54 protein-coding genes and 1 other RNA gene (1 of these 55 cut by a window edge) are annotated in these 55,959 nt (G+C 59.7%); 32 read left to right on the top strand and 23 right to left on the bottom strand.

The features are described 5' to 3' along the window. Positions 1–205: 205 nt before the first annotated feature. From DFR38_RS09435 to DFR38_RS09405, 7 genes are all read left to right on the top strand, one after another. Entirely contained in the window at positions 206–1,585 is a 1,380-nt protein-coding gene (locus DFR38_RS09435) for an aspartate aminotransferase family protein (protein WP_059287319.1), read from the top strand. 358 nt (positions 1,586–1,943) lie between these two features. Beyond that, the gene (gene motA / locus DFR38_RS09430) at positions 1,944–2,801 is read left to right on the top strand and encodes a flagellar motor stator protein MotA (protein ID WP_059287320.1); all 858 of its coding nucleotides are present in this window, start codon (positions 1,944–1,946) and stop codon (positions 2,799–2,801) included. An 18-nt stretch (positions 2,802–2,819) separates the two neighbouring features. Then, positions 2,820–3,722 (top strand): flagellar motor protein MotB, encoded by a 903-nt coding sequence (gene motB / locus DFR38_RS09425; protein WP_059287321.1) that lies wholly within the window; start codon positions 2,820–2,822, stop codon positions 3,720–3,722. An 18-nt stretch (positions 3,723–3,740) separates the two neighbouring features. Next, the gene (locus tag DFR38_RS09420) at positions 3,741–4,475 is read left to right on the top strand and encodes a class I SAM-dependent methyltransferase (RefSeq protein ID WP_239688816.1); all 735 of its coding nucleotides are present in this window, start codon (positions 3,741–3,743) and stop codon (positions 4,473–4,475) included. Next, on the top strand, positions 4,462–5,784 hold the full coding sequence (locus DFR38_RS09415) for an HDOD domain-containing protein (RefSeq protein ID WP_059287323.1): 1,323 nt from the start codon (positions 4,462–4,464) through the stop codon (positions 5,782–5,784). The genes DFR38_RS09420 and DFR38_RS09415 overlap by 14 nt, the downstream gene beginning before the upstream one ends. A 3-nt stretch (positions 5,785–5,787) precedes the next feature. Further along, a complete protein-coding gene (locus tag DFR38_RS09410) occupies positions 5,788–6,591 on the top strand; it encodes a TrmH family RNA methyltransferase (RefSeq protein WP_110313319.1) in 804 nt (267 codons plus the stop codon). An 86-nt stretch (positions 6,592–6,677) separates the two neighbouring features. Further along, positions 6,678–7,373: an N-acetylmuramoyl-L-alanine amidase family protein gene (locus DFR38_RS09405; protein ID WP_110313318.1), complete on the top strand. Its 696-nt coding sequence runs from the start codon at positions 6,678–6,680 to the stop codon at positions 7,371–7,373. 144 nt (positions 7,374–7,517) lie between these two features. Here DFR38_RS09405 and DFR38_RS09400 read toward each other — a convergent pair whose 3' ends face one another. From DFR38_RS09400 to DFR38_RS09385, 4 genes are read right to left on the bottom strand one after another with little or no spacing between them, the layout of a single operon-like run. Next, positions 7,518–7,892, bottom strand: a complete 375-nt coding sequence (locus tag DFR38_RS09400) for a lysozyme inhibitor LprI family protein (RefSeq protein ID WP_110313317.1) — start codon at positions 7,890–7,892, stop codon at positions 7,518–7,520. A gap of 42 nt (positions 7,893–7,934) precedes the next feature. Then, positions 7,935–9,167 (bottom strand): multifunctional CCA addition/repair protein, encoded by a 1,233-nt coding sequence (locus tag DFR38_RS09395; RefSeq protein WP_110313316.1) that lies wholly within the window; start codon positions 9,165–9,167, stop codon positions 7,935–7,937. Next, positions 9,167–10,114: a complex I NDUFA9 subunit family protein gene (locus tag DFR38_RS09390; protein ID WP_110313315.1), complete on the bottom strand. Its 948-nt coding sequence runs from the start codon at positions 10,112–10,114 to the stop codon at positions 9,167–9,169. The genes DFR38_RS09395 and DFR38_RS09390 overlap by 1 nt, the downstream gene beginning before the upstream one ends. 25 nt (positions 10,115–10,139) lie before the next feature. Continuing rightward, positions 10,140–12,029, bottom strand: a complete 1,890-nt coding sequence (locus DFR38_RS09385; protein ID WP_059284988.1) for a lytic transglycosylase domain-containing protein — start codon at positions 12,027–12,029, stop codon at positions 10,140–10,142. Between the two features lie 370 nt (positions 12,030–12,399). Here DFR38_RS09385 and DFR38_RS09380 point away from each other — a divergent pair, with 370 nt between their 5' ends. Further along, positions 12,400–13,104, top strand: coding sequence for a hypothetical protein (locus DFR38_RS09380; protein WP_059284989.1), 705 nt, complete (start codon positions 12,400–12,402; stop codon positions 13,102–13,104). A gap of 54 nt (positions 13,105–13,158) precedes the next feature. On the opposite strand, the gene trpE is transcribed toward DFR38_RS09380, so the two are convergent. From trpE to rpe, 4 genes are all read right to left on the bottom strand, one after another. Beyond that, positions 13,159–14,622, bottom strand: coding sequence for an anthranilate synthase component I (gene trpE / locus DFR38_RS09375; protein WP_059284990.1), 1,464 nt, complete (start codon positions 14,620–14,622; stop codon positions 13,159–13,161). Between the two features lie 134 nt (positions 14,623–14,756). Further along, a complete protein-coding gene (locus DFR38_RS09370; RefSeq protein WP_059284991.1) occupies positions 14,757–15,425 on the bottom strand; it encodes a phosphoglycolate phosphatase in 669 nt (222 codons plus the stop codon). 20 nt (positions 15,426–15,445) lie between these two features. Then, on the bottom strand, positions 15,446–16,216 hold the full coding sequence (locus DFR38_RS09365; RefSeq protein ID WP_059284992.1) for an SDR family NAD(P)-dependent oxidoreductase: 771 nt from the start codon (positions 16,214–16,216) through the stop codon (positions 15,446–15,448). Continuing rightward, complete coding sequence (rpe, locus tag DFR38_RS09360) at positions 16,216–16,896, bottom strand: ribulose-phosphate 3-epimerase (RefSeq protein ID WP_059284993.1); 681 nt, start codon at positions 16,894–16,896, stop codon at positions 16,216–16,218. Before rpe ends, DFR38_RS09365 begins: the two co-directional genes overlap by 1 nt. Positions 16,897–17,001: 105 nt before the next feature. Here rpe and apaG point away from each other — a divergent pair, with 105 nt between their 5' ends. The 5 genes from apaG to DFR38_RS09335 all read left to right on the top strand — a co-directional run bounded on the left by apaG (position 17,002) and on the right by DFR38_RS09335 (position 24,816). Further along, complete coding sequence (gene apaG / locus DFR38_RS09355) at positions 17,002–17,382, top strand: Co2+/Mg2+ efflux protein ApaG (RefSeq protein ID WP_059284994.1); 381 nt, start codon at positions 17,002–17,004, stop codon at positions 17,380–17,382. Positions 17,383–17,485: 103 nt separating this feature from the next. Beyond that, complete coding sequence (locus DFR38_RS09350; protein WP_059284995.1) at positions 17,486–19,279, top strand: ABCB family ABC transporter ATP-binding protein/permease; 1,794 nt, start codon at positions 17,486–17,488, stop codon at positions 19,277–19,279. 527 nt (positions 19,280–19,806) lie between these two features. Beyond that, positions 19,807–22,245 carry an EAL domain-containing protein gene (locus DFR38_RS09345; RefSeq protein ID WP_158527719.1) on the top strand — a complete coding sequence of 813 codons (2,439 nt, stop codon included), beginning with the start codon at positions 19,807–19,809 and terminating at the stop codon, positions 22,243–22,245. A gap of 31 nt (positions 22,246–22,276) precedes the next feature. After that, positions 22,277–23,062 (top strand): iron-containing redox enzyme family protein, encoded by a 786-nt coding sequence (locus DFR38_RS09340; RefSeq protein ID WP_059284997.1) that lies wholly within the window; start codon positions 22,277–22,279, stop codon positions 23,060–23,062. Between the two features lie 296 nt (positions 23,063–23,358). Then, a complete protein-coding gene (locus DFR38_RS09335) occupies positions 23,359–24,816 on the top strand; it encodes an aminoacyl-histidine dipeptidase (protein ID WP_059284998.1) in 1,458 nt (485 codons plus the stop codon). A gap of 68 nt (positions 24,817–24,884) precedes the next feature. Here the strand turns inward: DFR38_RS09335 and xerC are convergent, their stop codons facing one another. From xerC to DFR38_RS09315, 4 genes are all read right to left on the bottom strand, one after another. Beyond that, the gene (gene xerC, locus DFR38_RS09330; protein ID WP_420865210.1) at positions 24,885–25,769 is read right to left on the bottom strand and encodes a tyrosine recombinase XerC; all 885 of its coding nucleotides are present in this window, start codon (positions 25,767–25,769) and stop codon (positions 24,885–24,887) included. Further along, positions 25,762–26,613: an AAA family ATPase gene (locus DFR38_RS09325; protein WP_110313313.1), complete on the bottom strand. Its 852-nt coding sequence runs from the start codon at positions 26,611–26,613 to the stop codon at positions 25,762–25,764. Before DFR38_RS09325 ends, xerC begins: the two co-directional genes overlap by 8 nt. A 130-nt stretch (positions 26,614–26,743) precedes the next feature. Next, positions 26,744–27,157, bottom strand: a complete 414-nt coding sequence (locus tag DFR38_RS09320) for a TerB family tellurite resistance protein (protein WP_059284999.1) — start codon at positions 27,155–27,157, stop codon at positions 26,744–26,746. A 17-nt stretch (positions 27,158–27,174) separates the two neighbouring features. Next, the gene (locus tag DFR38_RS09315; protein WP_059285012.1) at positions 27,175–27,603 is read right to left on the bottom strand and encodes a thioesterase family protein; all 429 of its coding nucleotides are present in this window, start codon (positions 27,601–27,603) and stop codon (positions 27,175–27,177) included. A 118-nt stretch (positions 27,604–27,721) separates the two neighbouring features. On the opposite strand from DFR38_RS09315, the gene DFR38_RS09310 reads away from it, so the two are divergent. Continuing rightward, on the top strand, positions 27,722–28,171 hold the full coding sequence (locus DFR38_RS09310) for a universal stress protein (RefSeq protein WP_059285000.1): 450 nt from the start codon (positions 27,722–27,724) through the stop codon (positions 28,169–28,171). Between the two features lie 105 nt (positions 28,172–28,276). On the opposite strand, the gene DFR38_RS09305 is transcribed toward DFR38_RS09310, so the two are convergent. Together DFR38_RS09305 and ffs are read right to left on the bottom strand one after the other, a co-directional pair. After that, positions 28,277–28,600, bottom strand: coding sequence for a helix-turn-helix domain-containing protein (locus tag DFR38_RS09305; RefSeq protein WP_059285001.1), 324 nt, complete (start codon positions 28,598–28,600; stop codon positions 28,277–28,279). A gap of 260 nt (positions 28,601–28,860) precedes the next feature. Then, an RNA gene (ffs, locus tag DFR38_RS09300) (signal recognition particle sRNA small type) lies at positions 28,861–28,959 on the bottom strand. A 180-nt stretch (positions 28,960–29,139) separates the two neighbouring features. Here ffs and argE point away from each other — a divergent pair. The 3 genes from argE to DFR38_RS09285 all read left to right on the top strand — a co-directional run bounded on the left by argE (position 29,140) and on the right by DFR38_RS09285 (position 32,285). Beyond that, positions 29,140–30,321, top strand: a complete 1,182-nt coding sequence (argE, locus tag DFR38_RS09295; RefSeq protein ID WP_059285002.1) for an acetylornithine deacetylase — start codon at positions 29,140–29,142, stop codon at positions 30,319–30,321. 123 nt (positions 30,322–30,444) lie between these two features. Beyond that, positions 30,445–31,833 carry a sodium-dependent transporter gene (locus DFR38_RS09290; RefSeq protein ID WP_059285003.1) on the top strand — a complete coding sequence of 463 codons (1,389 nt, stop codon included), beginning with the start codon at positions 30,445–30,447 and terminating at the stop codon, positions 31,831–31,833. Between the two features lie 194 nt (positions 31,834–32,027). Then, positions 32,028–32,285, top strand: coding sequence for a hypothetical protein (locus DFR38_RS09285; RefSeq protein ID WP_059285004.1), 258 nt, complete (start codon positions 32,028–32,030; stop codon positions 32,283–32,285). A gap of 5 nt (positions 32,286–32,290) precedes the next feature. Here the strand turns inward: DFR38_RS09285 and DFR38_RS09280 are convergent, their stop codons facing one another. Together DFR38_RS09280 and fliW are read right to left on the bottom strand one after the other, a co-directional pair. After that, complete coding sequence (locus tag DFR38_RS09280; protein ID WP_110313312.1) at positions 32,291–32,869, bottom strand: DNA-3-methyladenine glycosylase I; 579 nt, start codon at positions 32,867–32,869, stop codon at positions 32,291–32,293. A gap of 47 nt (positions 32,870–32,916) precedes the next feature. Further along, entirely contained in the window at positions 32,917–33,360 is a 444-nt protein-coding gene (gene fliW, locus DFR38_RS09275; protein ID WP_059285013.1) for a flagellar assembly protein FliW, read from the bottom strand. 179 nt (positions 33,361–33,539) lie between these two features. Between fliW and DFR38_RS09270 the strand changes: the two genes are divergently transcribed. The 10 genes from DFR38_RS09270 to argS all read left to right on the top strand — a co-directional run bounded on the left by DFR38_RS09270 (position 33,540) and on the right by argS (position 45,283). Then, positions 33,540–34,346, top strand: a complete 807-nt coding sequence (locus tag DFR38_RS09270; RefSeq protein WP_110313311.1) for a ferritin-like domain-containing protein — start codon at positions 33,540–33,542, stop codon at positions 34,344–34,346. 37 nt (positions 34,347–34,383) lie between these two features. Beyond that, the gene (locus DFR38_RS09265; RefSeq protein ID WP_146215955.1) at positions 34,384–34,599 is read left to right on the top strand and encodes a hypothetical protein; all 216 of its coding nucleotides are present in this window, start codon (positions 34,384–34,386) and stop codon (positions 34,597–34,599) included. A 163-nt stretch (positions 34,600–34,762) separates the two neighbouring features. Next, positions 34,763–35,182, top strand: a complete 420-nt coding sequence (locus DFR38_RS09260; RefSeq protein WP_059285007.1) for a hypothetical protein — start codon at positions 34,763–34,765, stop codon at positions 35,180–35,182. A gap of 18 nt (positions 35,183–35,200) precedes the next feature. Further along, the gene (trhP, locus tag DFR38_RS09255; protein ID WP_059285015.1) at positions 35,201–36,544 is read left to right on the top strand and encodes a prephenate-dependent tRNA uridine(34) hydroxylase TrhP; all 1,344 of its coding nucleotides are present in this window, start codon (positions 35,201–35,203) and stop codon (positions 36,542–36,544) included. A 914-nt stretch (positions 36,545–37,458) separates the two neighbouring features. Further along, positions 37,459–38,559 (top strand): polyamine ABC transporter substrate-binding protein, encoded by a 1,101-nt coding sequence (locus DFR38_RS09250; protein ID WP_082693300.1) that lies wholly within the window; start codon positions 37,459–37,461, stop codon positions 38,557–38,559. Between the two features lie 292 nt (positions 38,560–38,851). Continuing rightward, a complete protein-coding gene (locus DFR38_RS09245; RefSeq protein WP_059285009.1) occupies positions 38,852–39,760 on the top strand; it encodes an ABC transporter permease subunit in 909 nt (302 codons plus the stop codon). A gap of 5 nt (positions 39,761–39,765) precedes the next feature. Next, positions 39,766–40,602, top strand: a complete 837-nt coding sequence (locus DFR38_RS09240; RefSeq protein WP_059285016.1) for an ABC transporter permease subunit — start codon at positions 39,766–39,768, stop codon at positions 40,600–40,602. 130 nt (positions 40,603–40,732) lie between these two features. After that, positions 40,733–42,220 (top strand): DUF3138 family protein, encoded by a 1,488-nt coding sequence (locus DFR38_RS09235; RefSeq protein ID WP_059285010.1) that lies wholly within the window; start codon positions 40,733–40,735, stop codon positions 42,218–42,220. 132 nt (positions 42,221–42,352) lie between these two features. After that, on the top strand, positions 42,353–43,387 hold the full coding sequence (locus DFR38_RS09230; RefSeq protein WP_158527718.1) for an MBL fold metallo-hydrolase: 1,035 nt from the start codon (positions 42,353–42,355) through the stop codon (positions 43,385–43,387). A 177-nt stretch (positions 43,388–43,564) separates the two neighbouring features. Beyond that, complete coding sequence (gene argS, locus DFR38_RS09225; protein WP_110313309.1) at positions 43,565–45,283, top strand: arginine--tRNA ligase; 1,719 nt, start codon at positions 43,565–43,567, stop codon at positions 45,281–45,283. A gap of 72 nt (positions 45,284–45,355) precedes the next feature. Here argS and DFR38_RS09220 read toward each other — a convergent pair whose 3' ends face one another. From DFR38_RS09220 to tyrS, 5 genes are all read right to left on the bottom strand, one after another. Further along, complete coding sequence (locus DFR38_RS09220; protein WP_059284972.1) at positions 45,356–47,152, bottom strand: aminopeptidase P family protein; 1,797 nt, start codon at positions 47,150–47,152, stop codon at positions 45,356–45,358. A gap of 158 nt (positions 47,153–47,310) precedes the next feature. Further along, on the bottom strand, positions 47,311–48,657 hold the full coding sequence (locus tag DFR38_RS09215; protein WP_059284971.1) for a DEAD/DEAH box helicase: 1,347 nt from the start codon (positions 48,655–48,657) through the stop codon (positions 47,311–47,313). A gap of 362 nt (positions 48,658–49,019) precedes the next feature. Next, on the bottom strand, positions 49,020–49,808 hold the full coding sequence (locus DFR38_RS09210; protein ID WP_211310750.1) for a hydroxypyruvate isomerase family protein: 789 nt from the start codon (positions 49,806–49,808) through the stop codon (positions 49,020–49,022). Then, positions 49,802–50,677 (bottom strand): NAD(P)-dependent oxidoreductase, encoded by an 876-nt coding sequence (locus tag DFR38_RS09205; RefSeq protein WP_110313308.1) that lies wholly within the window; start codon positions 50,675–50,677, stop codon positions 49,802–49,804. Before DFR38_RS09205 ends, DFR38_RS09210 begins: the two co-directional genes overlap by 7 nt. Positions 50,678–50,833: 156 nt before the next feature. Next, on the bottom strand, positions 50,834–52,111 hold the full coding sequence (gene tyrS, locus DFR38_RS09200; RefSeq protein WP_059284970.1) for a tyrosine--tRNA ligase: 1,278 nt from the start codon (positions 52,109–52,111) through the stop codon (positions 50,834–50,836). A 287-nt stretch (positions 52,112–52,398) separates the two neighbouring features. Between tyrS and DFR38_RS09195 the strand changes: the two genes are divergently transcribed. Further along, complete coding sequence (locus DFR38_RS09195) at positions 52,399–53,043, top strand: cytochrome b/b6 domain-containing protein (RefSeq protein WP_239688537.1); 645 nt, start codon at positions 52,399–52,401, stop codon at positions 53,041–53,043. 63 nt (positions 53,044–53,106) lie between these two features. Here the strand turns inward: DFR38_RS09195 and DFR38_RS09190 are convergent, their stop codons facing one another. Further along, positions 53,107–53,544, bottom strand: a complete 438-nt coding sequence (locus tag DFR38_RS09190; protein ID WP_059284974.1) for a c-type cytochrome — start codon at positions 53,542–53,544, stop codon at positions 53,107–53,109. A 96-nt stretch (positions 53,545–53,640) separates the two neighbouring features. Further along, positions 53,641–54,081, bottom strand: coding sequence for a c-type cytochrome (locus tag DFR38_RS09185; RefSeq protein ID WP_059284968.1), 441 nt, complete (start codon positions 54,079–54,081; stop codon positions 53,641–53,643). A gap of 144 nt (positions 54,082–54,225) precedes the next feature. On the opposite strand from DFR38_RS09185, the gene DFR38_RS09180 reads away from it, so the two are divergent. The 4 genes in view from DFR38_RS09180 to DFR38_RS09165 are tightly spaced (at most 8 nt apart) and all read left to right on the top strand, a layout consistent with a single transcriptional unit that may run on beyond the window. Next, complete coding sequence (locus tag DFR38_RS09180; RefSeq protein WP_059284967.1) at positions 54,226–54,660, top strand: Fur family transcriptional regulator; 435 nt, start codon at positions 54,226–54,228, stop codon at positions 54,658–54,660. Then, entirely contained in the window at positions 54,648–55,574 is a 927-nt protein-coding gene (locus DFR38_RS09175) for a CobW family GTP-binding protein (RefSeq protein ID WP_059284966.1), read from the top strand. Before DFR38_RS09180 ends, DFR38_RS09175 begins: the two co-directional genes overlap by 13 nt. A gap of 8 nt (positions 55,575–55,582) precedes the next feature. Further along, the gene (locus DFR38_RS09170) at positions 55,583–55,783 is read left to right on the top strand and encodes a hypothetical protein (protein WP_059284965.1); all 201 of its coding nucleotides are present in this window, start codon (positions 55,583–55,585) and stop codon (positions 55,781–55,783) included. Continuing rightward, on the top strand, positions 55,780–55,959 hold the 5' portion of the coding sequence (locus tag DFR38_RS09165) for a metal ABC transporter ATP-binding protein (protein ID WP_059284964.1). The gene runs 564 nt beyond the window's last position; the window shows 180 of its 744 coding nt (coding positions 1–180); the start codon lies at positions 55,780–55,782; its stop codon lies off the right edge, out of view. The genes DFR38_RS09170 and DFR38_RS09165 overlap by 4 nt, the downstream gene beginning before the upstream one ends.

Below are 55,959 nucleotides of genomic sequence, written 5' to 3'. Positions count from 1 at the left end.
GAGTGCTGCCGGTCCGCAGGGGTCGGCAGCGGACGCCCGGCATGCCGGGCGTCCGGATAGTGGCAGTCGCAGCAGGCATCTTGATCGCAAGGCCCGGGCGGACCTTGTCTTGAAACATCAATGTTGCAGCCTGAGGCTGGCCGATTCCGGCCAGCCCAACAATAAGCCCCGCAGGGGCTGGAGAGATAGTAGAGAGGAAGCTTTTATGCAGAACCAACGTACTACGACCGAATGGCGCGAACTGGATGCAGCACACCATCTGCACCCGTTTACCGATACCAACTCGCTGAACGAGCAGGGTGCGCGCGTCATCACCAAGGCCGATGGCATTTATCTGTACGACTCCGAAGGGAACAAGATTCTCGACGGAATGGCCGGCCTGTGGTGTGTGAATATCGGTTATGGCCGCAAGGATCTGCCGGAAGTGGCAAAGCGCCAGATGGAACAGCTGGCCTACTACAATACCTTCTTCAAGACCACGCATCCGGCCGTGGTGGAATTGTCCCACCTGCTGGCCGAAGTGGCACCGCAAGGCTTCAAACACGTTTTCTACACCAACTCCGGCTCCGAATCCGTTGACACCATGATCCGCATGGTGCGCCGCTATTGGGATGTAAAAGGCAAGAAGGACAAGAAAACCCTGATCGGCCGCTGGAATGGCTATCACGGTTCCACCATCGGCGGTGCCAGCCTGGGTGGCATGACTTATATGCACGAACAGGGCGATCTGCCGATTCCGGGCATCGTGCATGTTGAACAGCCGTGGTGGTACAAGCACGGCAAGGACATGACGCCGGAAGAGTTTGGCCTGGCTGCCGCCAAGTGGGTGGAAGACAAGATTCTGGAAGTGGGTGCCGACAAGGTGGCTGCCTTCGTGGGCGAGCCGATCCAGGGTGCCGGTGGCGTGATCGTGCCGCCGTCCACCTACTGGCCGGAAATCCAGCGCATCTGCCAGAAATACGACATCCTGCTGGTGGCGGATGAAGTGATCTGCGGCTTTGGTCGTACCGGCGAATGGTTTGGTCAGCAGGTATTCGGCTTTACCCCGGACATCTTCACCACCGCCAAGGGTCTGTCCTCCGGTTATCAGCCGATTGGCGCGGTATTCCTCAACGACAAGGTGGCCACTACCCTGGCCGAGGGCGGTGATTTCAACCACGGCTTCACCTACTCCGGTCACCCGGTGGCGGCTGCCGTGGCCCACGCCAATGTCAAGGCACTGCGTGACGAAGGCATTGTTGATCGCGTCAAGAACGACACCGGCCCCTATATGCAAAAACGCTGGCGTGAAGTATTTGGCCAGTTCGAGCATGTGGACGATGTGCGCGGCGTGGGCCTGATTCAGGCTTTCACCCTGGTGAAGAACAAGGCCACGCGCGAACTGTTCCCCAACTTTGGTGAAATCGGCACCCTGTGTCGCGATATCTTCTTCAAGAACAACCTGATCATGCGTGCCTGCGGCGATCACATCGTCTCCGCACCGCCGCTGGTGATCAGCAAGGAAGAAATCGACCAGATGCTGGAAACGGCTGCCAAGTGCATGGTGGAGTTCGAGAAACAGCTGAAAGAGCGCGGTCTGGTCTGATCCGGCCTTGCCGCATGCCGTGTAAAAACGGGTCGCCCCCTGGGCGGCCCGTTTTTTGCGTCAGTTCCGGCCATCATCGCCTTGGCAGAGGGCGCGGCACACGGCTACAAAAGAAGAGTGCGCCAGACTGCAAGCCCGACATGCCATGCTATTATTCGGGCTGCCGTGGCGATGTCGGGGGTCTGTGCCGCTGCGCGCAGACAAGCCGTATGGCACAGTGATGCAGTACTCCTGCTTTTCAGATGGGCAGGTGGCGTTTATCCTTGCGCATTGGGGCACTGCCAGCTTTTGACAGTGTATGCTTGCAGGCGGGGACGCAGGCTGCCGTCGCGATAATCACAATTACAGGATCAAGCTAATGTTTGTCGGAATCGGCTATCTCATCATTCTCGGCTCCGTGCTGGGCGGTTTCGTGGCGGCGGGCGGGCATGTCGAAGCCCTGATGCAGCCGCTGGAAGTGGTCATGATTGCCGGTGCGGCCATCGGCGCTTTCGTGGTGGCCAATGGTGGCGCTCCGCTCAAGGCTACGGTCAAGGCCATGCCTACCGTGTTCAAGGGCACACCGTATAACAAGGCTTTCTACATGGAGCTGTTCACCTTGCTGTTTGAAATCCTGTCCAAGGTGCGCAAGGAAGGTCTGATGTCGGTGGAAGCTGATGTGGAAAACCCGGAGTCCAGCCCGGTATTCTCCAAATATCCGGCGGTATTGCACGATCACCATGTAGTGGAATTCATCTGTGACTATCTGCGGCTGATGGTAGGGGGCAATCTGAATGCCTTCGAAATCGAAAACCTGATGGATGTGGAAATCGAAACCCATCATCACGAAGGCGAAGTGCCGGTCAGTGCCGTGAAGGGCTTGGCCGATGGCTTGCCGGCTTTTGGTATCGTGGCCGCCGTGATGGGGGTGGTGCACACCATGGAATCGGTAGGGGCGCCGCCTTCCGAACTGGGCATGCTGATTGCCCATGCCCTGGTGGGGACCTTTCTCGGTATTTTGCTGGCGTATGGCTTTGTCGGTCCGCTGGCCAGCATTCTCGAATTCAAGCTGGGTGACGGAACCCGCGTGTTCCAGACCATCAAGGTGACCCTGCTGGCCAGCCTGAATGGCTATGCGCCGCAGGTGGCCGTAGAGTTTGGCCGCAAGGTGCTGACCTCGACGGATCGTCCTTCCTTCAAGGAACTGGAAGATCACGTCAAGCAAGCCAAGAAATAAGGCGCACAGGGTTAGATCATGGCAGACGAATCGCAACGCCCCATTATTGTCAAACGCATCAAGAAAGGCGGGCACGGCCACCATGGTGGTGCCTGGAAGATTGCCTATGCCGACTTCGTGACGGCAATGATGGCCTTCTTTCTGCTGATGTGGCTGCTGGGTTCGGCCTCGCAGGGCACGCTCAACGGCATTGCCGAATACTTCAAGACCCCGCTCAAGGTGGCCATGTCCGGTGGCGATGGTGCCGGTGATGCCACCTCGCTGGTGAAGGGCGGTGGTAACGACCTGACCAAGAAGGCTGGCCAGGTCAACAAGAGCACCAAGGAGCAAGAGCGCAAGGTGATGGAAAAGCAGGCACTGGACAAGCTGCAGCAGAAGATCCAGTCGAGTGTGGAGCAAAGTCAGGTTCTGAAGGATTACAAGAACCAGATGAAGCTGGAAATGACGCCCGAAGGTCTGAAAATCCAGATTGTTGACGAACAGAACCGTCCGATGTTTGATTCCGGCAGCTCGCGCATGCTGCCGCATACCCGTGAATTATTGCAGCAGCTGGCACAGCAACTGAACCAGCTGCCCAATCGCATCAGCATCTCCGGGCATACCGATGCCACCCCATTTGGCAATGGCCAGGCGGGTTACAGCAACTGGGAGCTGTCGGCTGACCGGGCCAATACCGCACGGCGCGAGCTGATTGCCGGTGGCTTGCAGGAAGACAAGGTGATGCGCGTGGTGGGGGTGGCCGCCGCCAACCCGCTGATCAAGAGCAATGTATTCAGCCCGGAAAACCGGCGTATCACCATTGTGGTACTCAACAAGGATGCCGAACAGGCCATCCAGAACGACGGGGTCAAGCCAGCGCTGAATCAGGAGCCCATCGGCCCGATCGGCCCGGCGGAAGCCGCCCCGGCCAAGGCTGAATAAGTCCGGATGCGCCTGCGCTTGTTGCGTCCTGTTCTGCTGCAGTTGCTGGCGGCGCTGCTGGCATGGTTTTTTATTGCGCCGGCAGTACAGCCGCAAGCATGGGCCATCTTGCAGGCATTGTTTGCCGTAGCGCTCAGTTATGCCTGGCGTTTGCCGGGCTGGCAGAAATTTGCCCACGGCCTGTTTGTGCCTGCGGTCGTTTTGCTACAGCAGCAGGCTTTGCCGGCCTGGGTTTACCTGTCTGGCCTGCTGCTGACTTTTGCCGTGGGACGCAATGCCCTGACCGAACGTGTGCCCCTGTACCGCTCCGCGCATGAAGTGGCCGAAAAACTGGCCGCTTGTTTGCCACCGCAGGCCCGGGTGCTGGAGGCGGGCTGCGGTGATGGTCGCCTGGCCATGCAGCTGGCGGCCTTGCGGCCCGACCTGCACATCCTGGCGCTGGAAAACGCCTGGGGCAGCTGCTTGCTGGCACGGCTGCGCTGGTGGCGTGCCGGTCGTCCGGCCGGGCTGGTCTTTGCCTGCCATAGCTTCTGGAAAGAACACTGGGGGGACTATGACGCGGTATATGCCTTCTTGTCGCCGGCACCCATGCCCCGGGTCTGGCGCAAGTTCCTGGCGGAAGGCCGGCCAGCCAGCGTGCTGGTGAGCAATACCTTCATGGTTCCCGATGTCCAACCTGATAGCCGGATTCCGCTTGGCGGACCGCTGCAGAAAGAATTGCTGATCTGGTGCCACCCCCATGGATCTCGCTAACTGGTTTCAGTCCATCGCCGAACGGCGCTGGCCGATTCTTCCCTCCACCTTGCTCGAGGTCAGGGATGCCTGCTCGCGCCACAATGATCTGATCAGCTTTACCGAGCTGGCCAATCTCTGCCTGTCCGATCCGCTGCTGCTGTTCGATCTGCTGCGGGTGGTGGGCAGTTCGCGTGCCCTGCAGCGCAATGAGTCGATTCCCTCGGTCGAGCAGACGCTGATGCTGATGGGGCTGGAGGCTGTGGTGCATCGCTTCGGCAAGCTCAATGCCATGCAGCCGGTGGCGGACAAGCTGGATGCCGAGGTGGTGGATGCGGTGGAGGACTGGCTGGGGCGCAGCCGCGTGGCGGCACTCATCATCAAGGAGTGGCTGTCGATTTCCGGCGAGCACAAGGTGGAAGACTGCTTTGTCGCTGCGCTGGTCTACAATCTGCCGGCCTGCCTGTACCTGATCTATCGCAACCAGCTGCCGGACAAGCCGCTGCTGCAGGAAGTGGCTGACCATTTCGGCAGCGACTATTCCAAGGTGCTGGAGCAGTTTGTCCTGGCCATGCCGCTGCCTGCGGGGCTGCTGAATCTGCTGGGGAGCGGTGCACCGTCAAAACGCAAACAGCTGCTGAAGCTGGCCATGGCCACCGCCAACTCGCTGGAGCAGGGCTGGTGGCGCTCATCATGGAATGTGGGGCTGGACCTGGTTGCCAAGCTGATCGGGGCCACGCCGCAGCAGGTCTATCTGGGCGTGGTGCAGGCCTGTCTGTCGGTGGCACGGCAGCCGCGTGCCGCGGCCTATACCTACCCGGCACGTTCCATTCTGCTGATCGAGGGCGAATACAAGCGGCCTGAGCTGAAAAAAGCGGCCGTGCTGACCAGTCCCGACCAGCTGGAACAGGGCATACGCGAGTCCATCCGTCACCTGTCCAATGACCTGAAATTCGAGCGGGTACTGTTTTACCGCTACGACCACGACAGCCACAGCTTGCGTCTGAAATACCAGGTGGGGCTGGCCGAGGGCCACGCCCTGCGCAAGCTGCCGCTGGAGCTGGAACCCGGCAGCTTTCTTGCCCTGCTCAGCAGCAAGGCGCAAAGCTTCCATGCGCCGGAGAGTGTGCGCAACCAGCTGGTGCGCAAGTACGAGGATGATTTTTTCGAACATATCGGAGATAGCGAATTCGCCATCATGAGCCTGTATCTGGGCCATCGGCTGGCCGGGGTGTTCTATGTCGACAATGGCCGCAGCGGCCGCAACATCGACGACACCAGCTATCACCGCTTCAAGGAACTGGTGGCCAGGCTGACGCCGCACCATTGATGCATGCAGTACACCGGTAAAACCATAAGTTCTCCCCATAACGACGAAGTCAAACAGCTGGCGCGGCTGGTGCAAAACAGCCGCGAGCGGCGCAAGCAGGGCCTGATGGTGCTGGAAGGCATTCATCTTATCCAGTCCTGTCTTGAGGCCGGCCTGCTGCCGCAGCGTGTCTATGTCAATGCCCAGGCGCTGGCCCATGCCGAGGTGGCAGCCCTGCTGGCGAGCTTGCCGGCCAGCTGTGCGCTGGCCATCCTGCCGGAGCCCGTCATGGCCAAGGCCAGTGCCCTGGCCACCCCGCCCGAGCTGCTGGCCCTGTGTGCCCGGCCACAACCGGCGGCCCCGGCTGCCGCGGCGGCGCGGGTGCTGCTGGAAGATATTCAGGACCCTGGCAATCTGGGCACCATCCTGCGCTGTGCTGCCGCCTCCGGCGTGCGCGAGGTGCTGCTGTCCAAAGGCTGTGTCGATGTCTATTCGCCCAAGGTGCTGCGTGCCGGCATGGGGGCGCACTTTGTGCTCAGCATTCATGAACAGGTCGAATTGGCGCAGGCCATGCGTGGCTTTGCCGGGCGCAAGCTGGTGACCTATCTGGAGGGCAGCAGCTCGCTGTACAGCCAGGACCTGACCGGTGCCGTGGCGCTGGTGTTCGGCAATGAAGGTGCCGGCGTGTCACCGGCGCTGCTGGCACTGGCCGATGCCCGCATCCGCATTCCCATGCCGGGGCATGCCGAGTCGCTGAATGTGGCCATGGCGGCTACCGTCTGCCTGTTTGAACGGGTGCGCCAGCTGGAACTGGCCGCCGCGGGCTGAGCCGCTTGCGCCGCTGGGTGCCTGCCTGGGCGGCTCACCGCAGCAGGATCTGCTGGCGGCTATCATTTTCACAAGGTGGATAGGCGATGAAACTGTGCTGGAGCCTCACCCTGCTGCTTGGCCTGGCCCTGCCGGCGCTGGCGCAGAGCGTGCAAAGCGTGGCGGTGGATGTGGGCCATTCGCTGGCTGCGCCCGGTGCGCGCAGTGCCAGCGGCCAGACCGAGTTCAGCTTCAACCGGCGCATGGCCTTGCTGCTGGCCGAGCAGTTGCGTCAGCGTGGAGTCGAGGTGCAACTGATTGGTGCGGCAGGCGATATCCGGCAATTGAGCGAACGCACCCTGCAGGCGCAGGGGCGGCAATTGCTGCTGTCGGTGCATCATGATTCGGTACAGCCACAATACCTGTCTGAGGCCGGACGGTTTCAGGGTTACTCGCTGTTTGTTTCGCGCAAGAACCCCTTTGCCGAGCTGAGCCTGGCCTGCGCCCGGCAGATTGCACTGTCGCTGCAGGAGGCAGGTGAGCGACCAACCCTGCATCACGCCGAAGCCATTGCCGGTGAAAACCGGCCGCTGGCAGACGCGGCACTGGGGATTTACTGGTTTGATGATCTGGTGGTGCTGAAAACGGCGACCCAGCCGGCGGTGCTGGTCGAGCATGGGGTGATCGTCAATCCGGCTGAAGAAGCGCGGCTGGCGCAGCCGGCGGTGACGCTCAAGCTGGCGCGGGCCGTGGCTGCGGGTGCTGCGCGCTGCCAGGCGGTGCCGGCCGCCGGCAGGCCATGAACCAACCCTGCCGCCGGGAGGCGGGCAGGGGATTGGTGCTCGCTGACCACCCCGCTGCCGCTTTGCCCCTGCATGCGCTACCCCTGGTACTGTCGGCGTCGGTGGGCCTTGGTCCGTGGGGGGGGTGAGGCTTTGCCAGCGCGCTTATTGCAGCTTGCTGTTCATGCAGCCGGCACTCTTGCACTCGCGCTTGCGGTCATTGATGAATTGCAGGCGGTCGATGGTGGTGCGGGTAGCGCAATCCAGGTTGACAAAAAAGCCGCGCTGATCGCTGTAGCTGCAATCGGCGTTGCGCTGGCGAATCCAGCTCAACTGGCTGTTTTTCAATTGTTTTCTGCCTTCGGCATCCAGCATCTTGGCCAGTTCGCCATAGCTTTCGTTAAGGTCTTTGTCGGCCTGGCTATACACCTTGTTCAGGCAGTACAGACCGTCAAAATCATTCCTGGGTTTGTCGCAGGCGGAATTGGCCAGGGCGCTGGCGCTCAAGGCCAGCAAGATCAGGCTCAGACAGGTTTTCATCGCATTCTCCGTGGGGTGTGCGGCTGGTTCAGCATGACTGCATTAGGTTTTGTCGGGCAGGCCAAGCGCTAGGCGCGCCCTGGCGATGGCCTGGCTGCGGGCATGGTCGACGGCGGCGGCGATCTGCCGCGGCTCGCTGCAGCTGCGGGCAATGGCACCGGCATCTACCTCCAGTGCCGCTTGCAGCATGCCTTCCATCCAGTCCACTTGCGGGTAGGCACAGTCTTCAAAATGCAAACGGCCACGGGCATCGGCCAGTACGGCACACAGCATCTGGCGGAAACGTTCCGGTCGGCGCAGGGCATCACAATCCTTGAACAGGCGCAGAATGGTGGCCGGTTTCATGTCGCCGGTGCAATGAATCTTGGTGTGATTGAGCACCGTGATGCGCGCCAGGTCACGGCATTCCGCCGGAACCCGCAGCCGTTCACATAATGCCAGCAAGGGTTTTTCACCGCGGGCCTCGTGTCCGATATGTCGCGGCAGGATGTCGACCGGGGTCAGTGCCTTGCCCAGGTCATGGGTCAGGGCGGCAAAGCGTACCGCCAGTGGCTGCTGCATGCTGGCGGCGGTGTCGATCACCCGCATCACATGGTCGCCGGTGTCGATTTCCGGGTGATAGTCGGCCCGTTGCGGCACGCCGAACAAGGCGTCGACTTCCGGCAGAATGCGTTGCAGCGCGCCACATTCGCGCAAGATCAGGAAAAATCGTGACGGTTTGTCTTCCAGCAGCGCCTTGGCCATTTCCTGCCACACCCGCTCGGCCACCAGCGCGTCCACCTCGCCGGCGGCCACCATGCCCTGCATCAGCTGCATGGTTTCCGGAGCAACGCTAAAACCGAAACGGGCGGCGAAGCGCGCCAAGCGCAGAATGCGGACCGGATCTTCGGCAAAGGCCGGGCTGACATGGCGCAGTATCCCGTCGCGCAGGTCCTGCTGGCCGTGGTAGGGGTCGATCAGCTGGCCATGCTGGTCCTGGGCCATGGCATTGATGGTGAGGTCGCGCCGCGCCAGGTCCTGCTCCAGGGTGACGCTTTCATCGGCGTGAAAGGCAAAGCCATGGTAGCCCTTGCCGGTTTTGCGCTCGGTGCGTGCCAGTGCGTATTCTTCATGGCTGTGCGGGTGCAGGAATACCGGGAAATCCTTGCCCACCGGCTTGTAGCCCTGTTGCAGCATGCTTTCGACACTGGCACCCACCACCACCCAGTCCCGGTCCTTGACCGGCAGGCCAAGCAGGCGGTCGCGCACGGCGCCGCCGACAATATAGACCTGCATCAGCGAGCGGCTTCCCTGCGGTAATCAGACAGGATGAGATTGAATTCATCCTGGCCCAGGTAATGGGGGGCCACCACTTCCAGCGCGGTGGGGGCAAAGCCGAGCAGGGCGCTGGGGAAGGGCTGCGGGCTGACATTGTCCACGGCCAGCGAGCGCACATTGTCGCGGCTCATCAGGGTGGGGCCGGGCAGCAGCTCCATCAGTCCGGCCTGCAGCATGGCCAGGCCTTGCGGCAGGCCGATGACCGGGCGCGGCGTGCCGCGCAGCCGGCCCACATAGTGCACCAGTTCAGCCAGGGTATAGCTGCGCGGGCCGGTCAGGTCCAGGCTCTGACCCACACTGTGCGGGTTTTGCAGGCAGGCGACCACGGCGCGCGCCAGGTCATCGGCCCATACCGGGGCAAAGCGGGTGTTGGCACCGGCCAGTGGCAGCACGGGTAGTTTGTCCAGCAGCCCGGCAAACAGGGTGAGAAAGCTGTCGCCCCGCCCGAACACCACCGACGGCCGCAGAATGGTCCAGTCCAGTCCGCTTTCCCGCAGTCGTTGCTCGGCGATGCCCTTGGTTTGCTGGTAGTCGCTGGGTGCGTTGACATCGGCACCCAGTGCGCTGATATGCAGCAGACGGCGTATCCCCTGCTTGTGGCAACTGGCGATGATCTTGTCCAGCAGCTCGACATGGGCATGTTCAAAGGCCTTGCGCGTGCCGTGCAGGATGCCCACCATGCTGATCACCGTGTCGTGGCCGGCCAGCAGCTGTTGCAAGGCCAGCGGGTGATGCACATTGGTGGAAACCACTTCGGTCTTGGGCAGGACGATGAGCGCGGCCTTGTTGCGGTCGCGATTGCGGGTGGCGATGGTCAGCGCGGCTTCCTGCTCGGCCAGCCGTTCTGCAATATAGCTGCCGATGAAGCCACTGCCGCCGATCAGGCAGATACGTCGATCATGCATTGCTTTCTCCTTGTGCTGCGGTGTTTCAGCGTGCCGGAATCGTGCCCATGCGGGTCTTCAGTGAAATATTGGCATGGCCGAAGGTGCTGGCATAGTAAGCGGCATTGGCCATGACCTTTTGCACATAGTCGCGCGTTTCGCCGAAGGGAATGGTTTCCGCATAGATGGTCCCGTCCAGCGGGCGGCCATCCTGCCAGGCGCGGGCGCGTCCCGGCCCTGCATTATAGGCAGCGGTGGCCATGACTTCGTTGCCGGACAGGCTGTCGCGGACATAGCGCAGATACCAGGTGCCCAGTTGCACATTGGTGTCGATATCGGTGACCGAATAGCTGGTCAGCCCCATCTTCTTGGCCACCCATTTGGCGGTGGCCGGCATCAGCTGCATCAGGCCGGAAGCCCCCACGCCGGAGCGGGCGGCGATGATGAAGCGGCTTTCCTGGCGGATCAGGCCATAGACCCAGGCATCGTCCACATCCAGCTGGCGGGCATAACGCTGGGTGATGTCGCGATAGGGTGTGAGGTAGCGCAGCGAATAATCGTGTTCTTCCTTGGTGCGCTCGGCACTGTAGATGGCCATGTCGTAAAACGCTTCGCGGCGGCCGATTTCTGCTGCGGCCAGCAGCTCCATGTCATTGCGGCCGCGCATGGCCCAGCGCCATTCGCGTTGGGCATCGCTGCGCAACTCCGGCTTGCCCGCGCTATTGCTGATGTCCAGCAAGGCCAGTGCGCGCTGGATGGCCGGATTGGCGCGCATGGCGCTGATGTCGGCAGCACTGGGGCCGGTTTTGCTGGCCGGGGTGGACAACGCATTGCCCAGTTCTTCCAGCGACAGCAAGGCGTAGTAATGATGGCCGATACTGGCCTTGGCAAACAGTGCGGGTGCTTCACTGCCGCGGCCCAGCTGTTTCAGGCTGCGCGCGCGCCAGTATTGCCATGCTGGCTTGCTGGCCACGGCTGCGGGCATGGCGCGGGTGATCTGTTCCAGCTGCGCCCACTGTTCGCCACGCAAGGCCGCACGCGCCCACCATTCCCATTGTTCGGTGGTCAATTGCTGCGGGTCGGCCTTGGCATACCATTGCAGCGCCTGCGCCATCAGTTGCTTGCGCGCCGACAGCAGGGCCAGCTGTCCCCAGGCAAAGCCGCTGCGGTCCTTGCTCAGCGCGCCTTCCACGCTGAGCAGGCGGCTGACTGCTGCATTGCTGTCACTGCGTGCCTTGCTGACGATGCCATAGAGAATGGCTTCCTGGCCGCCGGCCGTAGCCGGACTGGCGGCAGCCGGATTGCTCAGTGCCGCATTGTCCAGCGGCAAATTGGTGGCATCAGCCAGCTGGCGTGCCTGGCTGAGGTAATTGCCGGCCAGCAGCAGGCGCACCCGCCGCCACAGCCAGTCCTGGCTGAGCATGCCTTGGGCCGCGGCGGCCGTCAGCAACTGGTTGCAGCCATCGGGAGCGGGGCGCATCTCGAGAAAGCGGTTGAGATCATCCGGCTTCCTGCCCTGGCGCAGGTCTTGCAATTGCCCGTAGCAGGTGGATTCTTCATCCCTTGCCTCTTCCGGCAGCTTTTTCCACTCCGCGGAGAAGCTGCCCCAGTCTTCGCGCTTGCCCAGTTTTTTCAGCCACTCATTGCGGATTTTTTCCGGCATCCAGCCTTCGCGCACGGTATTGAGGAAGCCCACTACCTGGCCATCGTTATCACGGTCCAGTGCTTTGAGGGTGAGCCAGTAGGACGGGTAGTCGTGCAGTGCGTAGCTGGCCGGCATGGCTGCCGCGATGCTGGCCAGCTTGCCAAGGTCGTTGCTGCGATAGGCTTCGCGTGCGGCAAGCAGGTCTTCGTTATTGCCTGCCTGGGCCGGCAGGGCGGCGGCAAGCGTCAGGGCAAGGCTGAGGGTGCGGAATATGCTGAACGAACGGGTCATGTAAACGGGTCTTCTCTTTGATGGTCGGTCAGTCTCAGTCTCGCTGTGTCGGATAAGGAATGGCATATGGCGGCGTACGAGCTTGACTGAAAGATTATACCCGCTTCTGCCTTCCTGCCGCTGCTGAATGTGCTACTGCCTTGCCGGTCAGCGTTGCTTGACAATGACTCATTCCAAGAACTTTCTGATTTATTGCCATCCTGACAGAGGATAGATTTGCAATTTTATCAATCAATGCGATCACGCCGATAATGGCAAGCATCCTGTTTGGCGTAGTTTCTAAAAAATTTTCTTACGGTGAGGGATTGACTGTTTGATGATTTGCAATGCCAGGCACAACTGGATATTGCTGCCACATTGGAGTGATGATATGTACCAATTGAGTGATTTGTTTATGTTGTTCCAGTATCACTTTAACTATATTGTTCAATCTTATCCTTATGTAATATTGCAATTCTTGTTGATGTGTGTTTTGTTTGTAATGTCAAGGAGTGGCATTTTGGAGGCATTTGTTTCATTCGTTGCTCCTGGATTTTTTCGGCGAGATTATGCATTGCTGATGTTTATTTTGATGATGCTTGTCAGCGTCACTTTGGCTGTATGTTGTTTTGTTTTTAATAATGTTGTATTTAATATGAGTAGTGAATTTGTCTATTTGGCAGGTGTTGTCTTGGGTTTTCGTAAAGGCATGGTCATTTTGCTGATTGGGTGCTGCTGCAAGGTTTTGCTACTGTATCTGGAATCGGAGAGTGTTGCATGGATGTTGTATATGTTTTTGGATTCGATATTTTATTTTTTGGCGGGTCTGTTTTTTTCAATGATGTTATATGTTGGATTGGAAAGCATTTCTGCAAGCGAAATTCTGTTTATTTGTCTGAATAAGATTACGGTATCCATGGTATCAGCCACTTTATGGTTTTCCATAATGGGAGATGCATGGTTTCCCGGATTCGATATCTTGCTGTTTCGCTTGGTGGCGTGGCCGATGATAACTATCCCGATGATGACCGTGTTTCTGTTTCTGTTGCGCACAGGGGTGCGTCAGTCCTTGCAGCAAACACTGCATACAACATGACAAACCCCGCCGTGGCGGGGTTTGCATTGTTTGCTGCAAGGTATGATTGCTGGTTCAGGCATCCAGTCCTGCTTGTGCCAGCTCGGCAGCGCGAATCACCGCGCGGGCCTTGTTCTGGGTTTCCTGCCATTCCGATTCGGGGACCGAGTCGGCCACGATGCCGGCCCCGGATTGCACGTACAGCATCTTGTTCTTGACCACGGCAGTGCGGATGGCGATGGCCAGATCCATGTCGCCATTGAAACCCAGGTAACCCACGGCACCGCCATACACGCCGCGCTTGGTGGGTTCGAACTCGTCGATGATTTCCATGGCCCGCACTTTCGGCGCTCCGGACAGGGTGCCGGCCGGGAAGGTGGCCTTGAGGATGTCGATATTGGACACTTCCGGCTTGACGCTGCCTTCCACGCTGGAAACGATGTGCATTACGTGGGAATAACGTTCGATCACCATATTGTCGGTGATGTTGACGCTGCCGGTGTTGGCGACGCGGCCGATATCATTGCGGCCCAGGTCCATCAGCATCACGTGCTCGGCAATTTCCTTGGGGTCGGCCAGCAGTTCTTCGGCCAGGGCCTCATCTTCCTCGCGGTTCTTGCCGCGCACACGGGTGCCGGCAATCGGGCGTACGGTGACGGTTTCCTGCTCGCGCCGTACCAGGATTTCCGGCGAGGAGCCGACAACATGGAAGTCGTCGAAATGGTAGAAGAACATATAAGGCGAGGGGTTCAGGCTGCGCAGGGCACGATACAGCGACAGTGGCGAGTCGCTGTAGGGCATCTGCATGCGCTGCGACAGCACCACCTGCATGATGTCGCCATCGACGATGTACTGCTTGCATTGCGCGACAGCCTGCTTGAACTCTTCCTGACCATATTCGGACACCGCCTTGCTGGGCTGGGAGGGCAGTGACAGAGGAATATCCATTGGTTCGCGCAGGCGGGCGCGCAGCTGGCCGAGCCGGCTTTCCGCCTTGGCCAGCGCATTGGGTACGGCTGGGTCGGCGTAGACAATCAGATAGAGCTTGCCCGACAGATTGTCCACCACCGCCAGTTCTTCTGACACCATCAGCAGGATATCCGGCGTGCCAATGGCATCTGGCTTGCGGGTGGCCGCCAGGCGTTTTTCCACATAGCGGATGGTGTCGTAGCCGAAATAGCCGACCAGGCCACCGGTAAAGCGTGGCAGGCCGGCGACCGGCGGTGCGCTAAAGCGCTGCTGGAAGGCTTCGATAAAGGCCAGCGGGTCGCCTTCGAACTGCTCGATCACCTTGTCACCGTATTCTACCTGTACCTTGTTGGCATTGACGCGCAGGCGCGTGGTGGCAGGCAGGCCGATAAAGGAGTAGCGGCCAAAACGCTCGCCACCCACTACCGATTCCAGCAGGTAGGAGTAAGGCTGATTGGCCAGTTTGAGATAGACCGACAGCGGGGTGTCCAGGTCGGCGAACAGTTCCAGCGTTACCGGAATACGGTTGTAACCAGCTGCGGCCAGCTGGTCGAATGTGTCATGCGTCATGAGTGAGCTACCTTGAAACCGGATGGAAAGCGAAAGAAGTAAACAGGGTGTGGCTTAGCGTTGCCATCGCCAACTGGCCGGTGCGGGCAGGATAGTCATGATGCAGATGCAATCCGTATTGAATGTTGTAGTGGTCAGTTATTTTTCATCAAATCGTACAGTTCGGCAAGATTGCCGATGACCAGATCGGCCTGCAGCGTGCTGGCATCAGCATAGCCATAGCTGACGGCGAGGGCCGCAGCACCGGCCGCGCGGGCGGACAGGATGTCGTTTTCGGAGTCGCCCACCATGGCCAGTTCGCTGCTGTTGATGCCCAGCACCTCGCAGACATGCTGCAGTGGCAGGGCCGAGGGTTTTTTCTCGGCCAGGGTATCGCCGCCGATCACCAGGCTGAAGGCATCGCGCAGCTCCAGTTGCTGCAGCAGCGGCACGGCCAGGTATTCCGATTTGTTGGTGACCACCACCAGCGGCAGTTGCAGGGCGCGCAGCAAGGCCAGGCCATCGCGCACACCGGGATAGACGCGGGTGTTGTCGCTCAGGTGATCGTGATAATAGCGCACGAAAAAGCTGAAACCCTGCTCCCACAGAGCGGCAGCCGCCTCGCCGTGGCGTTCATCGGTAATGGCACGGTGTACCAGGCTGGCAATGCCGTCACCGACATGCTCCTGTATGCGCATCTCGGCCAGGGCCGGCAGGCCCAGATGCTGGCGCATGGCATTGGCCGCAGCGGCCAGGTCGGGAATGGAGTCAACCAGGGTGCCGTCCAGATCGAAGGCGACGGCTTTGATGTGTTTCAGATTCATACGATGTCAGGTCTGGAATATCAGTTCTGGGCTGGGTCCGGCAAATGGCGGATGTCGAGTACGGGGTCGCGGCCGAAGTCTGCGCTGAGCAGATGGTCGGCCAACTGGCGGGCGGCCTGTTGTGGCGTGCTCAGGCTGCCTGTGCGCTTAAGCTCATCGAACCGTTCCTTGTTGGGGAACTGCGCCGGGTCGCTGTCGCGGATATGTGCCTGCATGTCGGTATCCACCACGCCGGGATACACGGCGGCAATCAGTGCCGGGTTGGCGCAGGCTTGCTGCTCTTCCGCCACATGGCGGCAGAAGTGGTCAAGCCCGGCCTTGCTGCTGCCGTAGACGCCCCAGCCGGGATAGGCTTTGACCGCCGCTCCCGATGAGATGCACAGAATGCGCAGCTGGCAGTCCAGCTCGTCGCTCAGCCGCAGCAGGGCATCGGTCAGCAGCATGGGAGCCGTCAGGTTGATGGCAATGGCCTGCGTCAACTCGGCTGTCGGGTAGAAGCCAGCGCTGGCGATGGGCATGACTACGCCGGCATTGTTGATCAGCAGTAATTGCCGGACAGCCTGCATGGGCAGCAGTTGCAAGGCTTCGGCCAGCAGGCCGTGCAGGGCAGGGCTGTCGGCCATGTCGGCGCGCAGGTAATGCAGCTGTTGCGGATATTGCTGTGCCAACTGGCGAAACTGCTCGCTATGCTGTCTGGCCAGCCCCACCACCACAAAGCCGCGCTGCAGTAACTCGGCACACAGGGCCAGCCCCAGTCCACGCGAGGCGCCGGTGACGATGGCCGCTTGCATCAGGCTACCTTGGCCAGTTCGGCACGCATGGCGGCAATCACCGCCTGATAGTCCGGCTGGCCGTAAATGGCCGAGCCGGCAACAAAGGTGTCAGCGCCGGCGGCAGCGACGGCAGCGATATTGTCGACCTTGATGCCGCCGTCTACTTCCAGCCAGATCTCGCCGCCATGCTTGGCGGTATACTCGTCGATGCGCTGGCGTGCCGCGCGCACTTTTTCCAGCGCATGCGGAATGAAAGACTGGCCGCCAAAGCCCGGATTCACCGACATGATCAGCACCATGTCTATCTTGTCCATGACATGGTCAAGGTAGGACAGCGAGGTGGCCGGGTTGAAGACCAGGCCAGCCTTGCAGCCGGATTCCTTGATCAGGCCCAGGGTGCGGTCGATGTGTTCGGATGCTTCCGGGTGGAAGGTGATGATGTCGGCGCCGGCCTTGGCAAACATCGGCGCCAGGCTGTCCACCGGCTTCACCATCAGGTGCACGTCGATGGGGGCTTGTGTATGCGGGCGGATGGCTTCACATACCAGGGGGCCGACTGTCAGGTTCGGCACATAGTGATTGTCCATGACATCGAAGTGGATGATGTCGGCTCCGGCGGCGATGACATCGCGTACCTCCTGGCCCAGACAGGCGAAATCGGCGGAAAGGAGGCTGGGGGCAATACGGAAGTTGCGCATGGTCTACCTTGCAAACACGGATGGGGTCATGAAATGGCGTTTATTCTACCGCGCCCAAGGCCAAAGGCGGGATAAAATGCAGTACAACAGCACAAGGAAAACAGCATGCCAGACAAAACCTACCAGATAGAGGTGGAGGCCGAGCCGCATTACATCGCCGAGCAATCGAACGTGGCGACCGATGTTTATGTGTTCGCTTATCGCATCCGCCTGACCAATACCGGCAGCGAGCCCGCCCAACTGGTCAGCCGCCACTGGATTATTGTCGATGCCAATAATCAGGAACAGGAAGTGCGCGGCATGGGCGTGGTGGGCGAGCAGCCACGGCTGGAGCCGGGCCAGTCCTTTGAATACAGCAGTGCCACGCATCTGAAAACCCCTTATGGCTCCATGCGCGGCAGCTACCAGATGCTGGCCGACGACGGCAAGCGTTTCGATGTCAGCATTCCCGAAATGACGCTGGTGGCACCGCGCGTGCTGCATTGATGCCGCCGGGACCTGCTGCCGTATCTTGCCAGAGCCGCCAGCTGGCGGCTTTGCTCATCCATTTTCGCGCCGGCGCTGGCCGGCATACCGACAGGTAGTTTCCATGCGCTTCACCCATAGCGGTCCGGCTCCTGCCAATCGCAACGACTGGCAAACCCTCAAGACGCTGCTGCCTTATCTGTGGGCTTTCAAGGGCCGGGTAATATTGGCGCTGGCCTGCATGATTCTGGCCAAGGTGGCGGCGGTCACGGTGCCGCTCTATCTGAAGGACATCGTCGATCAACTCTCCGTACCGGCCACCCTGCTGGCGGTGCCGGTGATGGCGCTGGTCGGCTATGGCCTGGCCAGGCTCACTTCCAGTGTACTGGGCGAGCTGCGCGATGCAGTGTTTGCCCGGGTCATCCAGGGAGCGGTGCGCAGCGTGGCGCGCAGTGTGTTCCAGCACCTGTTCCGCCTGTCGCTGCGTTTTCATCTGGAGCGCCAGACGGGCGGCATGAGCCGCGACATCGAACGCGGAACCAAGGGCATTGGCTTCCTGCTTAATTTCACCGTGTTCAACATCCTGCCCACCCTGCTGGAAATCGGCATGGTGGCGGCCATTCTGTTCCGCCGCTATGCCTGGGAATTCGCCGTGGTCACGCTGGCCACCATTGCCATCTACATCGTGTTCACCCTGCTGGTGACCGAATGGCGCACGGTGTTCCGCCGCAGCATGAATGATCTGGATTCCAAGGCCAATGCCAAGGCCATCGATGCGCTGATCAATTACGAAACCGTCAAGTACTTCAATAACGAAGCCTACGAAGAGGCGCGCTATGACCGCAATCTGGCGGCCTGGGAAGCCTCTGCCATCAAGAACCAGGTTTCGCTGTCCATGCTCAATGCCGGGCAGGGCATCATCATTGCCAGTGGTGTCACCCTGATCATGGTGCTGGCCGCGCGTGGTGTGGTGAATCACAGCATGACGGTTGGCGATGTGGTGCTGGTGGCCACCTTCATCACCCAGTTGTATGCACCGCTGAACTTCCTGGGCTTTGTCTATCGCGAGATCAAGCATTCGCTGGCGGATATCGAACGCATGTTCGGCCTGCTGTCCACCAATCAGGAAGTGGATGACGCACCTGCTGCGCAGCAGCTGGACACGCGCCAGGCCAGCATCCGTTTTGCTGGCGTGGAGTTTGGCTACGACAGCAAGCGCACCATTTTGCATGGCCTGAATTTCGAGATTCCGGCGGGCAGCTCGCTGGCCGTGGTGGGCGCCAGTGGTGCTGGCAAATCCACATTGTCGCGCCTGTTATTCCGTTTTTATGATGTGGGCCGCGGCAGCATCAGTATCAACGGCACCGATATCCGTCAGTTGCGACAGGATAGCCTGCGCAGCCATATCGGCATCGTGCCCCAGGATACCGTGCTGTTTAACGACAGCATCTATTACAACATTGCCTATGGCCGGCCGGATGCCAGCCGTGACGAGGTGATGGAAGCAGCGCGTTCGGCGCATATTCACGACTTTGTGATGAGTCTGCCCGATGGTTACGACACCCAGGTGGGCGAGCGCGGGCTGAAACTGTCCGGTGGTGAAAAGCAGCGGGTGGCCATTGCCCGCACCATCCTGAAAAACCCGCCCATCCTGATCTTTGACGAGGCCACCAGCGCGCTGGATTCGCGTACCGAGAAAGCCATCCAGCAAGAGCTGGCTGCCATCTCGGCCAATCGTACCACCCTGATCATCGCCCACCGCCTGTCCACCATTGTCGATGCCGACCAGATCATCGTGATGGAAGATGGCCGGGTGCTGGAGCGGGGTAGCCACCGTGAGCTGATCGAGCATGGCGGGCGTTATGCGGAAATGTGGCATCTACAACAGGAACAGCAGGCGGGTGAGCTGACAGCTTAGAGCGGCTAACAAAACCTCGTAGAGAACCCGGGCCAAGGCGCGCCGACGCAGACAGTACAAAAAGTACGGCAAGGAGGCGCAACGCAGGAGCGGGGGTTTTGTTAGCGGGTCTTAAGGCGGGTGTTGCTCTGGTATGGCATGGCAAGCTGCTTCGGCAGCTTTTTTCATTGTGCATGGGAAAAATGCAGCTGTTACAAATACTTGTGCCAAAGCGGGCTATACCTATTAGATGACTATGCCAGATGCAAGCCGCCCTGCGTTGACAGTATGTTTAATTGACATTTAAATATTAGTAATAAATATCGCGGACAATCGATAAGTGCCGCTGTCTGTGGCTGGCGGTCGGCAGACATGGCAACGCTGGCGTCTGCTGGCTGGTCATGGCCGCCGCGGCAGATGGCGTGGCGATGGCGGACTGCAGCTAGCCGCGACGGCATGCCCCAGCATGCTATCTGTGGTAAAAATGATCGGGTGTGGATGATAATTCCATAAATGAGCAATGCAGTAAGCGGGGGGCAATGTCTGCAATGAGTGCGTACGGCAGCCGCAGGCTGATACGGGTAGTCTGGCCCTTTGTCGCCATTGTGGGCGCCTTGTTGCTGATCAGTGCCTTCAGCTTCAATGCCTTGTCCACCATCCGTGCCTATGTGGGCGGGGAAGGTCTGTGGTCGAAGGCGCAAAAAGATGCCATCTACTATCTGACGCGCTATGCCGGCAGCCGTTCGGAGCAGGATTTCCAGGCGTACAAGGCGGCCATCGCCATCCAGTTGGGCGACCGGCAGGCGCGACTGGCGCTGGATCGACCGCAGCCCGATCTGCAACAGGCCCGCGCCGGGCTGATGCAGGGTGGCAACCATCCCGACGATATCGCCAACGTCATCAATGCTTTCCTGTGGTTTCGCCATGTCAGCTATCTGAGCCAGGCCATCCATTACTGGGAAATCGGTGACAGCTATATCGTCGAGATCTCCAGCATCGCCGACCGGCTGCATGATGGATTTACCCGCAGCTATATCGGCGATGACGAGCTGATGGTGCTCAGCCGGCGTATTTCCGATATCAACGAAGAGCTGAAAGCGCCCGCGCGTTCCTTCTCGGAAGTGCTGGGCGAGGGCTCCCGCTTTGCCACGAGCATGCTGTGGTGGATCAACCTGATGACCGGGGGAATCTTGTTGCTGCTGACCGTGCGCCAGGTACAGGTTTTGCTGCGGCAGTCCGCCCGCTTTGAGGCGGAGTTGCATGCTGAAAAGGAAAGGGCGGAAACCACGCTCAATTCGATTGGCGATGCCGTGGTCACCATCGATCTGTCCGGCAAGCTGCGCTATCTCAATGCCGTGGCGCTGCATCTGGTCGGAGGTGCAGGCAAAGGTGCCATCGGTCGTTATTTCGAAGACGTGTTCTCGATGATCGACCTTTCCGGCAGCAGTATGGACCTGATCACCACCAGCCAGCTGCGGGCAAAGTGTGAAAGCAAGCAGACCTATCCCAGCCTGCGCCTGCAAGGACTGGACGGTAGCAGTCACATGATTTCGCTGGTGGCCGCACCCATTCACAACTCGCTTGGTCAGGTGGACGGCCTGGTGCTGGCCTTGCACGACAAGTCGATCGAGCAGCAATACATCAATCATTTGTCCTGGCAGGCGGCGCATGATGCGCTCACCGGCCTGTATAACCGGCGCGAATTCGAACAACGTGTCACGCGCGCACTCAGCCGGCTGATGGTGACGGAAACTTCGCATGCCCTGCTGTTTGTCGACCTCGACCAGTTCAAGCTGGTCAACGATACCAACGGCCATGCAGCGGGCGACGAGTTGTTGCGCCAGGTATGCCGGGTGTTGCAGGAACAGCTGGGTCTGTCCGATGTACTGGCCCGCCTGGGAGGCGACGAGTTCGGTGTCTTGCTGGAAGATTGCCGGGTGGACGAGGCGCTGGACAAGGCCGACCGTTTGCGGCGTGCAGTGCAGCAGTCCAGCTTCCAGTGGGAAGGCATTCCCTTCTCCATCAGTGCCAGCATCGGCATGGTATTCCTGGGCGAGGCCGGTGCCACGCTGGCCGAGGCGCTGCAGGCGGCAGACATCGCTTGTTACATGGCCAAGGAAAAGGGCCGCAATCGCATCCAGCTTTATAGTTCGAAAGACACCGAGCTGGCGGTGCGTTCGGTGGAGATGGCCTGGGTGCAGCGTCTGCGCACCGCCATGGAGCAAGAACGCTTCTGTCTGTACAGCCAGGAAATCGTGCCATTGCGGCCGGTGGCCAAGGGGGCAGGGCGGCATGTCGAAGTGCTGCTGCGGCTGCGTGACGAAAACGGCAACATCATCTTGCCAGGGTCCTTCATCCCGGCGGCCGAGCGCTTCGGCCTGATGCCGGATATCGACCGCATCGTGGTGCGCCAGACCTTCGAAACCTTGTGGAACATGCGTTCGCTGGGAGACCGGTCGATTGATGTCTGCGCCGTGAATCTGTCCGGTGCCACGCTGTGTGATGACAATTTCCTTGATTTCATCCGCCGGCAGTTTGTCAGCTATGACATTCCGGCCGGCATGATCTGCTTTGAGATCACCGAAACCAGCGCCATTTCCAATCTGCAGCAGGCCACCCGCTTTATCAGCGAGCTGAAGGGCCTGGGTTGCCACTTCTCATTGGATGATTTTGGTGCGGGCATGTCCTCATTTGCCTATCTCAAGCATTTGCAGGTCGACTACCTCAAGATCGACGGCAGCTTTGTCAAGGACATGGTGGACGACTCGGTGGACAGGGCCATGGTGGAAATGATCAACCATATCGGCCATGTCACCGGCAAGAAAACCATCGCCGAATTCGTCAGTGCGCCAGAAATCCTGGCGGAGCTGCAAAGAATTGGAGTGGATTTCGCCCAGGGGTATTACATTGGCGAGCCCGCTCCTTTCATCCCTCCCTTGCACGGCAGGCCGCAGTCGCTTTTGTATCGTCTGCCCGATGGGGAGTGACACAGGCCCACAATTGAGAAAGAGGTCCAGAATGAAAGACCAGCATCAATTTGTCAGAACCGGTCCCTTGATGGAAGTGTCCAGCTACCCGGAGTGGACGCAGGAAATGGTGCATTACTGCGATCGCTTCAAAAGCGAGGTGGTCGAGCACGATTTGTTCACCCAGATGAAGGAAGCGCGGCTGGAGCATTCCATACACAAGGCTTTCCTGTCCGGCGGCTGGCCGGTCATCGACCAGTTTCCCCAGTACATGGCGATGAATTTGCTGAAAATCCGCTATGGACAAGGCGAAGGGCATGACATGGCGCGGCGCTACCTGATCCGCAATATTCGTGTGGAGCAGAATCATGCCGATCACTGGGTCAACTGGGCGAGCGAATCCGGCGTGGATATCCAGGCCATGCTGCACAACCAGCATGCGCTGGAGACGCTGTCGCTGAGCCAATGGTGCTGGCAGGTGTGTGATCGTGAATCACTGGCCGTGGCCATGGCCGCCACCAATTACGCCATCGAAGGCGCGACGGGCGAGTGGTCGGCCCGGGTCTGCTCGGAAGACCGCTATGCCAATCTGTTTGACGAGGAAGTGCGCGCCAAGGCCATGAAGTGGCTGAAGCTGCACGCCAAGTATGATGATGCCCATCCATGGGAAGCGCTGGAAATCATTGTGACCCTGGTGGGCTTGCAGCCCAGCCAGGAAACCATCACCAAGCTGCGCAATGCCATCTGCAAGAGCCATCAGTTCATGCGCTTGCTGCTGGATCATTACATGCGTCCGACCACGCAGGTGGCCGCCCGCGCGCAGTTGGCCCTGGCCTGACCCTTCCTCCTCGCATGGACTGCATCCTGTTTGCCGGGATGCGGGCCATGCCGCTCTCCATCCGGCTGCTGTGTCGCGCTGCCATGCTCCTGCTGCTGATCTGTCCTGCGCCTGGTGCGCCACTCTTTCGGGCCGCAATGTGTCGTACCATGGCTGCATTGCAGCATGACCACGCGTCGCCAGCATGATAAAGTCGATTGTGTACAAAACAGGGCTGTAGGCAACAGTCTCTGCCACGTTTCATCGATGATGGTGACGTAATATGCCCATCAGCACGTCAAGACAAAGGATACATTGTGGTCAATATCGCCGAACTCCAACCGCAGGCGGTCTGGGAGCATTTTCAGACGCTATGCGAGATTCCGCGCCCCTCCAAGCATGAGCAGCAACTGCGCGACTACCTCAAGGGCTGGGCCGAGCTGCGTGGCTTGCAGACGATTGTGGACGCGGCAGGCAATCTGATCGTGCGCAAACCGGCGACTCCGGGTTATGAAAACCGGGTGGGTGTGGTGCTGCAAGGACATCTGGACATGGTGTGCCAGGCGAATGCCGGTACCGAACACGATTTTTTCAAGGACCCGGTGCGGCCCGTGCTGCGGGATGGCTGGCTGGTGGCGGAAAACACAACACTGGGCGCGGATAACGGCATCGGCGTCGCCATGGGGCTGGCCGTGCTGGCCAGTGAGGATATTCCGCATGGCCCGGTTGAAGTGCTGATGACGCTGGATGAAGAGGCCGGCATGGGCGGGGCGCTCGGGCTGGAAGCCGGCCTGTTGCAAGGCAGCATGATGATCAATATCGATACCGAGGAATGGGGTGAGTTCTATATGGGCTGCGCCGGCGGTGTCGATGTCAATGTCACCCGCGAGTATCAGACTACTGCGCTGCCCGCTGCTTATGCCGTGAGTGCGCTATCGGTGCGTGGCCTGAAGGGTGGTCACTCCGGTGCTGACATTCATCTGGGGCGTGGCAATGCCAACAAGATTCTGGTCCGCCTGCTGCGCGAACTGCAGGCTGATACCGATTTGCGCCTGATCAGTTTCAGTGGCGGTACTGCCCGCAATGCATTGGCACGCGAGGCGCAGGCTGTCGTGGCTTATCCGCAGCAGGATGCGGCCAGCGTGGCTGCCAGACTGGATGCCTTCCAGTCCTTGTTGCGTTTCGAGCTGGCTGGTGTGGATGAGGGCGTCACCGTGGAGTTGGCTGCAGCCCCGGCTGGCCAGGTGCTGGCCATCGAGGATCAGCAAGCCATTCTGGCTGCTCTGCATGCTGCCCCGCATGGGGTGAAGCGCATGAGCCAGCGGGTGAGTGGCGTGGTGGAAACCTCGAATAATCTGGGCGTGGTGCGGGTGGAGGGGGGCAAGGTATTTGCCAACCTGATGGTGCGTTCGCTGCTGGATTCCGGCACCTGGATGCTGGCACGCGAAGTGGAAAGCCTGTTTGGCCTGGCCGGCTTTGCGGTGGAGATGGAAGGCGGCTATCCGGGCTGGGCGCCCAATCCGCAGTCGCCGTTGCTGGCGTTGTTTCAGCAGGTATATGAGCGAGAGTTTGCTGCCAAGTCCGGCGTGCAGGTGATTCATGCCGGGCTGGAGTGCGGCATTATCGGCGCCAAGTATCCTGATATGGACATGGTTTCCTTTGGCCCGACCATCCGCGGTGCGCATGCGCCGGGCGAGCGGGTCGAGGTGGAGTCAGTAGGCAAGGCCTGGCAATTGCTCAAGGCCGTGCTGGCGGCGATGCCCGAACGTCACTGAGCCCTTGTGCGTGCAAAGAAAAAGCTCCGGGTGACGGAGCTTTTTCTTTATCCCTATCGCACGGATGTTCAGTCTTTCTTTTTGGCGCGCGGGTGGGCTGCATCATAGACCTTGGCCAGGTGCTGGAAATCCAGTGCGGTGTAGATCTGGGTAGTCGACAGGTTGGCGTGGCCCAGCAGTTCCTGTACCGCCCGCAAATCGCCTGAGGATTGCAGGATGTGGCTGGCAAAGGAGTGGCGCAGCATGTGCGGGTGAACATGGCGGTCCATTCCCGTGCGGATCGACCAGGCGGCCAGGCGCTTTTGTACCTGGCGGCTACCCAGGCGCTGGCCGTGACGACCGACAAACACGGCCAGACAGTCTGGCGTGCTGTGCCGTTCTGCCAGCCATTGCTGCAGGTAGCTCAGCGCCGTGCGGCCTATAGGCAGCAGACGTATCTTGTTGCCCTTGCCGCGCACCCGCATCAGTTGCTCGGCCAGATCCAGATCCGGCAGATCCAGATTGACGGCCTCGGACAGGCGCAAGCCGGAAGAGTACATCAGTTCGAACAGTGCACGGTCGCGCAGGCTGAGGCTGTCATCCGGCGCAATATGCTCCAGCAGGGCGGCCGTGCCATCCACCGGCAGCGCCTTGGGCAGGGGCTTGTCCTGGCGGGGCGCACGCAGACCCAGACAGGGATTGCCGCTGACCAGTTGCTGCTGTAACAGCCAGTCGTAAAACTGGCGCCAGGATGACAGCTTGCGCGCCAGGCTGCGGCTGCCCAGGCCGCGGGCGTGCAGGGTGGCCATGGCCTTGCGGATGTCGTCGGCCTTGATCTGCAGGCAATCGCGCTCTCCAAGCAGTGGCTGCAGGCTGTGCAGATCACGCAGATAGGCATCCAGCGTATGCGGGCTTTTGCCTTGCAGCCGCAGCTGGTCGGCAAAGCCCTGTAGCAGTGGGAGCAGCTCAGCCACGGCGCAGCTTGGTCATTTGCGCCAGGCGCTCAAACAGCGACAGATCCTGCTCGTTTTTCAACAAGGCCCCGGCCAGCGGCGGCAGGCTGGCCTTGTCATGCCGGCTGGCCAGCTCTTCGCTGCTGATATCCTCGCTGCCCAGCAGCTTCAGCCAGTCCAGCAATTCCGACGTGGTGGGCTTTTTTTTCAGGCCGGGCAGTTCGCGAATGGAAAAGAACACTTCCATGGCCTGGCGGATCAGTTGTTGCTGCAGGCCCGGATAGTGCACGTCGATGATGGCCTGCATGGTCTCGCGGTCCGGGAAGCGGATGTAATGGAAGAAGCAGCGCCGCAAAAAGGCATCGGGCAGCTCTTTTTCATTATTCGAGGTGATGATGATGATGGGGCGTTGTCTGGCGCGCACGAATTGCTGGGTTTCGTGGACAAAGAATTCCATCTGGTCCAGCTCGCGCAGCAGGTCGTTGGGGAATTCGATGTCGGCCTTGTCAATCTCGTCAATCAGCAGCACGGGGGCGGTATCGGCTTCAAAAGCCTGCCACAGCTGGCCCTTGATGATGTAATTGCCGATGTCCTGCACCTTGGCGTCGCCCAGCTGTGAATCGCGCAGGCGGGATACCGCATCATATTCATAAAGGCCATGCTGGGCCTTGGTGGTGGATTTGATTGGCCAGACAATGAGCTGGCGGCCAAGGCTGGCAGCAATTTCCTCGGCCAGCATGGTCTTGCCGGTGCCCGGCTCGCCCTTGACCAGCAGTGGGCGTTGCAGGGTGATGGCCGCATTGACTGCCATCATCAGGTCGTCGGTGGCAACATAATGTGCGCTGCCGTTAAAGCGTGTACTCATAGGGGTTGGCCCGGTAGTGATGACAACACAAAGCCGCCAGGATGGCCCGGCGGCTTTCATTCGGCTGCCCGTTACCCTGGATGAAAGAGCAGGATTGGCGGCCGGCCTTGCTGACAGCGGGGAAGGGCGCTTAACGAACGAACTGGCGTTCCAGGTCTTCCAGGCTGATGTTCCATTCCTTCATCATGTGACGCAGCAGGACAATTTCCGGATCGCTGATGGTGCCGTCCGATTTGCTGATGTCCATGGCCAGCACGCAAGTGAGAATGCGCTTGTTGCGGTCGGTGACTTCGGACAGCATGAATTCGATACGGTCGGTGTCCAGCAGGTGGATGGTGCCATCCTGCTCGGCCTCGTCGGAAATGTCGTCGCAGTAGTCCGCCAGTACCTGGGCAAACTGTTTGCGGGGCAGGCCGATCAGTTCGTAGGCATCGACGTTCTCCAGCAGGTCCAGCTCACGCGGATCCATATTGCCGTCGGTAATCATGAACATTGCCAGCAGGCGGGCAATGGCTTGCGGACTGTTGTTTGGGTATGGACGCATGTCGGAATTTCCTGTTGTTATGACTGGCTCAGTTTGGCGACAAAGGCCGCCGGCATGGTGCTTACCTGGCGGGTCTGGTAATCAAAGAAAACGATGCCGGTCTTCAATCTTGCCACTTCTTTGCCATTGTTGCCATCGATGGCCTGATAGACGATGTCCAGTCCGTACTTGTTGAGGTCGCACACGCCCAGTCTGAAGTGCAGCTGGTCGCCGTGGAAGGCCTCTGCACGGTACATGACAGCGGCATCGGCCATGATAATCCCCACGCCTTCTACATCCAGTTCGCTGTAAGCAAGGCTTTTCAGAAAACGCAAGCGTGCTTCGTGGGCCAGGCGCAGAATGGCATCATTGGCCATGTGGCCGCCGTAGTTGATGTCGCCGATGCGGACATCCAGCACGGTCTCGAAAATGAATTGCTCGGGCAGGGCGATCTTGATGCGGGCCATGATTTCACCTGGGTAAAATGACATTCAGTCTAATCGACTGTCTTAATCTGCATCAACCGCAGGCCGGACCGGTTTGCTAGACTGTATGCATAGTACCAACACACCAAAGGAGAGGGTTATGTATCAACGCATATTCGTGCCGGTGGATGATAGTGACACGTCCAATCTGGCCCTGGCCGAGGCTTGCCGCCTTGCCAAGCATATGGGTAGTACCGTCCGGCTGGTGCATGTGGTCGATCTGGCCCAGTTTGGCTGGGGCGGGACCGAGTTTCTGGATGCTGCCGAATTGCAAAAGTCGATCAAGCAGGCGGGTGAGCAGGTGCTGGGTCAGGCGCAAGCGCAGGCGGTGGCAGCTGGCTTGACGCCAGAGGTGAAGATTCTTGAAAGCTGGGGCGACAAGATCGCTTCCGTGCTGCTGGATGATGCCAATGGCTGGGGGGCTGATCTGGTGGTGATGGGCACGCATGGCTGGAGTGGCCTGATGCATATCCTGATGGGTAGTGTGGCCGAGGGCTTGCTCAAGCAGGCTGATATACCGGTCTTGCTGGTGCGCAATGCCGGGGAGTGAGCCGGCGATGGCCGCCATGTGCTGGATGATCTAGACCCGCCAAAGAAAAAGGGCAGTAGCAAGCAGCTGTAAGTTGCTTGCTACTGCCCTTTGTCGGACAGACTATCAGCTGGCTGTGGCTTCGGTCGAGCCTTCCTGGGCTTCCATCTGGGCACGCACGGCCTTGCGCAGGCTCTTGTACAGGTCCGGATGGGTTTCCTTCAGGTATTCGACGATTTCGAAGTCTTCGCGGCGTACCTTGGACAGGTCGATTTGCTCAACATGAACCAGGCGCAGCAGCTCGCGCACCGGCTTGGGCATGTTGCGGCCACTTTCGTAGCGGGAACCACCAGACTGGGTCACGCCGATGCGGCTCCAGAATTCCTGTTGGTTCAGGCCAAGCTTGCGACGGATTTCGCGCGGGTTGGTGATTTTTTCAAAGAGTTTCATGGGTTGTTCCTCTTAAAAGGCTAAACAGTATTGTATTGAATTATAGGTATGGTTTAGGACACTGCCCTATGTCCTAAAAATAGCAAAGAAAATCCATAAGGAATAATTCGGATGCAAAAAAAATCATTAAGTTCAATGATTTTTGTGCATCTTGTTTTTCTTATGTTAGCGTATTCTTATCTAGAAATACAATGGGATCTTTGCTATCTGGCGTGAAATAGTATCGCCATGTCGTGAACATGTACATATGGGAAGGGAGGGGTGGCGAGCCTGACCCTCGGCACTTGCACTAAGTAACTATGGCTGCTTCCTTCCGGACCTGACCAGGTTTGCTACCGTACAATGCGAGGAGACCCGCCGCAGAAGAGTGCGAATAATAACGGGTTTGCCGCGGTTTGCCAAGCATTTGCGCTTGTCTCAGCAAAAAACTGGCGGCTGCCTGCAGCCTGTTGCGCTGGCATGGCGCAGGATGTGGTTGCCCTTGCCCACCCTGTCAGGGCAGACTTCCGGCATGACCGGACACTTATTACAGGACTGCCATGGCTCCTTCCTATCTGCCGCTGCTGCGAACCCTGCTTGCTTTTGATACCACCAGCCGTCATTCCAACCTGGAGCTGATCGACTGGGTGAGCCAGTATCTGGCCGGATTTGGTATTGGCAGCCAGCGCACGTTGAACGATGACGGTAGCAAGTCCAATCTGTTTGCCCGCATTGGTGCGGAGGACTTGCCGCTGATGCTGTTGTCCGGCCATACGGATGTGGTGCCGGTGGATGGTCAGGTATGGAGCTCGCCTCCCTTTGTATTGACCGATAAGGGCGACGGGCGCTGGTATGGCCGTGGCACTGCCGACATGAAAGGCTTTATTGCCTGCGTGCTGGCACATGTCCCCGAATGGGTCAGGCTGGCACAGCAGGGACGTTTGCAGCAGGGCATCGGCATTGCCCTGTCGTATGACGAAGAAGTGGGTTGCCTTGGTGTGCCGCGCTTGATTGATGCCTTGCTGCAGCAAGGCGTGCCGGTGACTGGCTGCATTATTGGCGAGCCCACTTCGATGCGGCCGGTGGTGGCGCACAAGGGTATTGCGCATTATCACTGCCATGTGCAGGGGCGGGCGGCGCATTCCTCGCTGACGCCGCAGGGGGTCAATGCCATCGAATATGCGGCGCGGCTGATCAGCCATGTGCGGCGGCTGGCTGATACTGAGGCCTCGTTTGGTCATCATCAGCCTTTGTATGATGTGCCGTTCACCACCTTGCAGACCGGGACGATTCATGGTGGTACCGCCAACAATATCGTGCCCAAGGATTGCGAATTCACTTTTGAATGCCGCTGGCTGCCAGGGGATGATCCGCAGCGCTTTGTCGACTCGGTGCGTGACTATGCCGACAACCTGTTGCTGGAGATGCGCCAGGTGGCACCGGAAGCCGCGATTTCCATCGAGCCTAGGGTGTACTGCCCGGCTTTTGAAGCCACGCCGGACAGCGAGGTGCTGGGTTATGTGGAAAAGCTGTGCGGCTGCCAGGGAGGCGACGGGGTGGCCTATACCACAGAGGCCGGTGTGTTCCATGCTGCAGGCATGCCATGCGTGGTGCTGGGGCCGGGTTCGATCGAGCAGGCACATCGCCCGGACGAATTCATTGAGGAGAGTCAATTGCAAGCCTGTTTTGACTGGCTGGGCCGTCTGACCGGCGAGTTGTGTCGCAGCGACAGTCAGCGCTAGCAAAAAATTTTGCATGGTCTGGCAAATCACTTCAGAATTCCGGCTCCGGTGACCCCGGAACCAGAGGCACCCGTTCAGGTTATCGCTTGAGCGGGTTTGTTTTTTGTCGTGATGAGAGACCAAATGAAACAGGACAACAGATCCTCGGCCACCGTGGGTGCCAGCAAGGCCCGTGACGGTTTTACTTCCAGTTTTGGCGTATTGGCGGCCACGCTGGGCTCAGCCGTAGGCCTGGGCAATATCTGGAAATTTCCTTATCTGACCGGTACCAATGGCGGTGCCGGTTTTCTGGTGGTGTATGTCTGTGCCACTTTGCTGGTGGGCCTGCCGGTGATGATTTCCGAAATCATGCTGGGCCGCCGTGCCAAGTCCGATGCGGTGACAGCGCTGAAAAAACTGGCCCCGGCCGGACAGCCCTGGTGGCTGATCAGCGCTTTTGGCGTGCTGTCGGCCTTCCTGATCATGGCTTTTTATTCTGAGGTAGCTGCCTGGGTATTTGCCTATGTGTTCAAGGCCATTGGCGGCGGCATTCTTTCCAGTGATCCCAAGGTGACTTCGGCCGCCTTCGGTTCGCTGATTGCCGACCCGGTGCAATCGCTGCTGTGGCAGTGGCTGGTACTGGTGCTGATCGGCGGCATCCTGCTGATGGGGGTGGCCAAGGGCATCGAGGCGGTGACCAAGAAGCTGATGCCCCTGCTGTTCTTGCTGTTGCTGGTGATTGGCGTGCGCAGCCTGATGCTGCCGGGTGCCATGCAGGGGGTGTCCTTTCTGTTTACGCCGGATTTTTCCAAGATCACGGCGGGGGTGGTACTGACCGCGGTCGGCCTGGCCTTCTTCAAGCTGTCCATCGGCATGGGCACCATGATGACCTACGGCAGCTATTTCCGTGACGACCAGAACATACCGGCGACCACCCTGCGGGTGATGTGTGCCGACCTGTTTGTTTCCATGCTGGCTGGCATCGCCATCTTCCCGGCGGTGTTTGCCTTTGGTTTCAAGCCGGAAGCCGGTCCGTCGCTGCTGTTCATCACGATTCCGGCAGTGTTTGCCAGCATGCCGCTGGGCCAGTTGTTCATGGTGGCTTTCTTTATCCTGGCGGCGATTGCCTCCACCGGTGCCATGCTGTCCATTCTGGAAGTGCCGGTATCGGTATTGAGCGAGCGTTTCGGCATCAGCCGCCCCAAGGCTACCGTGCTCAACCTGCTGCTGCTGGCCGTGATTGGTGCCAGCTGTGCGCTGTCCAATAGCAGCATGGCCGAGTTCAAGCTGTTCGGCATGACCATGTTCGACCTGTTCGACTTTGTCACCTCCAATATCCTGATGCCGCTGGGCGGGATTTTCCTGTGCCTGTTCGTGGGCTGGGTGTGGGGTTTTGACCGGCTGAAGGCAGCGCTGTCCAATGAAGGGCAGCTGCATAACGAGGCGCTGGTGCGTGTGCTGTTTGTGGTGGTGCGCTTTGTGTCGCCGCTGCTGATTCTGGTGGTGATGCTGAAAGGGCTGAAGTTGTTCTGATCCTGCAACCATCCAGCATGCTGTCAAAGGGCCATCCCGTGTGGGCTGGCCCTTTTTCTTGGCTGGAAGCGTTGTATTCCTGCCGTATTTTTACTTACCGCTTACACCTAATAGACTTTCAACTGGTGCTGAATAATAAATCGTGGAATGATGGCGGTTCTCCTCATATCCATTTCGGGTTGAAAGGATTTGTCATGAAGCACGGCAAGACCCTGTCTTTCAGTGTGCAGCAGCTGGACAGGCCGGAACAGCGCCAGGCCCTGTGTTCCGAGTTGTCAGCGCTGGTGCCGGACCGCTTTGCCGGTCCCTGGTCGGAAGAGGAATTGCAGGAACTGATCCAGAGCTGGCGCATGATGGCCTTCTGTCAGGATGGCGGCGTGGTGTGTGCCCATCCTTTCCACTCGGCGGACGGGCTGTTCCGTACTGTGGTGTTCGAAACCAAGGCGGCCTGAATCGTTCAGTGCGGATAGGCCGGATGCAGGTGGCAGCCCAGCAGGTGGTCATTCACCACGCCGGTGGCTTGCAGGTAGGCGTAAATCACCGTGCTGCCGACAAAGTTCATCCCCGCCTTTTTCAAAGCCTTGCTGATGCTGTCGGACAGCGGGGTGCTGGCCGGGCATTCGGCCAGCGATGCCCAGTGATTCACCACGCTCTGGCCATCGGTATGCGCCCATAGCCATTGGGCAAAACTGCCATATTGCTGCTGCAATTGCAGGAATACCCGCGCATTGCGGATGGCGCTGTTGATCTTCAGCCGGTTGCGCACGATGCTGCTGTCCTGCATCAGTCTTTCCACATCCTCTTCACCCATTTGTGCCACTTGCTGCGGGTCGAAGCCATGAAAGGCGCGGCGGTAGCCCTCGCGCTTGCGCAAGATGGTGATCCACGACAGTCCGGCTTGCGCCCCTTCCAGAATCAGCATTTCAAACAGTTTGTGATCATCGTGCTGGGGGCGGCCCCATTCCTGATCGTGATAGGCCATATAAAGCGGATCGTCGCCACACCAGGGGCAGCGCGGCAAGGCAAGAGCGGTCATGGGGGTGGCTCCGGCACCGCCCGGCAGGGCCGGGCGGCAGGGTTGGGTCAGCTGAGGTTGTGCATCAGGATGTCGCAGGACAGGCCGGTTTTCTGCAGGCCCTGGCGGCTGGCCAGATTGAGTACCAGCGGATTGCGGATATTGGCTTTCAGTTCGCCCAGCGCTGGGTGGGCTTCGGTTGCCGACTGTTCCTGGTAGAGCAGCACCAGGATGACTGCGTCTTCCGGCTTGCTCAATTGCAGGCGGGCCACTTCCTCGTCGTTCAGTTCCACTTCATAACGCACGCCCAGCTGCTGTGGCAAGGTGACGCTTAGGGTGATGGCCGCGTCGTCCAGTGACTGCATCCAGTACACCGAAGGATTATTGCTGTCGGCATTGTGGAACAGTTTGAACTGGGTGCAGTTTTCCAGGGCGGGAATGCCCTGGTCAAAATTGATGATGGTGCTTTCATCCACTTCTACAGCACCGAGTTGGCTGGAATTGAACAGCATGACATTCTCCCTGTGGCAGATGTTGGCATTATGCATCAAGCCTTATCCGGCGACGATCCCGACATTCGGGAAATAGGGCATGCGGCAGGGTGGAGCAGGCAGCCTGTTGCCCGATCGCCATGCACCGATTTGATGACAAGCCTGCCTGATGGCGGTGCAAACGGCTAGAATGGCGCACCATGATGATGCCTACTGCTTTATATCCCCGCATTCAGGCGGCCTTGCTCTGCACGGATGTAGCCGACAAGCTGGCTGCTACCGAAGCCATTCATGCTGCCTGGCAGCGTGGCGAGTTGCCGCGTGAAGATGCGCCATTGACCCGGCTGCCGATGGCGGGTCATCCCGAGCGGCCTGAGCTGGTGCATGCCACCAAGGTGCCGCGCCGGCGGCCGGGTTCGCCGCAAGGCCAGCCCGCCATGTTGCATGCCATCGCCCATATCGAATTCAATGCGGTCAACCTGGCCCTGGACGCGGCCTGGCGTTTTCGCGACATGCCGGATGCTTTTGTCAGCGACTGGCTGCGCATTGCCGCGGAGGAGGCGGGCCATTTCCGTCTGTTGCAGGGCAGGTTGCAGCAGCTGGGCTACCGCTATGGCGACTTTCCCGCCCATAACGGCCTGTGGGAGATCTGCCATGTCACTGACCATGATGTATTGGTGCGCATGGCGCTGGTGCCGCGCGTACTGGAAGCGCGCGGCCTGGATGCCAGTCCCGAATTGCAACGCAAGCTGGCCAATATCGGCGATGAAGCCAGTGTGGCCATTCTGGACATTATCCTGCGCGATGAAATCGGCCATGTGCAAGTGGGCAACCACTGGTTTCATTATCTGTGCCGGCAGCGTGCGCTGGAGCCGATGGCAACCTTCAGCCGCCTGCTTGCAGAGTATGATCTGACCGCGCACCGTGGCAGCTACAATATCGATGCCCGCCGGCAGGCGGGCTTTTCCGAGGCCGAGCTGCAATGGTTGCAGCTAGCCAAGGACTGAGCTCCCTGCTGCTGTTCGTTTCCTGATGGAGTACCGCATGTTTTACCGGCTTTTGTGGCGCTTGCGCCAGCAACGCAAACTGGCCCTTGCCGGCCTGCTGCTGGCGACCTTGTTGTTTGTGCTGTGTGCGGCCTGCCTGAGTGTGCTGGACTTTGCCAGCTCACCCGTGGCCAGTTTGTTGTGCATTTTGCTGATGCTGCCGGCCTTGCTGGGGCAGCTGTTGATGCTGTGGGTGCTGTTGCAAAAACCCTGACTGAAAAAGGGCATTGAAAACAGTGATTTAATGTCGCATTGCTGCAGGGTGTCAGACTTGACGATGGCTGCGCGCACGGCGCATAATCGCGCCGCAACATAAGAAAAGGCCCCTGATACGGCGGGGCCTTTTTGCTTTTACAGTTTTCGGAGATACCCGAATCATGGACTATCAGGCGTTTTTGCGTCAGTTGGAATCCAGTACGCTGCCTGCATCCGACTTTACCCACCAGGCGCATTTGTATGCGGCCTGGGCTTACCGCCGCCAGTACCCGGCTGCCGAAGCGGCAGTGCGCTGCGCGCGCGCCTTGTCGCGCTATGCCATGGCGCAGGGAGCGGCGGAAAAATACCACCACACCCTCACCATGTCGCTGTTGTCCATTCTCTACCACCGTGCCCAAGAGCAGCCGGCCATGCTGGAAGACTGGCCGTCCTTTCTCGCGACCTGCGACGATGTGCTGCAGGATGCACGGGCGGTGGTGCTGCAATATTACTCTGCTGACAGGTTAAACCAGGATGCCTCGCGTCGCGGCTTTGTGCCGCCGGACCGACTGCCGCTGCCCATTGCCTGCCTGTCACATTAAGGAAGCCAAGCCATCATGATGAAAGCCCCGGAACTGCTGCTGCCCGCCGGCACGCTGGACAAAATGCGCGCCGCCTACGATTTTGGTGCCGATGCCGTCTATGCCGGCCAGCCGCGCTACTCGCTGCGTGCCCGCAATAATGACTTCAAGCTGGAAGAACTGAAAACCGGTATTGACGAAGCGCATGCACGCGGCAAGCTGTTTTTCGTGGCCAGCAACCTGCTGCCGCACAATAGCAAGATCAAGACCTATATGGCGGACATGGAGCCGGTGATCGCCATGAAGCCGGATGCGCTGATCATGGCCGATCCGGGCCTGATCATGATGGTGCGCGAACGCTGGCCCGAGGTGCCGATTCATCTGTCGGTGCAGGCCAATACCGTCAACTACATGGGGGTGAAGTTCTGGCAGAAGCTGGGCGTGTCGCGCATCATCCTGTCGCGCGAGCTGAGCCTGGACGAGATTGCCGAAATCCGCCAGGAATGCCCGGATATCGAGCTGGAAGTGTTCGTGCATGGCGCGCTGTGCATTGCTTACTCCGGTCGCTGCCTGCTGTCGGGCTATTTCAATCACCGTGACCCGAACCAGGGTACCTGTACCAATGCCTGTCGCTGGGACTACAAGATGCACGACACCCAGGGTGACGACGCTGGCGATGTGCAAACCATCAAGCTGGATTTCAACAAGGCGCTGGAAGAAGCCAACCAGAGCTTTGCTGCCTGCGGCGGCGCCGAGCGTCATCCGCTGGCTGACAAGACCTACCTGATCGAGGAGGGCAGCCGCCCCGGCGAGCTGATGCCCATCATCGAAGATGAGCATGGTACTTACATCATGAACTCCAAGGACCTGCGCGCCGTGGAGCAGGTGGAGAAGCTGGTGAAGATCGGGGTGGATTCGCTCAAGATCGAAGGCCGCACCAAGAGCCTGTACTACGTGGCGCGTACCGCCCAGGTATATCGCCGCGCCATCGACGACGCGGTGGCGGGGCGCCCCTTTGATTTGGGCCTGCTGGCCGAGCTGGATGGGCTGGCCAATCGCGGCTACACCCCGGGCTTTCTGGAACGCCATCAGACCCAGGATTACCAGAACTATCTGGACGGGCATTCCAAGGCCAAGCAAAGCCAGTATGTCGGCGATGTGCTGGAAGTCGATGCCGAGGGCTGGGCGCTGGTGGAGGTGAAAAACCGCTTCGGTGTGGGCGATCGCATCGAAGTGATTCATCCGCGCGGCAACCGTATCGTCGAGCTCAAGCAGATGACCCGCAATGGCGCGGCGGTGGAGCTGGCCGCCGGCAATGGCATGCAGGTGCGTATCCCCGACATGGTCGGCATGGAAAAAGCGCTGCTGGCACGGTTGATCTGATCAAATGTAACCGTGCTGTCGAAAGTTGCTAAAACGTGAGCGGATTGCCTGCAGGGGCCATCCGCTTTTCTTTCGCCTGTTGCCACGGCCAATACGGACTGGATTTGATCTGTGGCAAATCTGCCTCAGCTTGTCCTGTGGCAAGAAAAAATCTTTTTTGTCGGCCAGCAGCTGGCCGGCTGCGTTGAGTGATCAGGCGCGCTGCTGTCGGCCACCAGAAAGCAGACAGCTGCCGCGCCTGCCCGGATCTTGCTAAAGCCTTGAAACATCAGGCGGAGCGCTGGTTTTGATCATATGTATAGGCAAATTTGTGCTGTACAGCGGTTTGGGCCGGAGGAAATGATCAGATGTTCAGAATAGTAAACACGGACCGCCGTCAAGAGCATTCGGCTGTTGAATTTTTTGCGCTGCAAAATAAATTCATGTTGCGGCTGAATGTCTTTGTGGTTAAAAAGCTGTAACACCTCACCACGAATTGTGGATTTTATTAAACATTACAGAGGTGGCATCTACAGTGGAGGAGGCTTGGTAATGGGGAAGGTCTACCCTTGCGGGAAACAGGCTGCAATGCTCAGCGCAGTGCGCTGTCTGGCCAGCCGGTTTCCACAGGTTTCCTGTGATAACAATAAATATCAGGACGACTGGCGGCTCCGTGCTGCAAGTTCGTCGTCTCTTGCCTGACAGTTACCGCATCCAACTGGGATAGCAATAGCCAGAGTGGATAGGATGGGGTTATAAATGTTGTGCACGAATATTGCTTAATGCCTAAGCGTGCCATTATTACCCCAGGTTTGGCGCTGACCGGATTCGAGGGAGAATCCCCGGACGGTCAACAGGAGGTGCAGTTCATCAGGTCCCTTGCGTCCCCAGACAACAGGGAGTTTATGGTCTTGCAATACATTAGGAAGCCTGTAATGAAGAAGAAACTTGTCAAGAAAGTGCTGTGTTCGCTGCTTCTGCTGTTGCCTAGTGCGGGCGTGCTGGCAGAAGACAAGGCGCTGAACGTCTACAACTGGTCTGATTACATCGCCAAGGGCACCATCCCCGGCTTTGAAAAGCAGACCGGCGTGAAGGTGAAATACGACGTTTACGACAGCGACGATACCCTGCAAGCCAAGATGATGACCGGCCGCGCCGGTTACGACATCGTGGTGCCCACTTCCAACTTCATGGCCAAGCAGATCGAGGCTGGCATCTACCAGAAGCTGGACAAGTCCAAGATCCCCAATCTGGCGAATCTGGACAAAGGGCTGATGGCCAAGATCCAGGATGCCGATCCGGGCAATGCGCACGGCGTGCCGTGGGCTTATGGCACCGATGGCCTGGGTTACAACTTCACCAAGGTCAAGGCCATCCTGGGCAAGGATACCCCGCTGGATACCTGGGACATCCTGTTTGACCCGAAATACGTCTCCAAGCTGAAGGGCTGCGGCGTATCGGTACTGGATCAGGCCAATGACGTGTTCGCCGTTGCCCTGCATCATCTGGGCAAGGACCCGAACAGCAAGAACCCGGCCGACTACCAGGCCGCCTTCGAACTGCTGAAGAAAATCCGCCCCTACATCACCCAGTTCAACTCTTCCGGCTATATCAATGACCTGGCCAACGGCGACATCTGCCTGGCGCTGGGCTGGTCTGGCGACGTCAACATCGCCAAGCATCGTGCTGCCGAGGCCAAGCGTACCTACCAGCTGGGTTACGTGATTCCGAAGTCCGGCGCACCGATCTGGTTTGACGTGATGGTGATCCCGAAAGATGCACCGCATGTTGATGCGGCCCTCAAGTGGATCAACTACATCGAGAATCCGGAAGTCAATGCCGCGATTACCGACGAAGTGTTCTACCCGACTGCCAATGCGGCAGCCCGCAAGTTCGTGAAGCCGGAAATCGCCAACGATCCGTCCATCTACCCGCCGGAATCGGTCATGAAGACCTTGTTCCTGCTCAAGCCGCTGCCGTCTGACATCATGCGTCTGCAGAACCGTCTGTGGACCCAGCTGAAGACTGGCCGCTAAGCCGTGTCCTGATCAGCCGGGTGGCTGTGCGCCCGGCTGGTTCTGACCTGCACGATCCCCGCGGTCGTCAAGGCCGCAGGGATGGATGCAACAGCCGCTGCTACCGCATTGCCGGCACGGCAGCTGGCTAAGAAAAAGCAGTACTGGAGTGAGGGTTACAGTCTGGTTCCGCAGAGCCGGGCTGTAGTGAAACGTAAGTCATCACATCAGGGCGAGTCGTGACAGGGCCTTGATATGATGGCTGTAAAGATGTGCTTGGCAAGCCGGTCCCACCGGCCAAGTGGTGCTAAACATGAAAAGTCTCAATTTTAGTCGATGGTTTCCGTCCGGCAGGACTACCGTCATCGGTGTTCCCTTCCTGTTTTTGTTTGTGTTTTTCCTGCTGCCCTTCCTGCTGGTGGTCGGCATCAGCTTTTCGCAGCAGCAGCTGGGCATTCCGCCCTACACGCCGCTGACCAAGATCGAAGACGATGTCTTCACCCTGGTGCTGAATGTCGGTCACTACAAGTTCATGCTGGGTGACGATCTGTACTTTGCCACCTACATCAGCTCGGTGCAGATGGCTTTTGTCTCCACCGTACTGTGCTTGCTGATCGGCTACCCCATGGCCTATTACATCGCCCGTGCCTCCGAGTCTGCTCGTGACACGCTGATGATGATGGTGATGCTGCCGTTCTGGACTTCCTACCTGATTCGCGTTTATGCCTGGATCGGCATTCTCAAGAATGACGGTTTCCTCAACCAGTTCCTGATGTGGCTGGGCGTCATCGACACCCCGCTGCGGCTGTATCACACCAACTGGGGCGTGTATATCGGCATGGTGTTCTCCTATCTGCCCTTCATGATCATGCCGCTGTATGCCCACCTGGTGAAAATGGACCTGCGCCTGCTGGAGGCCGCCTATGACCTGGGCGCCCGTCCGTGGAAGGCCTTTGTCCAGGTGACCCTGCCGCTGTCGAAAAACGGCATCATCGCCGGCAGCCTGCTGGTGTTCATTCCGGCGGTGGGCGAATACGTGATCCCGGAACTGCTGGGTGGTTCGGACACGCTGATGATCGGTCGTGTGATGTGGGATGAATTCTTTAACAATATGGACTGGCCGATGGCTGCTACCGTGACCTGCGCCATGGTGCTGCTGCTGCTGGTGCCGATGGCGCTGTTCCAGCATTACCAGGCGAAAGTGATGGAGGAAGTGAAATGAGCACGATGAAACCCAGCAAACCGCTGTCGTTTGCGGTACTTGGCTTCGGCTATGCCTTCCTTTATCTGCCCATCGTCCTGCTGGTGATCTACTCGTTCAACGAGTCCAAGCTGGTCACGGTATGGTCCGGTTTCTCCACCAAGTGGTACTGGGCACTGCTGGAAGATGACGAGCTGATCAATGCCGCCCTGCTCAGCATCAAGATTGCCCTGATGACGGCCACCGCGGCCGTGGTCATCGGCACCTGGGCAGGTTTCGTGATGGCGCGGCTCAACCGCTTCCGCCTGTTCCCGCTGTTTGCCGGCATGATCAATGCGCCGCTGGTGATTCCCGAAGTGATTCAGGGTATCTCGCTGCTGCTGCTGTTCGTGGCCATGGAGCAGGCATTTGGCTGGCCGGAAGGTCGTGGCGTGTTCACCATCTGGATTGGTCACGTGATGCTGTGCGTGTCCTATGTGGCCATCGTGGTGCAGTCCCGTGTACGTGAACTGAACCGTTCGCTGGAAGAAGCGGCCATGGATCTGGGGGCGCGTCCGCTCAAGGTGTTCTTCGTGATCACCCTGCCGCTGATTTCCCAGGCACTGGTGTCCGGCTGGCTGCTGTCCTTCACCCTGTCGCTGGATGACCTGGTGCTGACAGCCTTCCTGTCCGGTCCGGGCTCCACCACGCTGCCGATGGTGATCTTCTCCCGCGTGCGCCTGGGTCTGAACCCGGAAATGAACGCCCTGGCCACCCTGTTCATCATCGTGGTGTCGGTGGGTGTCGTGGCGGGCAATCTGTATATGCGCTCGGTACAACGCAAGCGTGACCGTGAAATGCAACTGGCCTTCAATCAGGCGTAAGCCACCAAGGCAGGTCGCAGGCAAGGACGGGGCAGCAGCAGGGATAAGGCACCATTCCGGTTGCTGCCCCGTTGGGTTATAGAGGCAAAAACAACGTGGTATCCATGCAGTAGGACAAGGGAGAAGTGAGATGAAGAAATTGTTGATCAGTGCTCTGATCGCAGGTCTTCCCGGCGTAGCCATGGCCGATGCCAAGGGAGACGAGATCGCCAAGCTGAAAGCCCAGTTAGAGGCTCTGCAGGCGCAAATGCAACAGCTGCAGCAGGCCGTGAACGCCGCGACTGCCGCCAAGGCTCCGGAAGCGGATGATGCCAATACCGAGCTGAAGCAGCGGGTAGCCGGCATGGAGCTGAAAGTGGACAAGCTGACGACCGATGCCAGCGAAGGCCCGATTGCCGGCTTGAGTGTAACCGGCTACCTGGACCCGACCTATCTGTACAACCGCAGCACCAAGGGCTCGGGCTTCCAGTTCGTCAATCACAGCAACCAGTATGCCTATACCAACAGTACCTTTGGTGATGTCTATCTGGATATCAAGAAAACCTTCGGCGTAGGCCCGCTGGCGCCGAGCGCGGAAATCAGCATCCTGCCCAACCGTGGTTCGGGCAATACCTTGCTGCAGAGCAGCTCCTCCAGTGGCGGCAGTAATAACGGCAGCGGCAGTACCGGTCTGGGCAACATCATCAATACGGCGGTCATTACCTATCCGCTGTCCGATACCACCCAGCTGGTGGCCGGCTTGATGAACAGCTTTGGCGGCTACGAAGTACAGCAGTCCAACCAGATGAACACCATTACCCATGGCCTGCTGTATGACTTCAGCGATCCGGGTGGCTATGTGGGTGCCGGCTTTAACTGGGCGCATGGCGAGTGGGCAACCAAGTTCATGATTGCCAACGAGCAATACCATACCAACGCCAACTTGACTAATGGCAAGTCCAACAACACGCCTACCGTAACCGGCCGTGTTGATTACACCTGGAGCAGTGCACTGGATATCGGCGCTTCGGCCAATGCCGGCCGTCAGACCCTGCCAGGCAAGGACAGCAATGCCACTGGAACGGGCTATGGCTACCAGGGTAATGCCACCAGCCCGTACAGCAATTACTACTTTGCCGAGCTGGATGCCACCTACACCATGACCGACGGCGTGCTGAATGCCGAGCTGGATTATGGCCGGCAAAAGCAGGCTGCCTGGAATGGTGAGGACGCGGTATGGTACGGCTTCTCCTTGCTGGCCCATCAGAAGTGGACCAGCGAACTGTTTGGCCGCATGGGTGCCACCCTGCGTTACGACTACCTGAATGACAGCAAGAATGGCGGCGGTGGCGGCGGTATCGCGCTGTCTTCCGGTACGGGTTATGGTGGGGTGGATGGCACCAACGGCTTCGGCATTTCCCAGGCCTGCTTCAGCAATAGCTCGGTCAATGGTTCCGACTGCTCCGGTGCTACCCGTCAGGCTCTGACGGCAGCCCTGCTGTTCTACCCGACCGATCAGCTGACCCTGAAGATGGAATACCGCCACGACTGGGCCAACCGCGATGTGTTTGTGCGTAATAGTGGCAACTATCGCAAGAGCAACGACATTTTCGCTGCCCAGGCCGTGTACAGCTTCTGATCGCCAGACTGTTTTAGCGCTCGAATGGCCTCCGCTGGAGGCCATTTTTCATGGATGTACTTTTTCCGCTTTTGGCTTGGCAAAGCAGGGCCGGGGCGGCACACTCAGGCATTGTCTTTGTTGGAATGCTACATGTTCAGACGTCCTGACTGGCTGGCCTCGCTGTTCAACCGTGCGCCCTATGTGGCACAGCCGGCGGCGCGCCATCATGGCCCCGCCGGCTATCGCAATCTCAATCCCTTCCGCCTGCCTTCACTGGGCAGCCTGTTGCACTGGAAGCTGGCGCAGTGGTGGCGGCCACGCCCGGATCACCGGCCGGAAATGGTGCCCTTGACCAGCGGCGACCCCGCCGCCTTGCGAGCCAATCACCTGCGCAGCAGCGTGACCTGGCTGGGGCATGCCAGCAGCTTTGTGCAGTTGGCCGGACAGAATGTGCTGATCGATCCGGCACTGTCGCCACGGGTGTCGCCATTCCGCCATCTGGGGCCGCGGCGGCAAGTGCCCTTGCCCATTGATCTGCCAGATTTGCCGCGCATAGACCTGGTCTTGCTGACGCATCTGCATTACGACCATCTGGATTTTCCCACGCTCAAGCGCCTGGCGCGCCAGCAGGGCGGGGCGCCCGACTTCGTGGTGCCGCTGGGCGTGGCACGTGCCGTGCGCGCCGCCGGCGTGCCGGCCGAGCGGATTGTCGAGCTGGACTGGTGGCATGCCGTGCAGCGCGGTGCGCTGCGTGTGCTGTTAACGCCGGCGCATCACTGGAGCAATCGTGGCCCGTGGGGAGATCTGAACAAGGCGCTGTGGGGCGGCTATCTGCTGGAAGGGGCGGGTCTGAAAATCTGGTATCCCGGCGATACCGGTTATCAGGCCGAGCTGTTTCATGAGATCGGCCGGCATATCGGGCCGGTGGATTTGGCCTTGCTGCCAATCGGCGCTTACGAGCCGCGCAAGGTCATGCGCGCCCAGCATGTCAATCCGGATGAGGCGGTACGCATTTTCAGGCATGTGGCGGCGCGCAAGGCCTGGGCGGTGCACTGGGGCACCTTCATTCTCACTGACGAACCGATACAGCAGCCGATGGCGGAGCTGGCCATGGCCTTGCGCGAGCAGGGGGTCAGCCCTGACGATTTCATGCTGCCGGCCATTGGCGAAACCATCTGGCTATAGCCGGCCGCGACGGATGCGGAGCATGCTGGCGGTATTTTGCTTTGGCTTGCTGCGCAAGACGCCATTTTGCTGCGATGCAAACATTGCCCGTCAAGGCTGGGGGGCATACAATCGACAGTGTTATTTTTTTCGAAAGCGAAGGATTTTTTTCGTTTTCACAGCAATATGGGGCTAGGCATGACGATTCTGCAATTGATCAATGAACGGGTGCAGGCTGCGCTAAGCGCGGCCGGTGCACCGGATGCGCCGGCGGTGATCCAGCCGGCTTCCAAGCCGGAATTTGGCGACTATCAGGCCAATGGCGTGATGGGTGCGGCCAAGGCGCTCAAGACCAATCCGCGCGAACTGGCGCAAAAAGTGGTGGCGGCGCTGGACTTGCACGGCATTGCCGACAAGGTGGAAATCGCCGGCCCGGGTTTCATCAATATTCATCTAGCCCCTGAATATCTGGCCCGACGCAGCGAAACTGCCCTGAAAGACGCACGGCTGGGTGTGACACCGGTACAGCCGCAGCGGGTGATGGTGGAGTATTCCTCGCCCAATCTGGCCAAGGAAATGCACGTAGGCCACCTGCGTTCTTCCATTATTGGTGACGCACTGGCACGGGTGATGGAATTCCTCGGTCACGATGTGGTGCGTGCCAACCACGTGGGCGACTGGGGAACGCAGTTTGGCATGCTGACTGCTTACCTGGTGGAAATCCGCCAGGCTGGTGATAGCGCGCTGGAATTGTCCGACCTGGAAACCTTCTACCGCAATGCCAAAGTCCGCTTTGACGAAAGCGAAGAATTCGCCGACCGCGCGCGTGACTACGTGGTGCGTCTGCAGGGTGGTGACGAAGAAGTGCTCAAGCTGTGGGCGCAGTTTGTCGACATCTCGCTCAAGCATTGCGAGGCGGTGTATCAAAAGCTGAACGTCGGCCTCAAGCGCGAACATGTGCGTGGCGAATCGGCCTATAACGATGACCTGCCGGTGATTGTGGAAGAGCTGCGTGCCGCGGGCCTGCTCAGCGAAAGCGAAGGCGCCGAGGTGGTGTTCCTGGAAGAGTTCCGCACCCAGGACGACGAGCCGATGGGCGTGATCATCCGCAAGAAAGACGGCGGCTTCCTGTATACCACCACCGACCTCGGCGCCGTGCGCTACCGCCACAAGGTGCTGAATCTGGATCGCGTCATCTACGTGGTGGATGCACGGCAAAGCCAGCACTTTGCCCAGATGTTCAGCATCTGTCGCAAGGCTGGTTTCGCCCCGGCAAGCATGCTGCTGGAGCATATTGGCTTTGGCGTGATGATGGGCGACGATGGCAAGCCGTTCAAGACCCGTTCCGGTGGTACGGTCAAGCTGATCGAGCTGCTGGATGAGGCCGAGCAGCGTGCTTTTGATCTGGTTTCGGCTAAAAATCCGGACCTGCCGGAAGCCGAAAGACGCGAGATTGCTGCCGTGGTCGGCATCGGTGCGGTGAAATATGCCGACCTGTCGAAGAACCGCATGAGTGATTACATCTTCAACTGGGACACCATGCTCGCCTTCGAAGGCAATACCGCTCCGTATCTGCAATACGCCTACACTCGCGTGCAAAGCGTATTCCGCAAGGCGGAAAACGTGGATGCCGATGCGCCCATTGTGATTACCGAGCCGGCCGAAAAACATCTGGCGGCGGCGCTGGCGCAGTTTGAAGACACCTTGCTGTCGGTGGCAGAAGGCTGCTATCCGCATTATCTGTCCAACTATCTGTACCAGATCGCCACGCTGTTCTCGCGCTTTTACGAAGCCTGCCCGATTCTCAAGAGCGAAGGCGAGGTACGTGCCAGCCGCCTGCAACTGGCTGCGCTGACCGGCAAGACGCTGAAGACCGGCCTGGATCTGTTGGGGATCAAGGTGTTGGAAACCATGTAAGCCATTCTGGCTGGCCTGGTATGAAAAAACGCCCTGAAATAGCAGGGCGTTTTTTATTGTGCTTTGTCTTGTTCAGATGGCTTGTGTAGCCTGCAGCAGCCAGTCGCGGGCAGCGCCTGCCACCAGTGGCAGCAGGCGGCGTCGCACCTCGGCGTGGTAGTGATTCAGCCAGTCCACTTCCTGGCGTGACAGCAGGCTGTGTTCGATGCAGCGGCTGTCAATCGGACACAGGGTTAGCGTTTCAAAGCGCAGGAAGTCACCAAAGTCGTTCTGCCCGGCGGCGACGTTCAGCACCAGGTTCTCGATACGCACCCCCCATAGGCCGGGACGGTAAATGCCGGGCTCAACCGAGGTGATCATGCCTTCCTGCATCGCCATGCTGGGGTCAGGCAGGCTGCGCGAGATGGTTTGCGGGCCTTCGTGCACATTGAGGAAGTAACCGACGCCATGGCCGGTGCCGTGGCCAAAGTCGATATCGTGCTGCCACATTGGCGCGCGGGCCAGCGCGTCCAGCATCGGCGACAGGGTGCCGCGCGGAAAATGGGCCATCGACAGATTGATGGTTCCCTTCAACACCAGGGTGAAGTCGCGCTTTTGTTCCGGGCTGGGTGTGCCGACGGCCACCACGCGGGTGATGTCGGTGGTGCCACCCAGATACTGGCCGCCGGAGTCGATCAGCAGCAGGCCGTTGCCGGCAATGCTGGCATGCGCTTGTTCCGTTGCCCGGTAGTGTGGCAGCGCGCCATTGGCATTGAAGCCGGCAATGGTGGCGAAGCTGGGCGAGACAAAGCCGGGGCGGCGGGCGCGGGCGGCGGTGATTTGCTCGTCTATGGTCAGCTCGCTGATGGCCTCATGGTTGACCACCTGTTCGAACCAGGCAAAGAACTCGCACAAGGCGGCGCCATCCTGCTCCATGGTGGCGCGTACCTGCGCGGCCTCGGCGGCGGTCTTGCGCGATTTGAGCAAGGTGCTGGGGTTGATTGCCGTGATGACGCGGCTGTCGGTGGCCATCGCCTGGCGCAGGCCCAGAGTGATGCGGCGCGGATCGATCAGAATGACGTCGCTGGCGTGCAGCTGGCCGAGTGCGGTCTTGGCCTGATGGTAATCCGCCAGCTCCACGCCGTCGGCGGCCAGTTCGGCTTGCAGGCTGGCATCCAGTTTGCTGCGGTCGACAAATAGCGTGGCCTGGGTGGCGCTGAGCAGTGCATGGCTGACAAACACCGGATTGTAGCTGACATCGGCCCCGCGCAGATTGAACAGCCAGGCAATGTCGTCCAGGGTGGAAATGAAGTGATGACTGGCAGCTGCCTGCTGCATGGCCTGGCGCACCGCCTGCAACTTGTCTGCACGGCTGGTGCTGGCAAATGGAGCGGTGTGCGCATAGATGGCAGCATGGGGCAGGGCTGGGCGCTCAGCCCAGATTTGACCGACCAGATCAAGGTCGGTGCGCAGCTGCACGCCCTTGGCGTGCAGGGTGGTTTGCAGGGCTTGCGCTGCCGCCAGGCTCAATACATCGCCGTCTACGCTCAGTGTCTGGCTGCTGCCCAGCTGCTGTGCCAGCCAGTCCAGATGCTGGGTGCTGGCAGCAGTCTGGATTTTCATCAGGGTAATGCCGCTGCCTGCCAGCTCTTGTTCCGCCTGTTCCCAGTAGCGGCTATCGGCCCACAGGCCGGCTTGGTCTGCTGTCACGATCAGCGTGCCCATCGAACCCTTGAAGCCGGACAGCCATTGGCGTGCCTGCCAGTGTGCGGGCAGGTATTCCGACAGGTGCGGATCGGAGGAGGGGATCAGGCAGGCGTCGACATGTTGTTGCTGCATGGCCTGGCGCAAGGCGGCCAGGCGCTGGGGGATGGTGAGCAGGGGTGTCATGCGGGTTTCCGGTGCGGTGTATCCGGCTATTCTGGTGCGCGCATGGCAGGCTGACAAGCGAGTTTATGCCGGGGTCGCCATGCATTTTGCGCATGGCTGGCACTGGATAATAAAAAAGGCGATCCGCAGATCGCCTTTTTCAATCAACTGCCTGTTGCTCAGTCAGCGCGCTGGGTGCTGCGCTGGCCCTGGCTGGCGCTGGACGAACGCGGACCGCGCTTGTCGTAGCTGCTGCCGGTGCCACGGCCATAGCCGCCTTCGCGACGCTCGCGACCGTAGCCATTGCCACTGCTGCTGCCGCGACGCTGGCCCTGGGCGCCGTAACCGCCCGGCTTGCCGTTGCGACGCGGGCCTTTCGGCGGGCGACGGGTCGGCTCCATGCCTTCGATCACGCCCTCGGTGATCTGGCGCTTCAGGTATTGCTCGATACGGCGAACCTTGTGGAATTCTTTCGATTCCGCCAGGGTGATGGCAGTGCCATCGCGACCGGCACGACCGGTACGGCCAATACGGTGTACGTAGTCTTCAGCTTGCTTGGGCAGGTCGAAGTTCACCACGTGGGTGATGGTCGGTACGTCGATGCCGCGAGCAGCAACGTCGGTGGCCACCAGGATTTTGATACGGCCGCGACGCAGGTCGTTCAGGGTGCGGTTACGCCAGCTTTGCGGCATGTCGCCATGCAGGCAGGCGGCGGAGTAGCCCTGATCGGACAGCTTGTCGGCCAGTTCTTCGGTGTAGGCCTTGGTGGCCGAGAAGATCACGCACTGGTCAAAACCCGATTCCTTCAGGATGTGATCCAGCAGGCGATGCTTGTGGTTCAGGTCGTCAGCGTACAGCAGGTGCTCTTCGATGGTGCCGCCGGAGGTTTCGGTGCGGGCGATTTCGATGCGCTGCGGATCGCGGGTCATCTTTTCAGCCATGCGACCAACGGTGCCGTCCAGGGTGGCGGAGAACAGTACGGTCTGACGGGTTTCCGGAGTGGCCTTGACGATGGTTTCGATGTCATCGATGAAGCCCATGTCCAGCATGCGGTCGGCTTCGTCCAGTACCAGCATTTCCAGGCGGGAGAAGTCGATGCGGCCGGAGCGCATGTGGTCCATCAGACGGCCCGGGGTGGCCACGATCAGGTCGATCGGGCGGGATAGGGCGCGGGTCTGGTAGCCGAAGGAAGCGCCGCCAACCAGGCAGGCGGTTTTCATCCAGCGCAGGTCCTTGCCGTATTCCAGGGCGTTTTTCTCAACCTGTTGTGCCAGTTCGCGAGTCGGGCACAGTACCAGTACGCGCGGACCCTGGCCCTTGCCAGTGGAGCGCTCGGACAGCTTGGTCAGTGCCGGCAGCAGGAAGGCTGCGGTCTTGCCGCTACCGGTTTGGGCGGAAACCAGCAGGTCGCGGCCAGCGATGGCAGCGGGGATGGCTTCGGCTTGTACGCCGGTGGGCGAGGTGTAACCAGCAGTTTCGAGTGCGCGCAGAATGGTAGGGGCAATGCCCAGATCGGAGAAATGCATAATATCCTTTCAAACCGGAGTAGAGCCGGTGTCGCTTGGCCAGGAGATGTGGCGGTTAGCAGCCTCGTTCAGAGGCCGTCGGTCATCGGCACCAACCTGTGCAAGCGGCGAACAGCAGTCCAGTCAAAAGAGACACTACGTGGACGAAGCCTGGAATATCGGTCAGGGACGATGAAGCATCACACCGGCAATGCTGCAGAACAGCTGCAAAAACTGCCGGTGGAAATGGAAATCAGAAGGGTTGGCACTTTACGGTAAAATGAAAGCGTTTGCAAGCTGTTTTTGCAAAGTGCTTGGCTAAGTGATTGATTCACCGCCAGGTGATGTCGCAAAAAGAGAAAAATTGCATATTTCTGCAATATTCAGCCCTGCTGGCCATTCATGGCTTGCATTGCCAGCAATGGCTGCAGCCATTGCACTGCACCATCGGTATCACGATATTCCGCGCCACTCCAGCAGGCATAGGGCAGGCTGGCGATCTGCGCGAACAGGGCGCTGAAATCCAGCGCCCCGCTACCCGGCGCACCACGTCCCGGCACATCGGCAAACTGCAGGTGGCCGATGCGCGGCCAGTGTTGGCGCAGCAAGGGCTCCAGCGGCTCGCCCATGCGCGCCATGTGATAGAGGTCGATCTGCCAGTAAAGATTGGCATGCTCCGGCAGCTGCTGCAGCTCGGCGGGCGTGCTGATGAGAAAGTCCGGCATGTCATGGCGGTTGATGGCCTCCACCGTGCAGCGGATATGGTGCGGGGCCAGCGTGTCGGCGGCCAGCAGCAGATTGCCATGCAATGTCGCGATGGCCTGTTCGCGGCTGCAGCCTGCGCTCAGTCGTCCCGGCAGGATGTTGACCGCCTCCACGCCCAGAGCGGTGGCATAGTGCAGGCATTGCTGCAGGCCGGCGGCGAATTCCGCTTCCCGGCCGGGTGTGCCGGCCAGGCCGCTGCCACCTTGCATCAGGTCGCCAGCCGGAGCATTGATCAGCACCAGCTTGAGCTGCTTCTCTCCCAGCCAATGTTGCAGCTGTTCTACCGTGTGTTCGTAAGGAAACTGGATTTCCACGGCGGCAAAACCGGCGGCACGGGCGGCGGCAAAGCGCTGCGGCCACGGCAGGTGGGCAAACAGCATGCTCAGATTGGCTGACAGTTTCAGCATGCGGCTTGCTCCTGCTCCTGATAGAGCTGGATGACGCTGCTGAGGTCGGCCGTGGCGTGGCCCCGGGCAGCGTGCAGGCGCATCAGCTGGCTGGCCAGTGCCGCCAGCGGCGTGGCGGACTGGCTGTTTTTGGATAGCTGGCCGGCGTTGTCCAGATCCTTCAGCAAGGTGGCTACCTTCCATTGCACCGGCTCGGCCTGCCGCGCCGCCATGCGCGGGGCGAGGATTTGCAGCGGCAGCGAATCGGCAAAGCCACCAGCCAGCGCCGGTGCCAGCAGGCTGGCATCCACGCCATTGTTTTCGGCCAGTGCCACCGCTTCGGCAATCAGCATGGCATTGGCGGCCACAATCAATTGATTGCAGATCTTGGTCACCTGGCCGCTGCCGACCTCTCCCATACGGGTGATGCGTTGTGACAGGGCTTGCAAGGGCAGGCTGGCGCGCTGGATGTCCGCCGCGCTGCCGCCAGCCATCACTACCAGCGTGCCTTGTTCCGCCCCCTTGACCCCGCCGGATACCGGCGCATCCACCCAGCTGGCCCCTTGTTGCCTGACCAGCTCTGCGCAGCGCCGGGTGGTGTCCGGGTCGATGCTGGACAAGTCGATGATCAGCTGCCCGGTGCGCAGGGCCGGTGTTAACTGCGTGGCAACGCTTTGCACCGCAGCGCCATCGGCAATGCACAGCATCAGGATGTCGCTGCTGGCTGCCAGTTCCACCAGCGAAGTGGTGGTTTGCATGCCCTCGGTGCGAGCCTGCTCCAGCTTGTCAGCAGAGCGGTTCCAGACGGTGAGCGGGAAGCCGGCCGCCTGCAGCCTGCGGCATAGGGGCAGGCCCATCAGGCCCAGGCCGATAAAACCGATTCTTTCCATGGTGCTAGCCCTGGTGAGAAGGGAGGATGCGGAATTCTAGTGGCATGGTCGCCACGGCGTCGAGTGTTGCGGTGCGGCCATGAAAAAACGGCCCGCCTGCAAGTGCAGTAGCGGGCCGCCGTGGCATTGCCCGAACAATCGGGCGTCAGACTGGAATCAGACCTGCCATTCGATCAGGGCGTAGTTCTTCTTGCCGCGCTTGAGCAGGCTGAAGCGGCCAAACAGCCGGTCTTCGGCAGTAAAGCGATGTTCGATGCTGTCCGCCTTGTTGCCATTGATGCTGACTGCGCCGCTCTGGATGAAAGTGCGTGCCTCGCTCTTGGACTTGGCCAGGCCGCCATTGGCCACGGCGTCGATCAGGCTGTCATCGCTGGCATTCAGCACGAAGTGCGGCAGGCCGTCCTGTGCCAGCTGGGCGAAGTCGTCTTCAGTCAGGCTGGACAGGTCATTGCTGAACAGGCTGTGGGTGATGCGCTGGGCGGCGGCCAGGGCGGCCTTGCCGTGCACCAGTTCGGTCACTTGTTCGGCCAGGATGCGCTGGGCTTCCGGCTTGCCATCGCGGGCCTTGTCGGCTGCTTCGATGGCGGCGATTTCTGCCACCGACAGGAAGCTGAAGTAGCGCAGGAATTTGTAGACATCGGCATCGGCCGTGCCCAGCCAGAACTGGTAGAAGGCGTAGGGCGAGGTCTTGCGTGCGTCCAGCCAGATGGTGCCGGATTCGGTCTTGCCGAACTTGGTGCCGTCCGATTTGGTGACCAGCGGCATGGTCAGGCCGAATACCTGTTGCTGGTTCAGGCGACGGGTAAGGTCGGTACCGGCGGTAATATTGCCCCACTGGTCGGAGCCGCCGATTTGCAGCTTGCAGCCCAGGCGGCGGTTCAGCTCGGAAAAGTCGTAACCCTGCAGCAGGCTGTAGGAAAACTCGGTATAGGAAATGCCTTGGTCGTCGCGGTTGATGCGTTGTTGTACCGCTTCTTTCTTGATCATGGCGTTGACCGAGAAATGCTTGCCGATGTCGCGCAGGAATTCCAGTGCGCCCATTCCGCCAAACCAGTCGTAGTTATTGGCCATGACGGCGGCGTTGTCGCCTTCGAAGGACAGGAAGGGCGAAACCTGGGCGCGGATTTTGTCCACCCAGCCTTCAATCACGTCCGGGGTGTTCAGCTTGCGTTCGGTGGCCTTGAAGCTGGGGTCGCCGATCATGCCGGTGGCGCCGCCCACCAGGGCGATGGGGCGATGACCGGCTTGCTGGAAGCGCTTGAGCATCAGGATGGGAACCAGGCTGCCGATATGCAGGCTGTCGGCCGTGGGGTCGAATCCGCAATACAGGGTGACCTGTTCCTTGGCCAGCAGTTCGGACAAGGCGGCGGCGTCTGTGGTTTGCGCGATCAGGCCGCGAGCCTCCAGATCTTCCATCAGTGAAGCTTGGGTCATTACATTCTCCAACTCAATGCGTGAAAACACAGCCGCAGCGGGCTGTCAGTGCGTTGGCCGGCATCCGCTCCGGGCAGGTCTGGCTGCGCGAAGGTGGGCGGCGAAAGGGCTAATACTACCCGAAAAGCGTGGGTTTTTGGATCCGGAACCGGCAAATGCCCCGGTCGGTGGCGCTGCTGCTGCCCTGTGCTTAACAGAGATTAAGGCGTCGGCAGTAGGCAGCAAGGTGCGGGCTGGTTACACTTTTCAACTTGAACAATTGCCGAGCGAGGGTGACGATGGTGCGGATGATCAAGGTGTGGGATGCCCCGACGCGGTTTTTCCACTGGACGCTGGTAGTGCTGTTTGCCGGCATGTGGTTCAGCGGCGAGCAGGGTGGTGACTGGCTGCACTATCATGTGCTGTGCGGCGAGGCCGTGGCGGCGCTGCTGCTGTTTCGCCTGATCTGGGGAGTGATCGGCAGCGAAACCGCCCGTTTCAGCCAGTTTGTCAAAGGGCCAGCGGCCATTCTTCGTTATCTGAAGGGCGAGGGGGCCGGGACGCAGCCGGGGCACAATCCGCTGGGGGGCCTGATGGTGGTGGCCTTGCTGGGCGTGCTGTCATTACAGGTGGCGAGTGGCCTGTTTGCCAGCGATGTGGACAGCTACACCTTTGATGGGCCGCTGGCCAGGTTGATCAGCAGCAGCCTGTCCGAATCGATTACCGGTTTTCACAAAGCGCTGTTCAATATCATCCTGCTGCTGGTGGCCCTGCATGTGGCGGCAATCGTGGCATATCGGGTGATCAGAAAGCAGAATCTGGTCAAGCCCATGCTGACCGGCTACCAGGAGGTGTCCACCGAGGTGCCACCGTTGCGCTTCCGCTCCGGCTTGCTGGCGGTGCTGGCCTTGCTGGCGGCCAGTGGTGGCATTTTCCTGCTTACCCGCCTGTGAAAAACGGCATCTGACCTAAGCAAAGCCCTGCAGCGCAGGGCTTTTTGCTTTGTCGATGGCTGTTTATTTTTCCGGGCCGCGGAAGCTGTCATGACAGGCCTTGCAGCTTTGTGCCACTACGCCATAGCTCTTTTTGATGCTGGCCAGGTCGCCGTTGTGGGCGGTGCTGTCCAGATCATTGACGGCTTTGAGAAAGGTGTCGCGTGCCGCCTGGAATTTGGCCGGCTGGCTCCAGATTTCCGGCTTGGCGCGGCTCTTGGCATCGATGCTGCCTGCGGGGAAGTGGTTGAACGGCTCGCCGGCAATCTGCTTCAGCGCGTCGGCCATGACGATGAATTTGGCCTTGTTGTAGGGGTCGCGATCACGCACCACCATGCCCATGGGTTCGAAGGCGCGCAGCACCTTCTTGAAGCTTTGAGTGCGGATTTCGGCGGGCGAGTCGGCCATGGCAGCCGGAATGGCCAGTGCGGCAAGCAGCAGGGCGGTAACAGTCTGTTTCATGTTGGCGCTACGGTGGTTGGAACTGCGTTGTGAGGAGGCTTCATAAAAAAAGTTCAGCAATGTTGCTGAACTTTTTCTGATCAAGCGCTGAGTTTATCAGTCTTTGCGAAAGGCGTCGTGGCAGCTCTTACAGGTTTTTTGCACGGCAGCAAACTGGTTCTTGATGCTGGCCGCATCGCCGTTGGCGGCGACCTGTTTCAATTTGCCGGTTTCGGCCTTGAAGCTGTCCACAGCCTTGGTCCATTCTGCGGGCTTGCTCCAGATTTCTGCCTTTGCTTCAGTCTTTCTGGCAGCCTGCCCACTGGCGGTGCCCGCCGGGAAGTGTTGCCAGGGCTGCTGGGCCACTTCATCCAGATGCGCAGCCAGCTTGCTGAATTCGTCCTTGTTGATCGTATCGCTCTTCACCATCTTGCCCATCGCCGCGGCGTCTTTCTTGAACTGCTTGAAAATGTCCTGACGGGCAGAAACCGGATCGGTGGCGGCAAAGGCCGGGCTGGCCAGAACGGCGCAAAGGCTGAGCATGAGGGTTTTTTTCATGTGAACTCCTTTGAAGGTTGCAAGCTGCTGCAGGGGATAAGGCAGGCTATCACGGGTGGATGACAGGTAGAACCCGGTAGTGTTAATGGTTGTGCGCTACTGATGTTATAAAGTAACATTCGCCCTCGCCAACAGGAGTCGCCAATGAACCGCACGGATTACCTCCAGGCTGCCGAAGCCCATTGCGAGCGCCGCGGCTGCAAGCTGACTGCCCTGCGCCGCCAGGTGCTGGAGCTGGTGCTGCGCCACGAGGGCGTGGTCAAGGCCTATCAGGTGCTGGCCGATTTGCAAAAGGAGCGCGGCATTGCCGCCCCGCCCACCGTATACCGCGCCCTGGATTTCCTGGTCGAGCAGGGCTTGCTGCACCGCGTGGATGCCCTGAACGGCTTTGTTGTCTGTGACCATTTCGAATGTCAGCACGAAAGCATGATTCTGGTCTGTGAAACCTGCGGCAAGGTACAGGAAGTGGACGTCATCGCGGCACTGGCCGGCCTGCGCGATGTTGCGGACGCCGCCGACTTCACCCTCAGCCGCCAGAACCTGACGCTAACCGGACTTTGCAAGGCATGCCGCATATGAAAAAAACCATCGTCAATCTGTTTACCGGCTTTCTGGGCGTGGGCAAGACCACAGCCCTGCGCCATTTGATTGCCACCCGTCCGGCCAGTGAAAAATGGGCGGTCATCGTCAATGAATTCGGAGAAGTGGGCATCGATGGTGCCGCACTGATGAACGACGACCTGCCGGTGGCGGAAATCGCCGGTGGCTGCCTGTGCTGCGTGGCCGGTCCGCAAATGACCGCCACCGTGGCCACCCTGCTGCGGCGCGAACGACCGGACCGTCTGCTGATCGAGGCCAGCGGGCTGGCCCATGCGGCTGGCGTCATCGACGAGCTGCGCGCCAAACCGCTGGGTGAGGCGCTGGAAGTGGGTGCGGTGCTGACCCTGGTCGATCCGCGCCAGTTTGTCAGCCCGGACTACCTGCGCCAGCCCTTGTACCGCGACCAGGTAGCCATTGCCGATGTGCTGGTAGCCAACAAGATCGATATGGCAGATGCCGAAACGCTGGAAGCCTTCCGTAGCCAGGCGGGCAAGCTGTTCCCGCCCAAGTCGGTGGTGGCCGAGGTGCGCGATGGCCTGCTGGATGTGAGCTGGCTGGACGCCGCCGTTACGCTCAAGCCGCGCTACCGGCCTGCCATTCCGGCGGAGAGTGGCACTGGCTGGGACTCTGCCGGCTGGACCTTCCCGCCAGAGCAGGCTTTCAGTGGCGAAAAACTCACCGATTTCTTTGACACCTTGCCCCAGCTGCTGCCTGGTCTGGTCAGGGCCAAGGGTGTGTTCAAGGTGCTGGACAGCTGGGTCTGGCTGAACTGGGTGGAAGGGCAGTGGAGCGCCAGCCAGGTGTCATGGCGGCGCGACAGCCGCTTCGAGCTGATCGCCCCGGCGCTGGATAACGCAAAGATTGAGGCAGCCTTGCAGGCTTGCTTCGAGTAAGTGGCAACATGAAACATCAACATTCTTCTTCGGCTGATAAGCATGCTCATGATCATGCCGCCACACCGCACCAGCATCTGACTGCCGCCAATCTGCGCCCGCCCGTCAGCCTGCTGGCCATGTCCGCCTGGCAGCGCCTGGCGCTGGCCCTGCTGGTGCTGGCCGGTCTGTGGTCGGTAGTGCTGTGGGCCTTGCAGGAGGTGGCATGACAGTCATTCTCGATAATCTGACAGTGTCTTATCAGCGTCATCCCGCCGTACACCATGTCAGTGGCAGCTTTGTTGCCGGTGATGCCACGGCCATTTTCGGGCCGAACGGTGCAGGCAAGAGCACCTTGCTCAAGGCCATGATCGGTGCCCTGACGCCCGATTCCGGCCAGGCCAGG

It is taken from the genome of Aquitalea magnusonii (assembly GCF_003202035.1).
Classification (GTDB): domain Bacteria; phylum Pseudomonadota; class Gammaproteobacteria; order Burkholderiales; family Chromobacteriaceae; genus Aquitalea; species Aquitalea magnusonii.
This window is presented reverse-complemented; position numbering and strand designations above follow the sequence as displayed.

What these genes read in the sequence shown, in the direction of transcription:
- DFR38_RS09435 (WP_059287319.1), top strand. Translation starts at nt 206, where the DNA reads ATGCAGAACCAACGTACTACGACCGAATGGCGCGAACTGGATGCAGCA.
- motA (WP_059287320.1), top strand. Translation starts at nt 1,944, where the DNA reads ATGTTTGTCGGAATCGGCTATCTCATCATTCTCGGCTCCGTGCTGGGC.
- motB (WP_059287321.1), top strand. Translation starts at nt 2,820, where the DNA reads ATGGCAGACGAATCGCAACGCCCCATTATTGTCAAACGCATCAAGAAA.
- DFR38_RS09415 (WP_059287323.1), top strand. Translation starts at nt 4,462, where the DNA reads ATGGATCTCGCTAACTGGTTTCAGTCCATCGCCGAACGGCGCTGGCCG.
- DFR38_RS09410 (WP_110313319.1), top strand. Translation starts at nt 5,788, where the DNA reads ATGCAGTACACCGGTAAAACCATAAGTTCTCCCCATAACGACGAAGTC.
- DFR38_RS09405 (WP_110313318.1), top strand. Translation starts at nt 6,678, where the DNA reads ATGAAACTGTGCTGGAGCCTCACCCTGCTGCTTGGCCTGGCCCTGCCG.
- DFR38_RS09400 (WP_110313317.1), bottom strand. Translation starts at nt 7,892, where the DNA reads ATGAAAACCTGTCTGAGCCTGATCTTGCTGGCCTTGAGCGCCAGCGCC.
- DFR38_RS09395 (WP_110313316.1), bottom strand. Translation starts at nt 9,167, where the DNA reads ATGCAGGTCTATATTGTCGGCGGCGCCGTGCGCGACCGCCTGCTTGGC.
- DFR38_RS09390 (WP_110313315.1), bottom strand. Translation starts at nt 10,114, where the DNA reads ATGCATGATCGACGTATCTGCCTGATCGGCGGCAGTGGCTTCATCGGC.
- DFR38_RS09385 (WP_059284988.1), bottom strand. Translation starts at nt 12,029, where the DNA reads ATGACCCGTTCGTTCAGCATATTCCGCACCCTCAGCCTTGCCCTGACG.
- DFR38_RS09380 (WP_059284989.1), top strand. Translation starts at nt 12,400, where the DNA reads ATGTACCAATTGAGTGATTTGTTTATGTTGTTCCAGTATCACTTTAAC.
- trpE (WP_059284990.1), bottom strand. Translation starts at nt 14,622, where the DNA reads ATGACGCATGACACATTCGACCAGCTGGCCGCAGCTGGTTACAACCGT.
- DFR38_RS09370 (WP_059284991.1), bottom strand. Translation starts at nt 15,425, where the DNA reads ATGAATCTGAAACACATCAAAGCCGTCGCCTTCGATCTGGACGGCACC.
- DFR38_RS09365 (WP_059284992.1), bottom strand. Translation starts at nt 16,216, where the DNA reads ATGCAAGCGGCCATCGTCACCGGCGCCTCGCGTGGACTGGGGCTGGCC.
- rpe (WP_059284993.1), bottom strand. Translation starts at nt 16,896, where the DNA reads ATGCGCAACTTCCGTATTGCCCCCAGCCTCCTTTCCGCCGATTTCGCC.
- apaG (WP_059284994.1), top strand. Translation starts at nt 17,002, where the DNA reads ATGCCAGACAAAACCTACCAGATAGAGGTGGAGGCCGAGCCGCATTAC.
- DFR38_RS09350 (WP_059284995.1), top strand. Translation starts at nt 17,486, where the DNA reads ATGCGCTTCACCCATAGCGGTCCGGCTCCTGCCAATCGCAACGACTGG.
- DFR38_RS09345 (WP_158527719.1), top strand. Translation starts at nt 19,807, where the DNA reads ATGAGTGCGTACGGCAGCCGCAGGCTGATACGGGTAGTCTGGCCCTTT.
- DFR38_RS09340 (WP_059284997.1), top strand. Translation starts at nt 22,277, where the DNA reads ATGAAAGACCAGCATCAATTTGTCAGAACCGGTCCCTTGATGGAAGTG.
- DFR38_RS09325 (WP_110313313.1), bottom strand. Translation starts at nt 26,613, where the DNA reads ATGAGTACACGCTTTAACGGCAGCGCACATTATGTTGCCACCGACGAC.
- DFR38_RS09320 (WP_059284999.1), bottom strand. Translation starts at nt 27,157, where the DNA reads ATGCGTCCATACCCAAACAACAGTCCGCAAGCCATTGCCCGCCTGCTG.
- DFR38_RS09315 (WP_059285012.1), bottom strand. Translation starts at nt 27,603, where the DNA reads ATGGCCCGCATCAAGATCGCCCTGCCCGAGCAATTCATTTTCGAGACC.
- DFR38_RS09310 (WP_059285000.1), top strand. Translation starts at nt 27,722, where the DNA reads ATGTATCAACGCATATTCGTGCCGGTGGATGATAGTGACACGTCCAAT.
- DFR38_RS09305 (WP_059285001.1), bottom strand. Translation starts at nt 28,600, where the DNA reads ATGAAACTCTTTGAAAAAATCACCAACCCGCGCGAAATCCGTCGCAAG.
- argE (WP_059285002.1), top strand. Translation starts at nt 29,140, where the DNA reads ATGGCTCCTTCCTATCTGCCGCTGCTGCGAACCCTGCTTGCTTTTGAT.
- DFR38_RS09290 (WP_059285003.1), top strand. Translation starts at nt 30,445, where the DNA reads ATGAAACAGGACAACAGATCCTCGGCCACCGTGGGTGCCAGCAAGGCC.
- DFR38_RS09285 (WP_059285004.1), top strand. Translation starts at nt 32,028, where the DNA reads ATGAAGCACGGCAAGACCCTGTCTTTCAGTGTGCAGCAGCTGGACAGG.
- DFR38_RS09280 (WP_110313312.1), bottom strand. Translation starts at nt 32,869, where the DNA reads ATGACCGCTCTTGCCTTGCCGCGCTGCCCCTGGTGTGGCGACGATCCG.
- fliW (WP_059285013.1), bottom strand. Translation starts at nt 33,360, where the DNA reads ATGCTGTTCAATTCCAGCCAACTCGGTGCTGTAGAAGTGGATGAAAGC.
- DFR38_RS09270 (WP_110313311.1), top strand. Translation starts at nt 33,540, where the DNA reads ATGATGATGCCTACTGCTTTATATCCCCGCATTCAGGCGGCCTTGCTC.
- DFR38_RS09265 (WP_146215955.1), top strand. Translation starts at nt 34,384, where the DNA reads ATGTTTTACCGGCTTTTGTGGCGCTTGCGCCAGCAACGCAAACTGGCC.
- DFR38_RS09260 (WP_059285007.1), top strand. Translation starts at nt 34,763, where the DNA reads ATGGACTATCAGGCGTTTTTGCGTCAGTTGGAATCCAGTACGCTGCCT.
- trhP (WP_059285015.1), top strand. Translation starts at nt 35,201, where the DNA reads ATGAAAGCCCCGGAACTGCTGCTGCCCGCCGGCACGCTGGACAAAATG.
- DFR38_RS09250 (WP_082693300.1), top strand. Translation starts at nt 37,459, where the DNA reads ATGAAGAAGAAACTTGTCAAGAAAGTGCTGTGTTCGCTGCTTCTGCTG.
- DFR38_RS09245 (WP_059285009.1), top strand. Translation starts at nt 38,852, where the DNA reads ATGAAAAGTCTCAATTTTAGTCGATGGTTTCCGTCCGGCAGGACTACC.
- DFR38_RS09240 (WP_059285016.1), top strand. Translation starts at nt 39,766, where the DNA reads ATGAAACCCAGCAAACCGCTGTCGTTTGCGGTACTTGGCTTCGGCTAT.
- DFR38_RS09235 (WP_059285010.1), top strand. Translation starts at nt 40,733, where the DNA reads ATGAAGAAATTGTTGATCAGTGCTCTGATCGCAGGTCTTCCCGGCGTA.
- DFR38_RS09230 (WP_158527718.1), top strand. Translation starts at nt 42,353, where the DNA reads ATGTTCAGACGTCCTGACTGGCTGGCCTCGCTGTTCAACCGTGCGCCC.
- argS (WP_110313309.1), top strand. Translation starts at nt 43,565, where the DNA reads ATGACGATTCTGCAATTGATCAATGAACGGGTGCAGGCTGCGCTAAGC.
- DFR38_RS09220 (WP_059284972.1), bottom strand. Translation starts at nt 47,152, where the DNA reads ATGACACCCCTGCTCACCATCCCCCAGCGCCTGGCCGCCTTGCGCCAG.
- DFR38_RS09215 (WP_059284971.1), bottom strand. Translation starts at nt 48,657, where the DNA reads ATGCATTTCTCCGATCTGGGCATTGCCCCTACCATTCTGCGCGCACTC.
- DFR38_RS09210 (WP_211310750.1), bottom strand. Translation starts at nt 49,808, where the DNA reads ATGCTGAAACTGTCAGCCAATCTGAGCATGCTGTTTGCCCACCTGCCG.
- DFR38_RS09205 (WP_110313308.1), bottom strand. Translation starts at nt 50,677, where the DNA reads ATGGAAAGAATCGGTTTTATCGGCCTGGGCCTGATGGGCCTGCCCCTA.
- tyrS (WP_059284970.1), bottom strand. Translation starts at nt 52,111, where the DNA reads ATGACCCAAGCTTCACTGATGGAAGATCTGGAGGCTCGCGGCCTGATC.
- DFR38_RS09195 (WP_239688537.1), top strand. Translation starts at nt 52,399, where the DNA reads ATGATCAAGGTGTGGGATGCCCCGACGCGGTTTTTCCACTGGACGCTG.
- DFR38_RS09190 (WP_059284974.1), bottom strand. Translation starts at nt 53,544, where the DNA reads ATGAAACAGACTGTTACCGCCCTGCTGCTTGCCGCACTGGCCATTCCG.
- DFR38_RS09185 (WP_059284968.1), bottom strand. Translation starts at nt 54,081, where the DNA reads ATGAAAAAAACCCTCATGCTCAGCCTTTGCGCCGTTCTGGCCAGCCCG.
- DFR38_RS09180 (WP_059284967.1), top strand. Translation starts at nt 54,226, where the DNA reads ATGAACCGCACGGATTACCTCCAGGCTGCCGAAGCCCATTGCGAGCGC.
- DFR38_RS09175 (WP_059284966.1), top strand. Translation starts at nt 54,648, where the DNA reads ATGCCGCATATGAAAAAAACCATCGTCAATCTGTTTACCGGCTTTCTG.
- DFR38_RS09170 (WP_059284965.1), top strand. Translation starts at nt 55,583, where the DNA reads ATGAAACATCAACATTCTTCTTCGGCTGATAAGCATGCTCATGATCAT.